44 protein-coding genes (2 of these 44 only partly in view) are annotated in these 57,671 nt (G+C 68.1%); 27 read left to right on the top strand and 17 right to left on the bottom strand.

All coding sequences use genetic code 11. The features are described from left to right. Positions 1-498 carry the 5' end (the start) of a catalase/peroxidase HPI gene (katG, locus tag PSC72_RS20075; RefSeq protein ID WP_274323203.1) on the bottom strand. It extends 1,653 nt beyond the left edge of the window, so only the first 498 of its 2,151 coding nucleotides appear in the window; it begins with the start codon at positions 496-498; its stop codon lies beyond the left edge, outside the window. Positions 499-714: 216 nt separating this feature from the next. On the opposite strand from katG, the gene PSC72_RS20070 reads away from it, so the two are divergent. The 3 genes from PSC72_RS20070 to otsB all read left to right on the top strand — a co-directional run bounded on the left by PSC72_RS20070 (position 715) and on the right by otsB (position 4,526). After that, a complete protein-coding gene (locus PSC72_RS20070) occupies positions 715-2,079 on the top strand; it encodes a M48 family metallopeptidase (protein WP_274323202.1) in 1,365 nt (454 codons plus the stop codon). Positions 2,080-2,185: 106 nt separating this feature from the next. Beyond that, entirely contained in the window at positions 2,186-3,742 is a 1,557-nt protein-coding gene (locus PSC72_RS20065; protein ID WP_274323201.1) for an alpha,alpha-trehalose-phosphate synthase (UDP-forming), read from the top strand. Then, the gene (gene otsB, locus PSC72_RS20060; protein WP_274323200.1) at positions 3,729-4,526 is read left to right on the top strand and encodes a trehalose-phosphatase; all 798 of its coding nucleotides are present in this window, start codon (positions 3,729-3,731) and stop codon (positions 4,524-4,526) included. The genes PSC72_RS20065 and otsB overlap by 14 nt, the downstream gene beginning before the upstream one ends. 76 nt (positions 4,527-4,602) lie before the next feature. Here the strand turns inward: otsB and PSC72_RS20055 are convergent, their stop codons facing one another. Next, positions 4,603-4,923: a hypothetical protein gene (locus PSC72_RS20055; RefSeq protein ID WP_274323199.1), complete on the bottom strand. Its 321-nt coding sequence runs from the start codon at positions 4,921-4,923 to the stop codon at positions 4,603-4,605. A 242-nt stretch (positions 4,924-5,165) separates the two neighbouring features. Between PSC72_RS20055 and PSC72_RS20050 the strand changes: the two genes are divergently transcribed. After that, the gene (locus PSC72_RS20050) at positions 5,166-5,369 is read left to right on the top strand and encodes a hypothetical protein (RefSeq protein ID WP_274323198.1); all 204 of its coding nucleotides are present in this window, start codon (positions 5,166-5,168) and stop codon (positions 5,367-5,369) included. Positions 5,370-5,409: 40 nt separating this feature from the next. On the opposite strand, the gene PSC72_RS20045 is transcribed toward PSC72_RS20050, so the two are convergent. The 3 genes from PSC72_RS20045 to PSC72_RS20035 all read right to left on the bottom strand — a co-directional run bounded on the left by PSC72_RS20045 (position 5,410) and on the right by PSC72_RS20035 (position 9,392). Next, positions 5,410-6,498 (bottom strand): NAD(P)/FAD-dependent oxidoreductase, encoded by a 1,089-nt coding sequence (locus PSC72_RS20045; protein ID WP_274323197.1) that lies wholly within the window; start codon positions 6,496-6,498, stop codon positions 5,410-5,412. A gap of 96 nt (positions 6,499-6,594) precedes the next feature. Continuing rightward, positions 6,595-7,482 (bottom strand): DUF7537 family lipoprotein, encoded by an 888-nt coding sequence (locus PSC72_RS20040; RefSeq protein WP_274323196.1) that lies wholly within the window; start codon positions 7,480-7,482, stop codon positions 6,595-6,597. Positions 7,483-7,616: 134 nt separating this feature from the next. Continuing rightward, positions 7,617-9,392, bottom strand: a complete 1,776-nt coding sequence (locus PSC72_RS20035) for a glycosyltransferase family 39 protein (RefSeq protein ID WP_274323195.1) — start codon at positions 9,390-9,392, stop codon at positions 7,617-7,619. A 175-nt stretch (positions 9,393-9,567) separates the two neighbouring features. Here PSC72_RS20035 and PSC72_RS20030 point away from each other — a divergent pair, with 175 nt between their 5' ends. The 5 genes from PSC72_RS20030 (at position 9,568) to PSC72_RS20010 (ending at position 16,694) form a co-directional block, all read left to right on the top strand. After that, positions 9,568-10,659 carry a Gfo/Idh/MocA family protein gene (locus PSC72_RS20030; protein ID WP_274323194.1) on the top strand — a complete coding sequence of 364 codons (1,092 nt, stop codon included), beginning with the start codon at positions 9,568-9,570 and terminating at the stop codon, positions 10,657-10,659. A 66-nt stretch (positions 10,660-10,725) separates the two neighbouring features. After that, positions 10,726-11,565 (top strand): sugar phosphate isomerase/epimerase family protein, encoded by an 840-nt coding sequence (locus tag PSC72_RS20025; protein ID WP_274323193.1) that lies wholly within the window; start codon positions 10,726-10,728, stop codon positions 11,563-11,565. A gap of 55 nt (positions 11,566-11,620) precedes the next feature. Then, entirely contained in the window at positions 11,621-12,340 is a 720-nt protein-coding gene (locus PSC72_RS20020; protein ID WP_274323192.1) for a class I SAM-dependent methyltransferase, read from the top strand. A gap of 120 nt (positions 12,341-12,460) precedes the next feature. Next, complete coding sequence (mutS, locus tag PSC72_RS20015) at positions 12,461-15,199, top strand: DNA mismatch repair protein MutS (RefSeq protein ID WP_274323191.1); 2,739 nt, start codon at positions 12,461-12,463, stop codon at positions 15,197-15,199. 250 nt (positions 15,200-15,449) lie between these two features. Next, on the top strand, positions 15,450-16,694 hold the full coding sequence (locus tag PSC72_RS20010) for an inorganic phosphate transporter (protein WP_274323190.1): 1,245 nt from the start codon (positions 15,450-15,452) through the stop codon (positions 16,692-16,694). 200 nt (positions 16,695-16,894) lie between these two features. On the opposite strand, the gene PSC72_RS20005 is transcribed toward PSC72_RS20010, so the two are convergent. Continuing rightward, positions 16,895-18,145, bottom strand: a complete 1,251-nt coding sequence (locus PSC72_RS20005) for an orc1/cdc6 family replication initiation protein (RefSeq protein WP_274323189.1) — start codon at positions 18,143-18,145, stop codon at positions 16,895-16,897. A gap of 1,003 nt (positions 18,146-19,148) precedes the next feature. After that, a complete protein-coding gene (locus PSC72_RS20000; protein WP_274323188.1) occupies positions 19,149-20,333 on the bottom strand; it encodes a tubulin/FtsZ family protein in 1,185 nt (394 codons plus the stop codon). Between the two features lie 223 nt (positions 20,334-20,556). Here PSC72_RS20000 and PSC72_RS19995 point away from each other — a divergent pair, with 223 nt between their 5' ends. Continuing rightward, positions 20,557-21,546 carry a hypothetical protein gene (locus PSC72_RS19995; RefSeq protein WP_274323187.1) on the top strand — a complete coding sequence of 330 codons (990 nt, stop codon included), beginning with the start codon at positions 20,557-20,559 and terminating at the stop codon, positions 21,544-21,546. Positions 21,547-21,587: 41 nt separating this feature from the next. Here PSC72_RS19995 and PSC72_RS19990 read toward each other — a convergent pair whose 3' ends face one another. Next, positions 21,588-22,010: a hypothetical protein gene (locus PSC72_RS19990; RefSeq protein WP_274323186.1), complete on the bottom strand. Its 423-nt coding sequence runs from the start codon at positions 22,008-22,010 to the stop codon at positions 21,588-21,590. 168 nt (positions 22,011-22,178) lie between these two features. Here PSC72_RS19990 and PSC72_RS19985 point away from each other — a divergent pair, with 168 nt between their 5' ends. Next, a complete protein-coding gene (locus tag PSC72_RS19985; protein WP_274323185.1) occupies positions 22,179-24,692 on the top strand; it encodes a hypothetical protein in 2,514 nt (837 codons plus the stop codon). A gap of 47 nt (positions 24,693-24,739) precedes the next feature. On the opposite strand, the gene PSC72_RS19980 is transcribed toward PSC72_RS19985, so the two are convergent. Both PSC72_RS19980 and PSC72_RS19975 read right to left on the bottom strand, forming a co-directional pair. Continuing rightward, positions 24,740-25,975 (bottom strand): iron-containing alcohol dehydrogenase family protein, encoded by a 1,236-nt coding sequence (locus PSC72_RS19980; protein ID WP_274323184.1) that lies wholly within the window; start codon positions 25,973-25,975, stop codon positions 24,740-24,742. Positions 25,976-26,781: 806 nt separating this feature from the next. Then, positions 26,782-28,935, bottom strand: a complete 2,154-nt coding sequence (locus PSC72_RS19975) for an ABC transporter substrate-binding protein (RefSeq protein WP_274323183.1) — start codon at positions 28,933-28,935, stop codon at positions 26,782-26,784. Between the two features lie 974 nt (positions 28,936-29,909). On the opposite strand from PSC72_RS19975, the gene gfo6 reads away from it, so the two are divergent. Beyond that, a complete protein-coding gene (gene gfo6 / locus PSC72_RS19970; RefSeq protein ID WP_274323182.1) occupies positions 29,910-30,977 on the top strand; it encodes a D-xylose 1-dehydrogenase Gfo6 in 1,068 nt (355 codons plus the stop codon). A 75-nt stretch (positions 30,978-31,052) separates the two neighbouring features. On the opposite strand, the gene PSC72_RS19965 is transcribed toward gfo6, so the two are convergent. Next, a complete protein-coding gene (locus PSC72_RS19965) occupies positions 31,053-32,228 on the bottom strand; it encodes a mandelate racemase/muconate lactonizing enzyme family protein (protein ID WP_274323181.1) in 1,176 nt (391 codons plus the stop codon). Between the two features lie 117 nt (positions 32,229-32,345). On the opposite strand from PSC72_RS19965, the gene PSC72_RS19960 reads away from it, so the two are divergent. From PSC72_RS19960 to PSC72_RS19920, 9 genes are all read left to right on the top strand, one after another. Next, the gene (locus PSC72_RS19960) at positions 32,346-33,107 is read left to right on the top strand and encodes an IclR family transcriptional regulator (protein ID WP_274323180.1); all 762 of its coding nucleotides are present in this window, start codon (positions 32,346-32,348) and stop codon (positions 33,105-33,107) included. Positions 33,108-33,210: 103 nt separating this feature from the next. After that, a complete protein-coding gene (locus PSC72_RS19955) occupies positions 33,211-34,080 on the top strand; it encodes a fumarylacetoacetate hydrolase family protein (protein ID WP_274323179.1) in 870 nt (289 codons plus the stop codon). Between the two features lie 158 nt (positions 34,081-34,238). Next, entirely contained in the window at positions 34,239-35,735 is a 1,497-nt protein-coding gene (locus PSC72_RS19950; protein WP_274323178.1) for an alpha-N-arabinofuranosidase, read from the top strand. Positions 35,736-36,401: 666 nt separating this feature from the next. Further along, positions 36,402-38,240 carry an ABC transporter substrate-binding protein gene (locus PSC72_RS19945; RefSeq protein WP_274323177.1) on the top strand — a complete coding sequence of 613 codons (1,839 nt, stop codon included), beginning with the start codon at positions 36,402-36,404 and terminating at the stop codon, positions 38,238-38,240. Positions 38,241-38,315: 75 nt separating this feature from the next. Continuing rightward, positions 38,316-39,326 (top strand): ABC transporter permease, encoded by a 1,011-nt coding sequence (locus PSC72_RS19940; protein WP_274323176.1) that lies wholly within the window; start codon positions 38,316-38,318, stop codon positions 39,324-39,326. 1 nt (position 39,327) lies between these two features. Further along, the gene (locus PSC72_RS19935; protein ID WP_274323175.1) at positions 39,328-40,317 is read left to right on the top strand and encodes an ABC transporter permease; all 990 of its coding nucleotides are present in this window, start codon (positions 39,328-39,330) and stop codon (positions 40,315-40,317) included. A 2-nt stretch (positions 40,318-40,319) separates the two neighbouring features. Further along, entirely contained in the window at positions 40,320-41,369 is a 1,050-nt protein-coding gene (locus PSC72_RS19930) for an ABC transporter ATP-binding protein (protein ID WP_382261816.1), read from the top strand. Beyond that, positions 41,362-42,468 (top strand): oligopeptide/dipeptide ABC transporter ATP-binding protein, encoded by a 1,107-nt coding sequence (locus tag PSC72_RS19925; protein ID WP_274323173.1) that lies wholly within the window; start codon positions 41,362-41,364, stop codon positions 42,466-42,468. The genes PSC72_RS19930 and PSC72_RS19925 overlap by 8 nt, the downstream gene beginning before the upstream one ends. Positions 42,469-42,596: 128 nt before the next feature. Continuing rightward, positions 42,597-42,809, top strand: coding sequence for a hypothetical protein (locus tag PSC72_RS19920; RefSeq protein ID WP_274323172.1), 213 nt, complete (start codon positions 42,597-42,599; stop codon positions 42,807-42,809). 178 nt (positions 42,810-42,987) lie between these two features. On the opposite strand, the gene PSC72_RS19915 is transcribed toward PSC72_RS19920, so the two are convergent. The 3 genes from PSC72_RS19915 to PSC72_RS19905 form a co-directional block, all read right to left on the bottom strand. After that, the gene (locus PSC72_RS19915) at positions 42,988-45,504 is read right to left on the bottom strand and encodes an alpha-L-arabinofuranosidase (RefSeq protein WP_274323171.1); all 2,517 of its coding nucleotides are present in this window, start codon (positions 45,502-45,504) and stop codon (positions 42,988-42,990) included. Between the two features lie 581 nt (positions 45,505-46,085). Beyond that, entirely contained in the window at positions 46,086-46,880 is a 795-nt protein-coding gene (locus PSC72_RS19910; RefSeq protein WP_274323170.1) for an IclR family transcriptional regulator, read from the bottom strand. Between the two features lie 49 nt (positions 46,881-46,929). After that, positions 46,930-48,021 (bottom strand): Gfo/Idh/MocA family protein, encoded by a 1,092-nt coding sequence (locus PSC72_RS19905; protein ID WP_274323169.1) that lies wholly within the window; start codon positions 48,019-48,021, stop codon positions 46,930-46,932. A gap of 224 nt (positions 48,022-48,245) precedes the next feature. Here PSC72_RS19905 and PSC72_RS19900 point away from each other — a divergent pair, with 224 nt between their 5' ends. After that, positions 48,246-48,671 (top strand): NUDIX domain-containing protein, encoded by a 426-nt coding sequence (locus tag PSC72_RS19900; protein ID WP_274323168.1) that lies wholly within the window; start codon positions 48,246-48,248, stop codon positions 48,669-48,671. A gap of 84 nt (positions 48,672-48,755) precedes the next feature. On the opposite strand, the gene PSC72_RS19895 is transcribed toward PSC72_RS19900, so the two are convergent. The 3 genes from PSC72_RS19895 to PSC72_RS19885 form a co-directional block, all read right to left on the bottom strand. Beyond that, positions 48,756-49,391: an ArsR/SmtB family transcription factor gene (locus PSC72_RS19895; RefSeq protein WP_274323167.1), complete on the bottom strand. Its 636-nt coding sequence runs from the start codon at positions 49,389-49,391 to the stop codon at positions 48,756-48,758. Further along, positions 49,388-50,878 carry a S8 family serine peptidase gene (locus PSC72_RS19890; RefSeq protein ID WP_274323166.1) on the bottom strand — a complete coding sequence of 497 codons (1,491 nt, stop codon included), beginning with the start codon at positions 50,876-50,878 and terminating at the stop codon, positions 49,388-49,390. The genes PSC72_RS19895 and PSC72_RS19890 overlap by 4 nt, the downstream gene beginning before the upstream one ends. Before the next feature lie 71 nt (positions 50,879-50,949). Continuing rightward, positions 50,950-52,179: an ABC transporter substrate-binding protein gene (locus PSC72_RS19885; RefSeq protein ID WP_274323165.1), complete on the bottom strand. Its 1,230-nt coding sequence runs from the start codon at positions 52,177-52,179 to the stop codon at positions 50,950-50,952. 104 nt (positions 52,180-52,283) lie between these two features. Here PSC72_RS19885 and PSC72_RS19880 point away from each other — a divergent pair, with 104 nt between their 5' ends. The 5 genes from PSC72_RS19880 to mutL all read left to right on the top strand — a co-directional run. Next, entirely contained in the window at positions 52,284-53,516 is a 1,233-nt protein-coding gene (locus PSC72_RS19880) for an ABC transporter permease subunit (RefSeq protein ID WP_274323164.1), read from the top strand. 125 nt (positions 53,517-53,641) lie between these two features. Continuing rightward, complete coding sequence (locus PSC72_RS19875; protein WP_274323163.1) at positions 53,642-54,589, top strand: ABC transporter ATP-binding protein; 948 nt, start codon at positions 53,642-53,644, stop codon at positions 54,587-54,589. Then, on the top strand, positions 54,586-55,449 hold the full coding sequence (locus tag PSC72_RS19870; RefSeq protein WP_274323162.1) for an ABC transporter permease subunit: 864 nt from the start codon (positions 54,586-54,588) through the stop codon (positions 55,447-55,449). The genes PSC72_RS19875 and PSC72_RS19870 overlap by 4 nt, the downstream gene beginning before the upstream one ends. 5 nt (positions 55,450-55,454) lie before the next feature. After that, on the top strand, positions 55,455-55,997 hold the full coding sequence (locus tag PSC72_RS19865; RefSeq protein ID WP_274323161.1) for a hypothetical protein: 543 nt from the start codon (positions 55,455-55,457) through the stop codon (positions 55,995-55,997). A 129-nt stretch (positions 55,998-56,126) separates the two neighbouring features. Beyond that, on the top strand, positions 56,127-57,671 hold the 5' portion of the coding sequence (gene mutL / locus PSC72_RS19860; RefSeq protein WP_274323160.1) for a DNA mismatch repair endonuclease MutL. It continues 828 nt past the right edge of the window; only the first 1,545 of its 2,373 coding nucleotides appear in the window; the start codon lies at positions 56,127-56,129; the stop codon falls past the right edge of the window.

Genomic DNA, 57,671 nt, shown 5'->3' with positions numbered 1-57,671 from the left:
GCGCCCGCCGGCGAAGCCGACCGTCTCGAAGCCCATCGACTCGAGGGCGACGTTCCCGGTGAGCACGATCAGGTCCGCCCACGAGAGCTTGCGGCCGTACTTCTGCTTGATCGGCTCCAGCAGCCGGCGCGCCTTGTCCAGGTTCACGTTGTCGGGCCAGCTGTTCAGCGGCGCGAACCGCTGGGTGCCGCCCGTCGCGCCGCCGCGGCCGTCGGTCGTTCGGTAGGTCCCGGCGCTGTGCCAGGCCATCCGGATGAACAGCGGGCCGTAGTGGCCGTAGTCCGCCGGCCACCAGTCCTGGGACGTCGTCATTACCTCCTCGATGTCCGCCTTGACCGCTTCGAGGTCGAGGTCCTGGAACTCCTCGGCGTAGTCGAAGTCCTCGCCGTACGGGTTCAGGTCGGCGGCGTTGTCGTCGAGGATGTCCAGGTTCAGTGTGTCTGGCCACCACTCGTCGTTTCTGTTCCCTAACTTTCGAGACGGGCTGTCCTCACTCATCTGTCGTTCGACTAGCGCGGCTTTTCGAGGATAAGTTTTCCTTTGGCTACCAACAATCGGGGCGGCGTCGCCGTATCGTAGCCGCCCCCTACCTCACGGTAGAAATCCTCTCTCCGGGATACTTCAAGTTCTGCGCTCCAGGAACACAGCAGGACCGACCCGGGGAACCGACGGCGACGACGGGGGCTTTAACCCGTCCGCGACGTACCCTGTGATATGCTCGCCTTTCACGTCGCGTTCCTCGCCCTGCTCGTCGGGACCGAGGCCTTCTTCACCTGGCTCGCGTCGCTGAACATTCGCCACGGAGCCCGCGAGATCGGGCGCAGAGCGACCACGGATGGAACGAGCGAGGGCGAAACGAGCGAAGACGAAGAACCCGCGAACGGCGAAGGGAACTGGTTCGACGACCGCCTCGACGTCGGCGACACCGACGAACTGCTCGGCTACCAGCGGGCGAAGGCCGGCGCCGGGCAACTCGAAGCCTGGGTCGGCGTGGGCCTCCTACTGCTCGTCCTCTACGCCGGCCTGCTGGCCGAGGCCATCGCGGCCGTCGAGTCGCTCGGACTGGGTACCGTGCCCTCCGGCGTCGTCTTCTTCCTCGGCGTCGTCCTCGCCGTCCAGCTCTCATCGGTCCCCTTCGAACTCTTCGACACGTTCGTCGTCGAGGAGATATTCGGCTTCAACGAGCAGTCGCCGCGCCTGTGGCTCCGCGATCAGATCGTCGGCCTCGCCGTCACGGTGGTCATCACGGGCCTGCTCGCCGCGGCGGTCATGTGGGTCGTCGACTCGTTCCCGGGGCTGTGGTGGGTCGGCGCCTGGGCGCTGTTCGTCGCCTTCTCGCTGGTCATGATGGTCGTCTACCCGCGGGTCATCGCGCCGCTGTTCAACGACTTCGAGCCCGTCGAGTCCGGCGACCTCCACGACGCCGTCACCGACGTGTTCGACCGCGCCGGCTTCTCCTGCTCGCAGATCTACATAATGGACGCCAGCCGCCGGAGCGGCCACTCCAACGCCTACTTCGTCGGGTTCGGGGCGACCAAGCGCGTCGTCCTCTTCGACACGCTGGTCGAGCAGATGGAGACCGACGAACTCCAGAGCGTGCTCGCGCACGAACTCGCCCACTGGAAGAAGGCCCACATCTGGAAGCGCGTGGGGAGTTCCGCCCTCCGCATGGGCGTCGTGTTCTTCGTCGCCTACCAGCTGGTCACCGGCCCGTGGCTCTACGAACTGTTCGGCCTCGCCTCCGGCGCGGGCCGGCCGGTCTACGCCGGACTGTTCCTCGCGGCCGTCGTCCTGGAGCCGCTGAACCGGCTCACCAGCCCCCTCGAAAACAAGCTTTCCCTTGCACACGAGCGGGAGGCCGACGCGTTCGCCGTCGAGGTGATGGGCGACGGCGAACCGATGGTCGACGCCCTCTGTCGCCTCGCTAGCGAGAACCTCTCGAATCCGTTCCCGCACCCCCTCTACGAGACGTTCCACTACACGCACCCGCCGATCCCGGAACGCATCCGGAACATCCGTCGCCACGCCGGCGCTTCGGATGCGGACGCGGACCAGCAGCCCGCCGCGAACGCGGGATAGGACCGTTCTGGAGGCCGTATTTCGGTGGCGTGGCGTCGCGGGTGACAGCCCGCAGGTGCAAGCCGCGCCCATACCCCCCTGGCGGGGTAACAACGGGTAATCCGTCATGGAGAGGACACACCTGCGAGTCGACCGCGTCGAGACGGATCTCGACCGCGTGCTCGCGACAGCGGGCGACGACCTCGTCGTCGCATCGAACCGGCAACCGTACAGGCACGACTACGGCGACGACGGCGACGTGACCGTCGATCGCCCCGCGGGCGGCCTGACGGCGGGCCTCGACGCCGTGATGCGGCGCGTCTCCGGCACCTGGATCGCCTGGGGCGACGGCGACGCCGACGCGACCGTCGTCGACGAGGACGACCGCGTGACCGTCCCCCCCGACGGGGACGACACCTACACCCTCCAGCGGCTCTGGCTCGACGACGCGGAGGTCGAGGGGTACTACTACGGGGTCAGCAACCGGGTGCTCTGGCCGCTCTGCCACGCCGCGCTGGGCACCGTCGAGAGCTGCGGTGACGCCTGGGCGGACTACCGCCGCGTCAACGACCAGTTCGCGGCGGAGCTGGCCGCGGCCAGCGAGCCCGGAGACCTCGTCTGGCTCCACGACTACCACCTCGCGCTCGCCCCCCAGCAGGTCCGCGAGCGCACCGACGGCGCGTCGGGCGACTCGACGCCGAACCGGACGCTCGCCCACACCTGGCACATCCCCTGGCCGAGCTGGGACTCGTTCCGCGCCTGCCCCCACCGCGAGGAGATTCTCGACGGCCTGCTCGGCAACGACGTCCTCCTCTTTCACGTCCCGCGGTACTGCGAGAACTTCCTCCGGTGTGCCGAGCGGGGGCTCTCGGGGGCCGAGGTCGACCGCGAGGCGGGCACCGTCACCCACCGTGGCCGAACGACGGCCGTCCGGGCGGCGCCGATGGGCGTCCCGGCCGACCGCATCCGCGAGCAGGCCGGGAGCATGGAGGCGACCGGCTTCTGCGCCGCCTTCCGCAAGAACCGCGGGATCGACCGCGACACCCGTCTCGCAGTCGGCGTCGACCGTCTCGACTACACCAAGGGTATCGTCGAGCGCCTCGAGGCCTTCGAGCGGCTCTTCGCCGAGCGGCCGCGCTGGCTGGGCGAGGTGACGTTCGTCCAGGTCGGGACGGAGAGCCGCTCGTCCATCGACGCCTACCGGCGCTACCAGGAGCGGGTCGAGGCCGCCGTCGAGCGGGTCAACGACCGCTTCGCGACGGACGACTGGCAGCCCGTCGTCTACACGACCGACATGATCTCGAACGAGGGGCTCGCGGGGCTCTACCGCGAGGCCGACCTCGCGGTCGTCAGCCCGATCCGCGACGGGATGAACCTCGTCGCCCAGGAATTCGTCGCCGCACAGGACGACGACCCCGGGGTGCTCGTCCTGAGCGACCAGGCCGGCGCCCACGACGTCCTCGGCGAGTGGACCGTCTCCGTGCGTCCGCACGACACCGTCTGGTTCGCCGACGCGCTCGACGAGGCGCTGTCGATGGACGAGCGCGAGCGCCGCCGCCGCGGCAACGCGCTCGCCGACTACGTGACCGACAACGACATCGAGTCGTGGGTCGGGACCGTCCTCGGGACGGTCGCCGGTCTCGGCCACGCCGACGGGGGTGTGACGACGCGTGCAGGCGACTGACGCCACCCCGCTCTGGCTCGCCCGGGAGTCCGTCGCCGACCGCCTCGCCGCCGCTCCGGGCGTCGTCTGCGCGCTCGACTTCGACGGCACGCTCGCGCCTATCGTCGACGACCCCGACGCCGCGCAGATGCCCCCGCCCGTCCGCGAGCGGGTCGAGCGACTCGCCGCGTGTCCCTCCGTCGACGTGGCCGTCGTCAGCGGCCGGGAACTCGCCGACCTCCGCGACCGCGTCGACGTCGACGGCATCGCCTACGCCGGCAACCACGGCCTCGAACTCCGCTACGACGGCGGCGAGGTCGTCAACCCCGAGGCACGCCGGTGTCGCGACGCGGTCGACCGCGTCTGCGACCACCTCGGCGACCGCCTCGCCCACGTCCCCGGCGTCGAGATAGAGGACAAGGGCCTGACCGCGACGGTCCACGTCCGGCAGGTGCCGTCCGAGCGCGTCGCCGAAGTCGAGCGGAGCGTCCGCGCCACCGTCGAGGAGGTGGTCGCCACCGGCGCCCCCCTGGAGATCCGCGACGGCAAGGCGATCCGCGAGATCCGCCCCGCCGTCGACTGGGACAAGGGCCGCGCCGTCGACCTGCTGACAGACGAGGCGCCCGACGGCTGGCTCCCGATGTACGTCGGCGACGACCGCACCGACGAGGACGCCTTCCGGGTGCTCGACGACGGCGTCGGCGTCCTCGTCGGCGAGCGCGAGACCGCCGCGGACTACCGTCTCGAAGCGCCCCGCGACGTCCGGGAGTTCCTCGACCTCGTCGCCGAAGCGCAGTGCGAGTGAGCGAGCGACCGCCACTGCGGAGGGAAGGCCCGCATCGTTCGGCGTGCTGCGTCCGTCGTCGCTGTCGATACCAGTCTCAGTCGTCGTCGCCGTCGGAGAGCCCACCGACCGACTTCTCCCAGCCGTCACGGGCCGCCTGTCCGGGATCCGCGAACGGGTCGTACGTGATGTCCTCGGCCGTGCCGAGGTGCGATACCCCGTCGCTGCCGGTCCTCGCCCGCCACATGGCGAACGCCGTGGCTCCCACGAGCGACGCGAACAGGACGCCGAGCAGGACGGTAGCGGACGTATCGAGACGAGGCACGACGAAGAGCAGGGCAGCGAAGAGCACGGCCAGCTGGAGCGCGTAGAAACTGCGCTTGAGCCAGTCGCCGGAGAACTCGATACTCCGTCCCATCGTCCGCCCGTTCAAACCGCTGACGAATAACGATTTCCGAACGTCGGAACAGACCGCCCGAAACCTATCGACCGCGGCGCAGTCACGACGGTCGTCCTGACAGCGTAGTTGCGACGGTCGGACCGACAGCGTAGTTGCGACGGTCGTCGAGATGCGCCACCGGGATTCGCGACCGTCGAGCGTCGGGGTCCGCGGAGGCGCTTCCACCAAGAATAATAGCGGATCGGCACGTAGTGAGCCCGATGCGCGACCTGCTCGGGGACGTGTTCGCGCCGACGCGGTACAACGTCGCCGCAGCGGTCGCCGTCGCGGGCCTGCTCCTCGTCGCGTACGTCCTCGTTCCCCACCCCTACGTCCAGTACGGCGCGTGGCTGGTCATCTTCACCGTCTGGATGGTGTGGTTCGTCTACCTCGGCGTCGACCGCATCTACGGGATCGACTCCTGATTCGAGAACCCGGGTGGCGGTCGGCGAGAGCGGGTGGCCGTCAGTCGTCGTCGGCGGGCTGTTCGTCGCCGGTCTCGACGTCGTCGGCGGCGTCGGTGCGCGGCCCGCCGGCGTGGCCCTCGTGGGCGACTGCGGTCGCGAGCAACTCCCGCGAGAGGGCGGGCACGTCGCCCGAGGAGACGGGCCCCATCTCGTCGATGCCCTCGACGGACCGCGGGAACGGACGCAAGTCCATGTGGATGGCGATGCCGGCTTTGGCGCCCTGGCCCATCGCGACGGGGATCTGGTTGTGACCGGGGGTCACGTCCCCGACGGCGTAGACGCCGTCGACGCTGGTGCGGCCGTGGTCGTCCACGTCGATGGTCCCGTCGTCGGTCAGCTCGCAGCCGACGGCCTCGGCCAGGTCGGTGTTGTACTCCGAACCGTACATCGGGAAGCCTCCGCGGTACTCGCGGACTGCACCGTCCTCGAACTCGAAGGACTCGAGCCAGCCGTCGTCGTCCCGGTTGGCGGCCGCGATGTCCTCGCGGATCACCTCGACGGGGTGGTTGCGGAGCATCTCGTCGGTGTCCTCGCTCCACTCGGGGTCCTCGCCGCGGGTCAAGAGATCCACGTCGTCGGTGAAGTTCAGCATGATCATCGCGACGTAGGCCGCCGAGTCGCCCGTCCCCATCACGTAGACCGGCTCGTCGGCGAACATGTAGGCGTCGCAGTGGAGACAGTAGTGGAGGCCTCGGCCCGTCGGCGGCAGCGGCGGGTCCGGGGTCACGTCCGAGAAGCCGGTCGCGAGGACGACCCGGCGAGCGCCGTAGGTCGCGCCGTCTGTCTCCAGGCGGAACCGGAGACCGTCGCCGTCCTCGCCGTCGACGCGCTCGATCCCGCCGACGAACTCGCGGTGGACGTCGGCGCCGTACGACTGTACCTGCTCGGCGGCCGTCCCGAGGAACTCGCCGCCGCTGACGTCCTCGGTGACGCCGATGACGTTGTGAGTGTCCTGCATCATCGCGGCGCGGCCGCCGCCGCGGTCGACGACCGCCGTGTCCAGCCCGAGTCGCGTGGTGTAGAGCGCGGCCGTCAGTCCAGCCGGGCCGCCGCCGACCACGACGACGTCGTACTCGCTGTCGGTCATGTACGAGCGGATAACGAACGAGGCGGCTTAAACCCCGTCAAACCGGCACGCGCGGTTACTGGCTGGTAAGCCGGTGGGCGTCGCCCGGTCGGTCGCTCACTCGGTGTTCGCCTTCGCCTCGTCGAGCCACCTCGGCGGGTCGTACGTCGACGAGCCGACGTCGCGGATCAGGTACGCCGTCGCGAGCGTGACGGTACCGTTCTCCCGCTCCAGCTCGACGCTGTAGACGAGCTGGGTCACGATCCCCCTGTCCGGGTCGACGTACACGGTGTAGTTGACGTCGGTGAGTTCGCCCTCGTAGGAATCGGCCACCGACTGGTCGACCGCCTCGACCGACGTGACGGTGAACTTGCGGCGCTCGCCGCGGTTGGTCTGGACGAGGCCCTCGTCGGTGTAGTCGAACGACGCGAGCCAGGACGCCTGGACCGGTCGGACCGCCGAGTCGATCCGGATCGGACCGGACGCCGTCTCGTAAGTGACGTTCCCCGAGCGGTTGTGACGGACGTAGACTCCGCTCTCGCCGTCAGGCTGGTAGCGCGCGACCCGGCGGTCCGGGAACCGGCGCTCGATGTAGCGCTCGCTACCGTTGGCGATGAGCGCCACCGTCACGTTTCGCTCGCCCGACCGCAGCGCCCCGTCCGGACCGGAGACCCGCATCGACTGCGCCGCCGTGAAACTCGAGGCGTTGCGGAGCGTCCCCTCGTGCGACGCCAGCAACTCCTCCCAGAACGCCGCCGTGGAGTGCGGCGACGGCGTCGCGGTCGGCGTTGCGGTCGGTGTCGCCGTCGGAGTGGCGGTCGGCGTCGGAGACGGCGTCGCCGTGTCCCAGGGAGTCGGCGTCCCGGTCGGCGTCGCCGTCGGCGTCTGCGTGGGGGACGGCGTCGGCGTCGACGCGGGCGTTGCTGTCCCCCCGCCGCCCGAACAGCCGGCCAGTGCGATCAGCGCGACGATAGCGACCAGTCCGATCGTCTGCGAACAGCGCATGCCGGCATTCGCGGAACGTCCGTCATAAAACCAGCCAGCCACGTTTCAGAATCGATAACGCGGCACCGATAGCGGCAGATTCGGCCCGTAATCCGGTTCTCGGTATTTCAGGTTCGGATGTTATTTCCGTTCTGTCAAGACGTGCAGGGACCGGTCCGGCGGAGGACGACGGTGTACTGGTCGACGCCCATGTCCTGGGGGTCGCCGTACTGCATGACTCGCGGTCGCGTCCCGACCCGGAGGAGACGCTTCCACATCGGCGCTCGTCCCTGGCCGCGCAGGAACCGGGGTTCGCGTCCGTACTCGCCGGCGATCTCGTATGGGTAGGTGTCCTCGGCGAGCAGATCGCGGAGGTGGCTCTCGACGCGCGGGTTCGAGAGGATCGCGGCCCGCTTGCCCCAAGAGTCGGGCGCGAGATACAGCAGCGAGCGGTGGTAGTTGAGGACGACGTAGGCCGGACAGCGCTCGGCGAACGTCGCCACGCCGAAGCCGGGGCGGTGTTCGACCCGGTTGCTGTGGGGGACGGCCGCGTCCTGTGGGTCACCCGTGTAGGTCTCGATCGTGTCGTTCGCGCCACCGTGGCTCGTCAGGTACTGGACGGCCTGGTCGCGCGGCTGTGAGGCGTACGCGAGCGTCCCCGCACCGGCGTAGACGGCGCTGACGACCAGCAGGACGGCGACGAACGCCCGGCCGACCGCGGGCCGGCGCTCGCGCAGGCGGACGAGCCCGACCGCGAGAACGAGCGCGAGCAGCGCGAACGTCGGCAGGAGGTGGTGGGTCCGGACGTACCGCCACGTCGAGAACACGAGGAGGTACGTGCCGACGCCGACCAGCGCGATCCTGAGCCCGTCGGCCGTCAGCGACTGTTCGCGGAACCGCCCGAGTGCGGCCACGGCGCCGCCGACGAACGCGGCGAACAGCGGGATCCCGGCGCCGTTGAGGTATCCGCGCAGGATCCACCACCAGCTGGGCTGGACGAGCCAGCCGTGGGGTTCGGACTTCGCGCCGAACGCGCGGCCGATCCGCGCGCCGAACTCCTCCGGCGCCCCGAAGACGATGCTCGGGAAGCCGACCGCGACCGTCGCGATCCCGATCAGGACGCCGACGCCCAGGAACTTCGGCCGGACGAGCGAACCGACCAGCCCGTCCTCGGAGCGGCGGGCGCGGTGGACGTGTGCGACCCCCAGCATCACCGCGCTCACGCCGCCCGAGAGCTTGAACGCGATCGAGACGCCGCCGAAGAGACAGCCCCAGTAGAACAGTCGGTCGACGCCCGACTCGACGTATCGGACGGCGAAGTACAGCGACAGCAGGAGGAAAAACAGCGACGGGATGTCCTCGCCGCCCTCGTGTGCGAGGACGAGAAAGCCCCAGGTCACGGTCAGAAGCGCCGCCGCGAGCCGACCGGTCGCGCGGTCGCGCACCGTCGTTCCGATGCGGTAGATGACGTAGACGCTCCCGACGGCCATCGCGACGTTCGCCAGGCGGACCGGCAGGACGCTCCACGTCCAGATCCAGCCGGGCGTCCGCAGCCAGTGCGGCCAGAAGCCGACGCCGAGGTGTCGGCCCATGTCCGCGAACGCGGGGAGCGCGTCGCTCGCGAGGACGACCACGAACACGGGGACGAGCGCGATCGCCGAGAGGTACATCGCCGAGCCGTACGTCCGCCAGTAGGCGACGCCCTCGGTGATCGACCCGATTCCCGGGTCGTCGAGGTACGCGGCGAGGACTTCGATCGGGTCGACGACCCGCCAGCGCTCGTCGCGCGTCGCGAAGTTCGGCAGGCGGTGCCAGATCCAGAACGACGACAGCAGGAGGGCGGCGGCGAGGATATACGGGAGGTACGGGTCGGCACGGAGGTCGTCGACGACTTGCCGCTTCGCCCGCTGGAGGGGATCCGAGAGGGGCATCTGTACGTATCTGTTCGACCGAGGGCAGCGTTAAAAACGGCCCGCCTTCGACCCGGTAGCCGGCGGATACTCTCCCACGCGGTCCGCAGTCCGATCGCGTCGGTCCGTCCCCGCTCCCGGTTGCGTTGCCCCCTCGGTCACCTTTTTGCCACGGGGTTGCGAACCGAGCGACGACATGACAGCCCGTATCGCGATCGCCGGGATCGGAGCAGTCGCGACGATGCACGCCGAGTCCATCGAGGACGTCGACGGCGCGGAACTCGTCGCCGGCTCCTGTCGCACGGAGGAGCGCGGCCGCGAGTTCGCCGACGAGTACGACTGCGCGTGGTACGCCGACACCGAGTCCATGCTCGACGGAGAAGACGTCGACGTTCTCAACATCTGCACGCCCAGCGGCGCCCACCTCGGACCCGCGCTGGCGGCCGCCGAGCGCGGCGTCGACGTGCTCTGTGAGAAGCCCCTCGAGATCACCACCGACCGCATCGACGAGATGGTCGCTGCGGCCGACGAGGCCGGGATCCGACTCGGCGGGATCTTCAATCAGCGCTACAACCCCGTGGTTCGGCAACTCCACGGGGCTGCCGCGGAGGGCCGCTTCGGTGACCTCTCGGTCGCCAGCGCGTACGTGCCGTGGTGGCGCGACGACGACTACTACGACGGCGCCTGGCAGGGCACGCAGGAACTCGACGGCGGCGGCGCGCTGATGAACCAGTCGATCCACGGCATCGACGCGATCCAGTGGCTCGCGAGCGCGGCCGGCGCGGACGGCGACGGCGGCGAGGAGCGCACCGACGTGAACCCCGTCGAGGAAGTCTTCGCCTACACCGACCGCCGGGCCCACAGCGACGAGATCATGGAGGTCGAGGACACCGCCGTCGCCGTCCTCCGCTACCGCGACGGCACGCTCGGGCAGATCCTGGGCGCCACCTCCATGTACCCGGGATCGCTCAAGCGGCTCCAGATCGCGGGTCGCGGCGGCACCGCCGAGATCCTGGAGGACGAACTCGTCACCTGGCAGTTCCGCGAAGCGCGCGACGACGACCCGGAGGTCCGCGAGGAGTTCGGGGAGACCGACTCCGGGGGCGGCGCCGCCGACCCGATGAGCATCGACTACGCGAACCACCGGCGCAACATCGAGGACTTCCTCGACGCCCGCGCGAACGACGAGCCGTACATGCTCGACGCGAGCGAGGCGCGCAAGGCCGTCGAGATCATCGAAGCCATCTACGAGTCCGCAGACAGCGGCGAGCCGGTGCGGATCGACTGAGCGACACTACGGGCGCCCCTCTCCGCGGTGGCAAGACATACGGTCCCACGCTTCGACCGCGGAGACATGACCGCTCCCTTCGTGATCAGCGGGTTCGCGGACGAGATCGCCTCCGACCTCGACGACCAGCTCTCGACGCTGGAGTCTCTCGACATCGACCACCTCGACCTGCGCGGCGTCTGGGACGAGAACGCGCTCGACCTCTCGGACGAGCGGCTGGACGAACTGGAAGCGACCCTGGACGAGCGCGGGTTCTCGGTCACCTCCATCGGGTCGCCGATCGGCAAGATCGGTGTCGAGGACGACTTCGAGCCGCACGTGGAGCGCCTCGACCGCGCACTAGAGCTCGCGAACCGCTTCGACACCGAGTACGTCCGCGTGTTCTCCTACTACATCCCCGAGGGCGACGGCCCCGCCGACCACCGCGAGGAAGTCCTCCGTCGGACCCGCGTGGCTGTCGAGAAGGCCGAGGAGGCCGGCGTGACGCTCGTCCACGAGAACGAGAAGGACATCTACGGCGACACGCCCGGGCGAGTCCGGGACCTGCTGACGACCGTCGACTCGCCGCACTTCCGGGCCGTCTTCGACCCCGCGAACTACCTCGAAATCGGCGTCCGTCCCTATCCCGACGCGCTCCTGCAGGTCGTCGAGTACGTCGAACAGGTCCACGTCAAGGACGCCGAGTACGGCGAGCGCGGGGAGATCCGCCCCGCCGGCGAGGGGGACGGCCGCATCGGTGAGACAGTCGCCGCGTTGCGGGACCGGGGATTCGAGGGCGCGCTCTCGCTGGAACCGCACCTGTCGTTCGCCGGGTCGGCCTACGGGTACAGCGGCCCCGAGGGATTCGAAGCCGCCGCCGAGGCACTGAAGGGCGTCCTCGACGAGGAAGGCGTGCGCTACGAGTGACGACACAGCACCGAAACCGCAGTGATTAATTCCACGACTGACATAAGTCGGGTTCATGCCGTCCGACGAGCGCCCCACCGTGGAGGACGCGTACGATAGATTGGCACAGACGTACGAGACCCAGGAAGAGGATCCGTACTGCGCGGACCTGGAGTTCCCGGCGACGACGGACCTCGTTCCGGACGTTGCGGGGAACCGAGTTCTCGACGCGGGTTGCGGCCACGGTCGGTACGCGGAGTGGTTAGTAGAGCGGGGAGCGGACGTCGTCGCCGTCGACGAGAACGCCGAGATGCTCGAACGGGCGAGGCGGCGGATCGGCGATCGAGCGGAGATCCGTCGGGCAGATATTACGGACCCGCTCGAGTTCGCCGACGACGGCGAGTTCGACGGCGTCGTCTGCGGCCTCTCGCTCCACTACGTCGAAGACTGGCGAGAGCCGTTCGCGGAGTTCGCCCGCGTCCTCCGGCCGGGCGGATTCCTCGTGTTCTCGGCGCAGCATCCGGTCGACGAGTACGTCGCCTTCGACGCCGAGGACTACTTCGCGGTCGAGAGGGAACTGATGACGTGGTCGGCCGACGACGAGGACGTCGACGTCCCGTTCTATCGCCGGCCGTTCTCCGAGGTCGTCAACCCGCTCGTCGAAACCGGGTTCCGGTTGGACGAACTGGTCGAACCGACGCCGAGAGAGGGGTTCAGAGAGAAGAAGCCGGAGTCCTACGAGAAGCGGCTGAAATATCCGACGTTCCTGTGCGTCCGGGCGTCGAAACCGGAATAGCGACCGAGTGGCGACGCGGAGCAGCCGGAGCGGTTCTGATCGTCCTCGCCCGCCGGACCGTCGGACCACTTTCGCTCCGGACCCGTAGCCTTTTACCCGGCTTCGGACACAGGTCAGCGTATGACCGAGGCGACGGGTATCGTCGGGGAGTTCCTCGCGCTCAAGGAGGAGACCGACGCCGACATTCTCGCGATGCAGTGCGGCGATTTCTACGAGTTCTTCGCCGAAGACGCCGAGATCGTCGCCGACGAACTCGACCTGAAGATCTCCCAGAAGTCCTCGCACGGTTCCTCGTATCCGATGGCGGGCGTGCCGCTCGACGACCTGACGCCCTACCTCTCGGCGCTGGTCGAGCGCGGCTACCGCGTCGCCGTCGCCGACCAGTACGAGACCGACGACGGGCACGCCCGCGAGATCGAACGTGTCGTCACGCCGGGCACCCACCTCGCGACGACCGACGACGACGCGCAGTACCTCGCAGCCGTGGTCCGCGACGGCGGCGCCGACAGTACTCGGACGGGGGAGGACGCGACATACGGCATCGCGGTCGCGGACGTGACGACCGGGCAGTTCCTCGTCACCGAGCAGTCCGGCGCCGACGCGACGGCGGCGGCGCTGACGGAGCTGTACAAGTTCGACCCCGCGGAGGTGCTGCCCGGGCCGGAGGTCCGCTCGGACGACGACTTCCTCGACGAGGTGCGCGAGCGGACCGACGCCTCGCTCTCGCTGCACACGACCGAGGCGTTCGCGCCCGGCCGGGCTCGCCACCGCGTGCGCGAGCAGTTCGGCGCGGAGACGCTGGAGAGCGTCGGCATCGCCGACGCCGAAGCAGCCGTGCGGGCGGCGGGAGCGGTCATCTCCTACGTCGACGAGACGGGCGCGGGCGTGCTGGCGTCGATGACCCGGCTCCAGTCGTTCGACGAGTCGGCCTACGTCGACCTCGACGCGACGACCCAGCGCAACCTCGAACTCACCGAGACGATGCAGGGCGATCGCGACGGCTCGCTGTTCTCGACTGTCGACCACACCGTCACGAGCGCCGGCGGGCGCCTCCTCCGCGAGTGGCTCCAGCGCCCGCGCCGCTCCCGCGGCGAGTTGACCCGGCGGCAGTCCGCGGTCGCCGCGCTCGCCGAGGCGGCGATGGCCCGCGACCAGTTACGCGAGACGCTCGGCGACGCCTACGACCTCGAACGGCTGGCCTCGAAGGCCGCCTCCGGGAGCGCCGACGCCCGGGACCTCCGGGCGGTTCAGGAGACGCTCGCGCTGCTGCCAGCGGTCGGCGAGCTGATCGCCGAGACCGAACGCCTCGCGGAGTCGCCGCTCGCGGGGGTCCTTGACCGGCCGGACCGCGAGGCCGCCGCGGAACTCGCCGCCGACCTCGACGAGGCGCTCGTCGAGGACCCGCCGGGGACGGTCACGCAGGGCGGGCTTATCCGCGGGGGATTCGACCCCGAGCTAGACGAGATCATCGAATCCCACGAGTCCGCACTGGCGTGGATCGAGGAGTTGCCCGAGCGGGAGAAGCGCAAGACGGGGATAACCCATCTCTCGGTCGACCGCAACAAGACGGACGGCTACTACATCCAGGTCGGCAAGAGCGAGACCGACCAGGTGCCCGATACGTACGAGCAGATCAAGACGCTCAAGAACTCCGAGCGGTACGTCGTCGACGAACTGGAGGACAAAGAGCGGGAGATCCTCCGGCTGGAAGAGCGCCGCCACGAGATGGAGCGGGAGATCTTCGAGCGCCTCCGCGACCGCGTCGCGGCGCGGGCGGAAGTCTTGCAGGAGACGGGCCGAGCGCTCGCCGAGTGCGACGCGCTGGCGAGTCTGGCGGCCCACGCGGTCCGCAACGACTGGACGCGGCCGGAGCTGACCGACGGGCGCGAGTTGACCGTCCAACAGGGCCGCCACCCGGTCGTCGAGCAGACGACCCAGTTCGTCCCCAACGACCTGCGGATGGACGAGGACCGACAGTTCCTCATCGTGACCGGCCCGAACATGAGCGGGAAGTCGACGTACATGCGCCAGGCGGCGCTCATCACCCTGCTCGCGCAGGTCGGGAGCTTCGTCCCCGCGCGGTCGGCGCGAGTAGGGCTGGTCGACGGCATCTACACGCGCGTCGGCGCGCTGGACGAACTCGCGCAGGGCCGCTCGACGTTCATGGTCGAGATGCAGGAGCTCTCGAACATCCTCCACTCCGCCGGCGAGGACTCACTCGTCATCCTGGACGAGGTCGGCCGGGGGACGGCGACCTACGACGGCATCTCCATCGCCTGGGCGGCGACGGAGTACCTCGCCAACCGGATCCAGGCGAAGACCCTCTTCGCGACCCACTATCACGAACTCACGGCACTGGGCGAGGAACTCCCGACTGTCGAGAACGTCCACGTCGCCGCGGACGAATCCGACGGCGACGTCACCTTCCTGCGGACGGTCCGCGACGGACCGACGAACCGGTCGTACGGGATCCACGTCGCGGATCTGGCCGGCGTCCCCGAACCGGTCGTCGACCGCTCGCGGGACGTGCTCAACAGACTCCGCGAGGAGAAAGCGATCGAAGTCCAGGGCAGTGAGCGATCCGACGGTTCCGACACCGAGCAGGTCGTCTTCGACCTCGGGTCGGGCGAGTTAGTCACCGAGGGAGCGGGCAGTACCCAGCAGCAGGTCGCGACCGACGGGAGCCAGATAGAAGCGCCCGCGAGCGACTCGGACGGCCGGCCGCTCGATCCGGAGACGGAAGCTGTCCTCGACGAACTCGGCGATATCGACGTCAACGAGACGCCGCCGGTCGAGCTGATGGCGAAGGTCCAGAACTGGCAGGAGCAGCTCGGAGAGAGCGACGCCGACGGGAGCTGAATCCCGGACCCCCTCCGCTGAGTGCGTAGCCGGCGGCAAGTTCACGGCCGATATTCCTCCTCGAACGGTAATCACGCCCCGACGAGGCTGTATCGGTGGCCGGGGGTCCACCGCCGAACGCGGGTAGCGGACCAAGAAGCGTTCGAGATAGAGGCGCGGGTGCGCCAGCGGTGTGCCATCCGGTCGGAGTCGAGGCGGGCTCGGCCTCAGGAACTATATGTCGGTGACAAGAAACAGTGACCCAGATACGATGGTATCGCTGCTAACTGTCGTCGGTATCGTCGTCGCCGTGTTCGTCGGGTTCAACATCGGAGGATCGTCGACGGGCGTGGCGTTCGGTCCGGCAGTCGGTTCGCGCCTCCTTCGGAAGACAACCGCGGGGGCCTTGTTCGTCGGCTTCGGCTTCGTCGGCGCGTGGACCGTCGGTCGGAACGTCATCGCGACGATGAGCAGCAGTATCGTGCCGGCGACCCAGTTCACGCCCGCTGCGAGCGTCGCCGTCCTGTTTTTCACGGGCGCGTCGCTATTCATTTCGAATCTCTACGGCGTTCCGGCCTCGACCTCGATGACGGCCGTCGGGGCCATCGTCGGACTGGGCCTCGCCTCCGGCACCCTCAATCAGGCGCTGATGTTCGTTATCGTCTCGGCCTGGATCGTCGCGCCCCTGTTGAGCTTCGCCATCGGGGTCGTCGTCGGCCGCTACGTCTACCCGTATCTCGACCGCTACATCGCGTTCACGAAGTTCGACCTCCACTTCATCCAGATCGACCGGTCGGGGACGATCCCGCGTCCGTACGTGAATCCGAACGCGTCACCGCAGGACGTCGTCGGATCGCTCTCGGTCGTCCTCATCGGCTGCTATATGGCGTTCTCCGCGGGGGCGTCGAACGCAGCGAACGCCGTGGCCCCCCTCGTCGGAGAGGGAGGATCGCTCAGCGTCAATCAGGGCGTCCTGCTCGCGGTGGCGGCCTTCGGCCTGGGCAGTTTCACGATCGCCCGTCGCACGCTGGAGACGGTCGGGGACGATATCACGGAGCTACCGATTCTCGCCTCCCTGATCGTCTCCGTGGTCGGTGGCACAGTTATCACGATCCTCTCGTATTTCGGGATCCCCGCGAGTCTCGCCGTCAGTACGACGTCGACGATCATCGGTCTCGGGTGGGGGCGGGCGAGTCGGGCGGCGACGCTGGCGGAGTTAGCGACCCCGGCGCCAGAGGGGCCAGAGTTAGAAGTCGCGACGGGGGCGCTGGTCACCTCACGCGCCGAAGAGGCCCCTGCTAGCCCGACCATCGGGGACATCGCTCGCCAGGAGGAGCCCCCGGCGGACCCGGAGGAGGTCCCCGACGTCCCGGATGTCGGTGCGGAGGGGCCGGCGGATCTCGACGAGCGGAGTCTCTTCGATCCGAAAGCGGCCAAACGTATCGTCACGATGTGGGTGTTGACGCCGTCGCTGGCCGTTACCGCCTCGTACCCGGTGTTCGCGTTCCTGCTGTGAGGTGCATTCAGAGGACCGCATCGATCGGGTCTACAGCGGCCATGTCGCCTGATCTGGCGGCTGCTTCTGAACCTGTAGTCGACCGCTCACGCCACGCGCTTGAGACGCTCTGCGATTGGAGTCTTCGGGGCGAGCGCTAATCACGGCACTTTGGAACCGGATCAGATCTACCCGTCGAGAACGGTCCCGCCGTTCGGCCCTTACTGATCCACGTCGACCTGCGCGGGGTTCGGGTCCATCTTGAACACGACGCTGGGCTCCCAGAGCAGGCGATGTTCCTTGTAGGTCCCCTTGCCCATGCCGCCGTGTTCCTGGTTAGATTCGGTGACCTCGAGGAAGGCGAGTTCGCTGAGCAGGCCGCGGATCGAGTCCGTGGTGAGGTCGTCGGCCCCCTCCGCCGCGCAGACCTTCTGGTAGACGTCGTAGATGACGGTCGTCCGGAACCAGTCCTGTTCCTCCGACGTGTTCGCGGTGAGATTCGCGAGGGCGTAGAGGACGTACTTGCTGTGTGGCGGGAGCCCCGCGATGAGTTCCTTCAACCGTTCGACCTCGGCCTGCTCCTGAGCGCGTTCGAGGTGGCTCTCGGTCACTTCGGCGATGCCGTTGTTCTTCGCGTAGTCGCCGGCGTGGCGCAGCAGCCGGATCGCCTTGCGCGCGTCCCCGTGGCGCTGGGCGGCGAGCGCGGCCGTCTTCGGGATGACCCCGGCGTTCAGGACGCCGTCGCGGAACGCGTCGCGCCGGTTTTCGAGTATCTGTCGGAGCTGTTCGCCGTCGTAGGGGTCGAAGATGAACTCGTTGTGGCCGAGGCTGCTCTTGACGCGCTCGGTCATCTGCTCGCGGAAGTTCACTTTGTTCGAGATGGAGATGATACCGATGGGGACGTCGACCTTCCCCGCTTCGCGGGCCCGGGAGAGCAGCATCAGGACGTTGTCGTCGCCCAGGCGGTCGACCTCGTCGAGGGTGATGAGCGCGGCGTCGTACTCGCGGTCGAGTATCTCCCAGAGGCGATTGTAGTACTCGTTCGTGGAGATGCCGCGCGTCGGGATCTGGACGCCGGTCTCGGGCGTGTTGATGCCCTCGGCGATGGTCTGGATCGTGTCCGCTTCGCCTTTCGCCTGGGCGCAATCGACCGTCACCGTCGCCAGGTCGTTGGCGCGCCGCTCGGCCTCGCTCCGGGCGCGCTCCATGACGTGGTTCGCGACGAGCGACTTCCCCGACCCGGTCTTCCCGTAGAGGATCACCGAGTTCGGCGGCGAACCGGTGACGGCCGGGCCGACTTCGTTGGCGAGGTCGCGGATGTGTTCGTCGCGGCCGACGATCCGGGTCTCGTCCGGGACGTGGTCGATGTTGAGTAGCTCCCGGTTCGCGAATATCGTGTCGTCACCGCCCTCGTCGACGGACTGAAACAGCTCGTCCCCCTCCGCCGTCTCCGCGGTCCGACGCTCCTGCATGACTCCCCTGTTCGGTGGCCGGCTGAAAAATGTTTCCACTACACTCCGAGTTAGTTACCCGCCAGTGGAAGCTATATTTCAGGATAGGGGCAGTTTCGACGTAACTCCGAACCCGGTATTCCCCCACTGGATTCCGAGTTAGCGTCAGACGCAGCGCGTTCCGGGCTTACGTCGGCGGTCCGACGGCTGGCCCCTCCTCCGGCGCGGACGGTGATCGGGAAGCCCACTCGGAGACGGAACCGACGTGGATCGGAGACGTCCGTGTCGTCGGCGGGAACCACCCTATCACCGATCACAGTCACCGATCACAGACACACCTGATTCCGAGTCAGCGGTCGGCCGGAACGGGTAGACGGCGGGCGCTGGGGGACGCACACCCGATTCCGAGTTAGTCGCCGTCGAATCTCCGGCAGGGTCCAGGAGGCGTCTACGAGATCTCGGGAGATCAGAAGGAACTCAACGTGAGAACGCTGTCCGGTCGGGACGGACACCGGATTCCGAGTTAGTTTCCGGAGACGGGACGGCCCCGTTGGGCTGGATCCCGGCGGACACACACCGGATTCCGAGTTAGTCTGACAGTCGTCGTCCGAACCGGAGAGAGACACACACCTGATTCCGAGTTAGTTCGGCGACAGTATTTCCTTCGGCCGTTTCGAAGAGATCACTTCGCAGTGAGACGTTTCTAGTACCGCATGGCACCGATTCACACGTTAGCACTCGCTCTAGCTACTACCACTGTACTCACTATCCGAACAACTAGAAATCTATTTCTAGAACGGACACACCTGATTCCGAGTTAGTTCAGCCTCCACAGCGTCACTCGCCCCCACCGAACCCCCCACTAACTCGGAATCAGGTGTGTGTCTCCCCTGTCGTTACTCCGATGCCATTCCGACCGGGACAATTCGAGCCCGCTCGCGGATCGTGGACTGGCTCGACTGCCTCCCGGGGGACGGCCGTGACATCGTCGCCGCCGGTGACGACCGGGTCACGTCGTCATCGCTCAGTACAGCGGTGCGATCTCCTCCGCGCCCTCGTTCAACAGTTTGTCGAGGTTGTCCTCGCTCTCGGACTGCAACTGGTCGAGGTTCTCCCGGGCCTCGATGGCCACCTGCTGGAGTTCCTTGATCCGCGGCACCTTGTGGACGCCCGAGAACAGGACGGCGCTCGCGACGGTTTCGGAATCGGGGATCGGGTAGTCGCCGCCGCGGACCTCCATGCTCCCGGTCTCTTCTTCCACCCACGACCGCCCGCGCTCGATGCCCTTCCGGTTGAGGAACTCGGGCGGCCCGCCGACGACCAGCAGCGAGCGCTCGGCCCCGGAGAGGTCACAGGGGAGCGTGAGCCGGCCGAGCGCGGCCTTCCGGACCAGCGACGTGATGCGGTTGGTCGTGTTCGCCTCCTCCATGTCGTCGACGACGGCGTCCTCGCTTCCGCGGCCGACGCGCGAGAGGAGCCCCCCGTCGCTCCGGTCGACAGTCTCGGAGGCGTAGCCGACGGTGGAGACGCCGCCGCCCGCGAGCGTGTTGATGATCTCCGAGGAGTCGACGACGCTCTCGGCGACCTGATCGTTGCCGACGGTCTCGCCGGCGGCGAAGAGCATGCCGAATCGGCGGACGATCTCGCCGTTGATCTGGTCGTAGCCGCCCGCCATCGACTCGCCGGTCTGGCGCCAGGCGTCGTTGTCGAACACGAGCACGTTGTCCGTCTCGCGCACGAACGTCTGGAACGACCGGGCGGCGTTGAGCGTGTATATCCCGCCCTCGTCGGCCGCGGGGAGGACGCCCAGGCCGAAGACGGGCTCGGTGTAGATGCGCTTGAGATGTTTGGCCAGCACCGGCGCGCCGCCGCTGCCCGTTCCACCGCCCAGTCCCGCCACGATCAGGAACGCGTCCACCTCGTGGACCGGAATCTCGTCGAGGGCGCTCTGCACTTCGTCGATGTCCTGTTCGGCGATCGCCGCGCCGAGTTCGTTGTCCGCGCCGACGCCGTGGCCCTTCACGCGTGCCTGGCCGATGAGGACGCGGTTGTCCACGGGCACGTTCTCCAGCCCGCGGAGGTCGGTCTTGGCCGTGTTGACCGCGATGGGCGAACTGAAGATGTCCAGTCCCGTCCGCCGCTCGTAGTCGACGAACTCGTCGACGATCTTGCCGCCCGCCTGTCCGAAGCCGATGAGTGCAACTTTCATGATTTCCTCGTGGCGGGGTTCAGTGGTCGGCTCTTACCCGCGGTAAGCCCTCGATATCCCGACGCCGACGTCGCCCCGCGTCGCTTCGAACTCGCGGCCGACTCGTGCATTGTTATACGGCGTATTACCGGCGGTCCGCGACCGTGGCGGCAACCGACCGTTCCGGCGGAGACGACAACGCTCCCGCACGGATTTACGCGTCGAGGCCCAAGACGAGAACAGTATGAGCCACGGAGACGCGAGTCACGACTCAGTCGACGAGCGCGGCGAACGCGGCCGGCAGAGCGATTCCGGAAACGGCGGCGGGGCGGCCGGGAAGCTCACTGGGTTCGTCCGGGGGGGCGCTCGCTCGGGCGCCCTCGCCGGGGTCGGCGGCGGTGCGACCGTGATCCGCGGTCTCCAGGCTATCCGGGCCGGGAAGCGCGCACGCGGGCTGGGCCGTCTCGTCGCCGGCGGCGCGCTCCTCGCCGTCGCGGCCGCCCAGCGGCGATCGAAGCGAGCCGCCGGCAAACGCATCGACATCGACCAGTCGGACGTCGTCGACACGGCCCCGGACATCGAGAGCGCAGCCGGCGACTTCGAGAGCCACCCCGACCACGCGGGCGGGGACGAGGCCTCGTCGGTCGTCGACACTGGCGTTGACGTCGAGGACGCGGTCGAAACGGGCGACGAATCGAGCGACGAGTCCGACGCGTCCGCGGGGACCGAAACGACTGACGCGTCCGGGGAGACCGGAAGGACTGGTGAGTCCGCGGAATCGACCGGCGAGTCCGCAGAATCGACAAGCGAGTCAGCGGAATCGGCCGGCGAAGCGGCCCCGATCGCCGACGATCGACTGGGAGCGGCGGCCTTCGACAAGGAGAGCAGCGGCGTCCCCGCGCCCCAGCGGGCGTTCAACCAGGAGTTCCTCTCGATGAGCGCCGAGGCCGTGTGGGGGATCCGCGACGACGACGCTGTGGTCGTCTCACAGCTCTACGACCCGATCGAGGACGGCGACGGCGTCCGGTACGTCGCCAGCACGCAGGTCGACGAGAACCGCATCGTCACCGTCCCCGACGAGGTGCTCGACCACTGGGAGACGGTCTACGACGGCGTCCGCGTCACCGGCGGCGACGACATCGTGTTCGCGACGAGCGACGAGCTGGAAGCGGACGAACAGTTGCTCGTCGTCCCCGCGGCGTGGGCGGACGAGGTGCTGAGCGAAGACGCCTGACGATTCTCGGCGGACCCCCTCGCCTCCCCGCCGGCGCTCGGTCAGTTCTCTCTGAACTGCGCGCCCGTCGACCCCTCCGGCGGGGTGGCCTCCACCCAGTTCGACTCGTCAAGGACGAACCGCGAGACGACCGCGGCGACGCGTCGGGCGGTCTCCTCGCGCTCGAACAGGGAGATGCTCCCCAGCGACGCGCCGACGCTCTTGCCCGCCTCGCGGGTCGGGACCGCCGGGTCGCCGACTAGATCCTCCAGTTCGCGCGTGAGCCGCTCGTCGAGCTCCTTCCGCGCGGGCCGCGAGAGCTCGCTCCCCGCCGGCAGGAGGTCGTACGTGACCGCGTATCCCTCCTCGTAGCGTTCGACCGCGAAAAACGGCGTCCCCTCCCGCTCCGCGCGCTCGTACTCGGCGTCCCGGGTCGCCTGGTCCTCGTAACACGGCACCTCCGCCGGCTCGTATCCCTCTGTCACGCGTACCAGTTGTCGCCTCGACACCTTAAACGTCTGGCGCGTCGGGAGACCGACGGGTCGGGTCACCCGTCACTCGCAGCTTCGACGACTCCGTGCGGGATCGATAACTAAAGCCCCCATTTGAGTAAGCGAAACCTACTACCTGATTGCCGTATACAGATCGGGTACATGTCCAGATTGGAACCCGCAGCGGCCTGCTGGCTGGCCGCGCTGGTGGTCGTCGGCACCCTCGCCGCGGTGGTGCCGGCCGGTGCGACAGCCACAGCGCCCTCCACCCCGTCCGCCGCGCAGGCGGACGCCCAGTCGAACAGCCCCTACGGAACCACCGTCCCGTTAGCCTTGACCGAGACCGACGACGGCGCGACCGTCGTCGGCGGGGTCGAACTCCCCGAGAACTACAGCGTCCGGACGGGCCCGCAGACGCTGAACGGGTCGCTCGTGCGCGTCGACGGCGATAAAGTCGACTGGACGCGGACGTTCTCGACGACCAATATGACCACGCAAGTGAGCGACGTGGCCGTCGACGGCGACGGAGACGTGTACGCGCTCGTCACCGCGCGGGCGGTCCGGACGGACAGGTATCCGCCGGAGACGACCGTCGAAGTCGTCCACCTCACGAGCGACGGGGACGTGACCTGGCGCCACGAACTCAACGCGAGTGCGCAGTCGGCGTACGGCGCGACCGGCGACACACTCCGCGCGACCGATCAGGGCGTCGCGGTCGCGTTCGGTCTCCCCGGCGGTGACGGCGTCCGCCTGGCCGAACTCTCGGCCGGCGGCGCGATCTGGAGCAAGACCTACGGCGTCCAGGCCTCCCCGACGTCGCTCCGGAAGACTCACGATGGGTTCCTCGTCGCCGGCAACGCCGGCTATTCGAACCCGTGGGTGCTCCGGACCGGCGAGTCCGGTCAGGTGCAGTTCAACCGGACCGTCCGCGGCGCCGTCGACCAGCGCGTCGTCGGCGCGGTCCCCACCGACGACGGCGGTGCGCTCCTCGCCGGGACCCAGTCCGGCTACGGCGGGAGTTACAGCACCAACGCGTGGGTCAGTCGCGTCGACGACGAGGGCGTCACCCGCTGGAGCCGCCTCTACGGCGTCGGCAACGAGAGCCGGGTCCAGCAGGTGTTCACTCACCGTAACGGCGTCATGCTCCTCGAACAGGGGCAAACTCAGTTCCGCGGCGAGACTACCGTTCGGCTCCGCGGCGTCGACGGCGACGGCAGTCAGTTGTTCGACGAGACCGCGCAGTTCAACGGCTCGATCACCGCAGCCGATCGCACCGACGGCGACCTCCGCCTCGTCGGCGTGACCGGACTGCTGTCCGACCGCATCGCGACCACGACGTCGACCGTCGCCGTCCCCGAGACCCGCAGCGTCGACCGCAGCGGTCTCCAGGCCGACGTCGGCGTCACTTCCAACGAGACGGCCTACCGCGGGCAGAACCTCCGGATCGCCGACGGCGGCGCGAACGGGGCGACGCACGAACTCGTCAAACTACCGGACGAGACCGACTTCTCCGACCCCCACGTCGTCCGGCGGCTCTCCTTCGACGACGGCGAGACCGTCCTCGAATCGGCGACGCTGCCCGCCGGCGAGTACGTGCTCCGGAACGCCGACGGCGAGTCGCTCGTCCTCGACGACGGCCAGGTCGCCGGCACCGGTACCGACTCCGAGGCCGCGTTCACCCTCGCGAGTCAGGACTTCTTCCACCTGGAGACCAACCGCACGTTCGTCGACGCCGCCGCTGGCGAGAGCGGCGTCTCGCTCTCCCTGCGCTCCGAGCGCCCGGACTACGACCTGCACGTCTCCGTCGAGGACAACGCGGGCGAGTCCGTCTCGGCCGAGGAACTGCGAGAGGCGTTCGGCGAGGTCGACGGCTTCGACGGCGTCGAACGAGTCGGCGGCCAGCCCGTCGCCGCCATCGAGGCCAGCGGGGACGTCCGGATGAACGTCTCCGCGGCCGCCTTCGACGCCGGGCTCTACGAGGTCGACGTCAGCGCAGTCGACACGCGCGAGGCCGGCGCGTCGGCGAGCAGTCGCCTCGTCGTCGCCCAGGAAGCGAACCGCACAGTCGGCCTCTCGCTGAACCGGTCGTCGCTCACCGTCCCGGTCAACGGGACGGCGACGGCGAACCTCACGCTCTCGGACGTCGACAACGGCATCACCGCGATGTCCGTCTCGGCGAACCGGACCGGCGACCCCGCCGTCTGGCCCGACCTCAGACTCCACATCAACGCCTCGCGGATCTCCGCGGGCGCGGGTGGCGGCTCCGACAGCGCGGAAGCCTCGGCCACGGCCTTCGACGGGAATACCGCTAACGGAACCGTCACCGTCGGGACCCTCGGCGTCGAGACGGACACCTTCAGCAACGTCCCCGTCGAGCCCGGTAACAACACGATCACGCTCCGCGTCGACTGGGTCGTCGACGAGGACGGCATCCCCTACGCCGTCCCCGACCCGATCACCGTCCCCGTCGAAGTCGTCGAGTCGACCAACGAGACCGACGGCGAACCCGGCGAAGGCGGCGTCGGCATCCGAGGCGGCGACGGCGACAGCGACGAGGGGTCCGGTAGTGGCAGTTCCGGCGGCAGCAGTTCCGGCGGAAGCAGTTCCGGCGGTAGCGATAGTTCCGGCGGTAGCGCCACTGCGACCAACTCGACGACCGCCACGGCCGCCGAGTAACGAGACGAACTCTCGTCCGTTTTTCGGCCCCTGCGTGTCAGCGACAGTCACCACGCTTCGTCGAGTACCGCCTCGATGTCCGCGGTCGACGGGTCGAGTCCGTCCGGCGTGCCGTTCATCAGCCCGTCGTCGCGGATGGCCTCGGCGATGGCCGGGAAGTCGTCCCGGGAGAGCCCGTCGACCGCGCGCAGTCGCGAGGGGAGTTCGAGGTCGTCGCTGACAGCCGCGACCGCGTCGACGACCCGCTCGGCGGTCTCGTCGTCGCCGACGGCCGCGTCGTCCACGCCGAACGCCTCGGCGAGCAGGTCGCGGCGGCCGTGGACCTCGTCGAAGACGTAGCGGAGGACGTGCGGTGCCAGGATCCCGTGGATCGTCCCCTGGTGGGCGTCGTAGTCGTGGGAGAAGCCGTGGCCGAACGCGTGGATTATCGAGGCCCGGTAGGTCCCGGGCGTGGAGATACCGTACTGCGCGAGGACGACGCCCGCGACGGCGTCGTACAGCTTCCCCTCGTCCATCGAGTCTGCGGGCAGCGTCTCGAACCCCGACTGCATGAGCGAGAGCGCCCGCATCGCCGTCCCGTCGGTCACGGGCGTCCGGTACCGCGAGTAGAGGCACTCGACGGCCTTGTCGAAGCCGTTCATCGCCGACGCGCAGAGCACGCCCTTCGGCGTCGTCTCGAACAGCGCCGGGTCGTAACAGAGCGCCGTCGGCATCAGCCGGCGGTCGGCGACCGACCCGTTCGGGATGTCCCGGTCCGAGAGCCCCGCCGGGTCCAGCGTGAGTCCGACCCCGGCGATGACCGAGAGGTCCGCGCCCGCGAGCGTGGTCGGAACGGCGACGACCGGGGTCGGGTCGCCGTCGGGTGCGACGGTGACCTCGCCGGTCTCTAGCGCGCGTTCCGCGGCGGCCCGGACGTCGTCGTGGCTCGTGAGCGCGCTGATCACCTTGGCCACGTCGAGACTGCTCCCGCTCCCGACCGCGACGAGCGCGTCGATCCCGTCCTCCCGGACGCGGAGGGCGCCGTCGAGTCCCGTCCGCAGGTGTTTCGCGGGCGTCGTCTCGTCGAACACCCCGGCGAGCCGCTCGCCGAGTCCCGCTTCGACAGGGTCCATCACGTCGCGGTTGGCCCCGACGTTCGACCCCGTGACGACCAGCGCGTCGTCCACCCCGCGCTCGGCCAATATGGTATCGAGGTCGGCCACGCACCCCCGAGCGCACCTGAGCTCGCCCGGGTCGTAGTCGAACGAGAACCCGCGTTCGAAACGTCGCGTATCGGACGCCATGACCCGAAATTCGGCCGATCGATTCATAAGTCCGTCGGGGGAACGACTGGACTCACCCGCCGGGAGTGCCACCGGGGGTCCTGGGAACTCGCGTGACCCGATCTGTAGTGGAAACGGTTATCACTCTCCGCGAGTCTGCCTCCCCCTACAGGCGGCCCCGAATCCGCATCCTGCGGATCTGATCGCCGCGAGCGATTGCGTCTCTGTCCGGAACACCTCACACATTCGTCTATCTAGTATCGATTATAAAAGACTGCTGTCCGATATCTGGGAGATTGTTAGGTGATACCCTTTACGGCGACTATGGGCCGTCTCTGAACCCATTTCTCGATCGCCCGACTCATATCGAGACACGGACATGAATTTCAATATCTCCGTTGATACCCATTCTGTGCCCGGATTTCGCCCGCTCGATCGATATTGCGGATCGACCGATGGAATAGACGAGTCTCGATCACTTCTATCGAATTATAACAGATGTGTCTAGTCAATCGCGGAGTCATCACTGCGGTTGGGTCGGTGACGAGACGACGCAGAGAGCGAACGGGAGCGTCGCGCTGCTCGCGAATCGTTCGGCAAGAAGTAGTTCGGGGTTCCGCGACGGCCGCGTCGAAACGCGGCCTGAGAGTCGGCGGAACCCGAGTGACGGCGGGACGATAGCGTTGCGTTCGACACGGCGGTCGGAGCGACGCGACCACGCCGGAGCGCCATGGACGCGTCAAACCGCTGTGAATGGGGTAGGCGGTCGGGTCACCCCGAGCGGCGCGGTCAGCGGCGGCACCGCCGACGGCGGGGTGCGGTCCGGATTACTCCGGCGGCTGGAAGTCGGTGTTGTAGCTGGCCTCGGTGAGACCGCCGAGGATGAGCGCGGCGCTGATACCGAAGCCGCGCTCGTAGTCGAGCCCGCGGTTGGCCGGGTCCGGCCACTCGAAGTCGCGGACGTTGCCCCAGGCGCCCCAGTTGTACTGGTGGAACACGAAGTGGGGCAGGTAGTAGTTGTAGTACCGTGCGCACTTCCGGTAGAGCTCCTGGAGTTGCTCTTCGGACGTTTCGGGGTCGCGGATGTCGTAGATGATCTGCGCCAGGTTGATCTCCTCGCCGTTGGAGAGGCTGGGTTTGATACCGGCCTCGTCGGGCGCTTCGATGGAGCCGACCTCCGAGGGGATCTGGACCTGGAGCGGCTTGCCCTGCGAGTCCTTCTTGGTGCTCGGTTCGACCCGCTCGGTGGGCGATCCGGCCTTGCCCATCAGCAGCGTCCCGGACCACCAGCCGGGCGTGGAGTTGTAGTAGCCGAACGGGTTGCCGTAGCCGTGCCAGAAGATGGTCGACTGGTAGTTGAGGCCGTCCTTGGCGGTGAGGTTACTCTGCCAGGTCGAGCCGTTCTGGCTGCTCAGGTTGACGCCGAACCCGAACTTCGACAGGTTCGCCTTGATCGTCTGGGCGGCACCGGCGTAGTCGGAGATCCCGGCGGAGAAGGTGACGTCGATGCTCGCCGGGTTGCCGTCGGGGCCGACCCACTGTCCGCCCTGTTTGCTGTAGCCGCCGCGCTTGAGGTACTTCGCGGCGGTCTCGAAGTCCGACTTCATCGGCCAGCTGTGGAGGCTGTCGAGGAAGTCGCTCGAGAACGTCGCCTGGGACTGAGTGTCGAGCAGGTACGTGTGGTTCTCGATGGGGACCGACCGCTCGCTGCCCCACCCGTTCGCACCGGCGGCCGTCCAGTCGACGGCCGCCACGAGCGCCCGGCGCACCCACAGGTTCTGGAGGTGCTTGTTGTTCCAGTTGAGCCGCCACTTGTCCCCTCCGGACGACCGCAGCCAGCGGGTGAGCTCCTGCATGTGGTCCGGCAGGCTCTCCCGGGGGTACAGGCTGTTCGGCGCGACGATGTTCCCGTTGAGGTCGAGCGAGCCGTTGCTGGCGAGGGTCTGTCGGCGGTCGCCCTCACCCCACATGAGGGCGAGTTTGGAGACGTTAGTGTTGGAGGCGTTGGGATGGGCGACTTCGGTGTCCCCGCTGCTCGCCGCGGCCTCGTCGCGGAGGTGGAGGGTGAGCCGCGCGGACCCGATGTCGTCCTCGGAGCGGATCTCGTAGGGGCCGCTCCCCCAGCCCTCTTCCATGAGCCGCTGGAGCGAGATACGGTCGCTGGTGAGGTCGTCCGTGACCGCCTGGGCCTCGTCGGACGACGAGGCGTCCTGATAGCGCTCGTAGTACGGGCGGGTGAAGTCGGGGTGCAGCGGCATGTCGCCGTCGTTCGGCGCCGCCTGGGATTCGAGGATGTGCTTGGCCTGTGGGTTGTCAGTGAGCCCGTTGCTCCCGTCCGAGTTCCACCAGTGGTACTCCCACTGACTGGTCGCCTCGTTCTGGAACGCCGTGTCCTGGTTGAACTTGTTCCCGTTCTGGAAGTAGTGGACGTGGTCGTGGAGCTCGCGCGCCTCGGCGTCGAAGGGGTCACCGTTCCAGTAGGTCGCGCGGTCGTCGTGGGTCTCGTAGACGTCGTACGGCGCCTCGACCCGGTAGTCCTTGTACCACGTCATGATCGAGACGCTGTCTTTCCCCTGCTTCCAGGGGGTCTCGATCTCCAGACCGCTGTAGGCCATCTCGCCCGTGTGGACGTTACTGAGCGCGTGGAGTTCCGTCATGAACCCCATCCCGGTCGTGTTGTCTTGTGGCGCCCAGAGGTTGGCGTCGAACACGCTGGGGGAGTTCGCCTGGAAGACCCGGATCTCGTCCGTGACCGGCTCCCCTTCCGGCGTCGACTGGTCCGTCGCCGTCCCGTTCGACCCACCGTCCCCGGACGATGTCTCAGCGGACCCCGAATCGGTCGGCGTCGACTCCGGTCCAGCCGTCGTCCCGTCTCCACCCTGCGACGGACAGCCAGCCAGGCCAGTGATCCCGACACCGGCTACCAACTGTGCGTACTGCCGTCGCGACAATCGATCGCGCAGGTTGTCATACTCCCGCATAGTAACCCACTTCAGCGCTTACTATAAAAAAATTACCTAGTAATTCGTGACTTAACGGGATCGGCGGCCGGCCGAACTCCCGTACGCGAGGACGATCAGAATAACGACCTCTCGTGGGGCATCGGACGTCGGCATCTGTCGCGACACCGGTCGGCTATCTGTAACGCCGCGGTGACGATAGCTCGGCCGTCAGTATAGTACAGAAGTGTCGCGTCCGTCGACGACCTGCCCGATCTTCTCGAACCCAGGCCGCCGATGGGGGCAGGCCCGAGCTATGACGCGTGACGCGCCGGGCTTCGTTGACCGGCCAAGAGCACTTATAAATGGACAATTTCAGCCGAGTTGTTTCACTATATGAAAATAATTCTGCCTACTCGGCGCGATATCGCCGTCTGATTCGGGAGAGCGAGCGCTGAAAACGCGGATGCGGCCGGAAAATTACGACCATATACGCGTAATATAAACACCACTTCGGATACACGTCCAGGTAGTCGAGACGGTCGTTCGTTTCGATATATGAAACTTCTCGCGGGATTCGCCCGACCGCGTGTGGAAACCAGCTGTCGCTCTGTCGGGATCCAGTGTCTAGAGACGACCGATGGCCGACGTATCGATGGTATCGGTAATATCGGATAACTGCTCTCAATCCTTCTATGTCCTATACTCCCCACGAGCGACCGAAACAGTGGTTTGACCAGGTGGCGGCAAATGCGAACGTCCGAACTGCGCCCGAGCGAACAATCCAGGGGCGAACGTCTGACGCCTGTCGGCGGCGACCCGAACGCTGGCGTCGCCGGCCGAGCGCCGCTCGTTCGCGGAGCCCTTCCCAGGATTACAGTATTACAACTGTAATAGGAGGGGTGATGGGTTCGCCAGTGGATCCGCTCCGAGCCACTATCCGAGTATATCGGACGAAGTGTGCGTCGGGCGCAGAAGCTACCTTTATGACTACGGTAGCGGATCGGTCACACGGAATGTCGACATCGCTGTTCGAGTACGAACCGAGAGACTGGCGAACCGACGCGACCGGCGCGGTCAGATTCGCGCTCGTCGGGATCGGGTGGTGGACGAGTGAGTACGTCCTCCCGGCTATCGAGGAGATCGACTACTGTACGACGACGACCGTCGTCAGCAGTTCGACGGAGAAGACCGACCGCGTCCGCGAGGAGTACGACACGGTCGAGCACGGCCTGACCTACGACGAGTTCGCGGACGGCGAGGCCGCCGACGCGTACGACGCGGTCTACGTCTGCACGCCCAACGCGACCCACCTCGAACACGTCGAGGCCGCGGCGCGCAACGGCAAGGCCGTCCTCTGTGAGAAACCGATGGAGGCGACCGTCGAACGCGCCGAGGCGCTCGTCGAGGTGTGCGAGGACAACGACGTCCCGCTGATGGTCGCCTACCGGATGCACACCGAACCCGCGGTCCGGCGGGCGCGGGAGCTCGTCCGCGAGGGCGTCATCGGCGACCCCGTCCTCGTCCACGGCGAGAACTCCCAGCCGCTCCTCCGGATGATCGAGAACCCCGACCAGTGGCGGCTCAACCCCGACCTCACCGGCTACGGCACGTCCGTGATGGACCTGGGCATCTACCCGCTGAACACCGCGCGGTTCATCCTCGACGCCGACCCCGTACAGGTCCAGTCGACGATGGCCTCCGAGCACGAGGCGTTCGACGAGGTCCCCGACGAAGTGGCCACCTTCTCCGTCGTCTTCGACGACGGCACGCACGCCGCGTGCTCGTCCTCGCAGAACGCACACGACCACACGCGCCTGGAGATCGTCGGGACGGAGGGCCGCATCGAACTCGAACCGGCCTTCCACATGGAGACCTCGCTGACGGTCGCGCAGGGCGACACCACCGTCGACGTCGAGACCGAGCAGGTCGACCAGATGGCCGAGGAGTTCGAGTACTTCGCTCAGCAGGTGCTCGCGGACGAACCGCTGTACGCGGACGGCGAGCACGGGCTGCTCGACATGAAGGCGATCCGGGCGATCCACGAGGCGGCGGAGTCCGGCGAGACGGTCGACGTCGAATAAAAAGCGGTTCCGCGGTTTTCTGCGGGTCCGCGATGGGACAGACGATGTATCCTGTTCAGAAAGCGGGACGACAGCTCAGCGGAGCTCGTCGGCGCGCTTCTCCCAGTCCTCTTCCCAGAGATCGATGGTGTGGACCGAGTCCTCGGTGTACTCGTGCTCCTTGACGACGTCCATGTCGAGCTCGATACCGAAGCCGGGGCCTTCGGGTACCTGAACGTAGCCGTCCTCGACCTTCAGCGGATCCACGAGCAGTTCGTCGACCCAGTCCTCGTCGTAGGTCTGGAACATCTCCTGGATGCGGAAGTTCGGGATCGAGGTGCAGAAGTGCGAGTAGATGGCGCCGGCGACCGGGCCCTGCGGGTTGTGCGGCGCGATGTCGACGTGGTCGGCCTCGGCGAGACCGGCGATCTTCTTGCCCTCGGTGATGCCGCCCGTGTTCATCAGGTCGGGCTGGAACACGTCGATGTCGGTGCGCGTGACCAGGTCGAAGAACTCGTGTTTGGTCATGTGGCGCTCGCCGGTCACGACCGGGATCGGCGACTTGTCGGCGACCTCGGCGAGGCTGTTGATCGAGTCCGGGGGGCACGGCTCCTCGTACCACGCCGGGTCGAACTGGTCGAGTTTGCGGGCGATGTCGACGGCCTGCGCGGCGGAGAAGCGGCCGTGACACTCGATGAGGAGTTCGACGTCCGGGCCGACGGCCTCGCGGACCGCGCCCACGATGTCGACGGCGTGGTTCTTCTCCTCGGTGGTCATCGACTGCCACGCGGTCCCGAACGGGTCGAACTTCATCGCGTCGTAGCCGTCGTCGACGACCTGTTCGGCGGCGCGGGCGAAGCCCTCCGGCTCACCGTCGGCGTCGGTGTACCAGCCGTTGGCGTAGGCGCGCAGCTCGGTGCCGTGCATGGCGCCGCCCAGCAGCTCGTAGACGGGCTCGTCAAGCACCTTGCCCTTGATGTCCCAACAGGCCATGTCGACCGCCGAGACGACGGTCGTGTTGATGACGTTCTTGGAGAACCACTCGTTGCGGTACATCTCCAGCCACAGGGCCTCGGTGTCGAACGGGTCGCGGCCGATGAAGAAGTCCTTCATCTCCTCGATGGCCGCCACGACCGTCCGGGGCTTGTCGTGCGTGGTCGCCTCTGCGATGCCGGTGACGCCCGCGTCCGTGTGGAGGCGGACGAAGACCCACGGCTTCCACGGGTTCGCTACTAGGTGTGTCTCAACGTCGGTGATTTCTACGTCCGACATAGTTGGGTTGCTTCCGAGAAAAGGCATAAAGGTACCGGTGCAGACCGAATCTGTGCGGGTCGAGCGCCGTCCGACGTTGTCGGACGATTAATGTAGGTCGGGGACCGTGGTATCTGTATGCACGTCGAACAGGACCCGCCGATCAAGTCCACTGCGACTAGCCTCGACGTCATCGAAACGGTGCACGAGATGGGTGGGGCGACGCTCCCCGAGGTCGTGGAGCGGTTCGAGAAACCCCGGAGCACGGTCCACGACCACCTGAAGACCCTCACGGAGGCCGGCTACCTCGTCAAGGACGACCGCACGTTCCGCGTCAGCGTCCGGTTTCTGAACCTGGGGGGTCGCGCACGCGCGGACTCTCAATTCTTTCAGGTGGCCGAGGGCGAAGTCCGACAGCTGGCCAGCGACACCGGCGAGCACGCGAACCTCATGATCGAGGAGAACGGTCGCGGTATCTTCCTCTACAAGGTCAAGGGGTCGCGATCTGTGAATCTCGACACCTACGAGGGGATGGAGGTCGACCTCCATACGACGGCGATGGGCAAGGCCATCCTCGCCTGGGTGAGCGAGGCGAAACGCGACGCGATCATCGAGGAACACGGCCTCGAACCGGTGACGAGCAAGACGGTGACCGACCGCGACGAACTCGAAGAGGAACTAGAGGCGATCCGCGAGCGCGGCTACGCGATCGACAACGAGGAGCGCGTCGAGGGCGTCCGCTGCGTCGCGGCCCCGATCGTCACCGACGATCGGGTCGTCGGCGCCGTGAGCGTCTCGGCCCCCAAGAGCCGGATGAACGGCGAGCGGTTCGAAGAGACCATCCCCTCGGAGGTCCTCAGCACGGCGAACATCATCGAAGTCAACCTCCAGCACGCCTGATCCGACGATTCCGGACGGGATTTGACATTCGCTCACACGGGGCGAGTTCGCGGGCAACGCCGTCAACACAATCTTTATATCGAAGAACTCACCATGAGGGACTATGCGTTACTATCGCATCGAGCGAGGGGAGTCTCCGTCGCTGATCGTCGAGGACGAGTCGGCAGCGTACGATCTCACGGCGACCGAAGCAGAACCGACGTCGTTTCTCGAACTCGCATCCGCCGCGTCGCTGACGGACGAGACCGTCGACGACGTTGCGCGCGGTCTGATCGACGAAGCGCCGACCGTCGAACTGTCGACCGTCCGAGAGCACCTCGTTCGGCCGCTCGACCCCGACGAGATCTGGGGCGCCGGCGTCACATACGCCATCAGTCAGGAGTCCCGTGAGGACGAGGGCGGCCTCGCCGAGGCGTACCTCGACGCCTACGAGGCCGACCGTCCCGAGGTGTACTTCAAGGCGACCCCGAGCCGGACCGTCGGTCCGAACGAGACAGTGGGGATCCGCGGCGACTCCGACTGGGACGCGCCGGAGCCCGAGATGACGATCATCCTCTACGAGGACGAGATCGTCGGCTACACCGTCGGCAACGACATGTGCAGTCGATCCATCGAGCGCGACAACCTGCTGTACCTGCCCCAGAGCAAGATCTACGCGAAGAGCTGCGCCATCGGTCCCTGCATCGCCACCGACGAGGCCATCGGCGACCCGCTCGACGTCGAGATGCGCATGGAGATCATCCGCGACGGCGACACCGTCTTCGAGGACTCGACCTCGACAAGCGAGATGGTCCGGACCTGCGAGGAACTGGTCGACTACTACACTCGCTACAACGAGGTGCCCGAGTCGACCGCCCTGCTCACCGGCACGTCGATCATCCCGCCGGACGACGTGACCCTCGAAGCGGACGACGAGATCCACATCGAGATCGAGAACGTCGGCACGCTCGAGAACACCGTCGAACAGCTGTAGGCCGCCCCGCGGCCGCCGCCGTTCGGCTCGTCTCTGCCGCGAACGACGGACCTCGGTCCATCCAGTCCGCGAGAGTCGTCTCGGCGGTCACATCGGGCCGCTCGCCGCCGTTCGGACCGATCATTTTATACGACGGCCTCGGGATACCATACGTCTGTATGGCAAACGCCCGCGTCACCGTTCACACAGAAGCAGGTATCGACCGCATCGAGCCCGAACTCCACGGCCACTTCGCCGAGCACCTCGGGCGCTGTATCTACGACGGCATCTTCACCGACGACTCCGTCGAGGAGGACGGCTTCCGCGAGGACGTCGTCGAACTGCTCGACGACCTGGAGATGCCCGTGCTTCGCTGGCCCGGCGGCTGTTTCGCCGACGACTACCAGTGGGAAGACGGCATCGGCCCCCGCGAGGAGCGACCCCGCCGTCGGAACCTCTTCTGGGGCCAGGGCCGCGAGATGGTGCCCGAGGAGTCCAACCGCTTCGGGACCCACGAGTTCCTCGAGTTCTGCGAGCGCGTCGGCACCGAGCCGTACCTCGCCGCCAACGTCGGCTCCGGCGACCCGCAGGAAGCGGCCGACTGGGTCGAGTACGTCAACTACGACGGCGACACGACGCTCGCCGACCGACGCCGCGAGAACGGCCGCGAGGAGCCCTTCGAGGTCAAGTACTGGGGCCTGGGTAACGAGAACTGGGGCTGTGGCGGCCAGATGGACCCCGAGCAGTACGCCCGGGAGTACCGCCGCTTCGCGACGTACGTCGGCACCCAGACCGCGCACATGCTCGACCACGACCTCGAACTCATCGCCTGCGGGTTCGAGGGTCACGACTGGAACCACCAGTTCATGGAGGAGGTCGGCGGCACGCCGTGGGGCGTCGACTACCCGCTCGACCACCTGACGCTGCACCACTACTACGGCCGCACGATGTCCGTCGCCGAGGCCGACGAGGACGACTACGACGAGTTCTTCCTCGAGGCGCTGGAGATGGACCACCACATCGAGCGCCTCGCCTCCGCGATCAACGCCTTCGCGTCCACGCGCGACATCGGTGTCATCATCGACGAGTGGGGCTCGTGGCACCCCGAGGCGCAGGGCGGAACCGGCCTCGAACAGCCCGGCACCGTCCTCGACGCCCTGTCGGCCGCCGCGGTCCTCGACATCTTCAACGACCACGCCGACGTGATGACGATGTCCAACATCGCCCAGACGGTCAACGTCCTGCAGTGCCTCGTCGAGACCCAGGGCGACGACGCGTTCGCGCGTCCGACCTACCGGGTCTACGACCTCTACAAGCCCCACAAGGGCAACGAGGCCGTCACCACCTCGATCGAGACGCCCACGCGCGAGGTCGACGACGAGGAACTGCCGCTGGTCGGCGCCTCGGCCTCGGTCGACGAGGACGGCGAGGTGTTCGTCACCGCGACGAACCTCGACACCCGCGCCGCACACACCGTCGAGTTCACCGTCGAGGACGCGACCGGCGACGACGTCGACGCGCAGGTCCTCTTCGAGGGTCAGGAGCCCGACCTGGAGGTCGACGCCGACAACGCCGACGCGTTCACCGCCGACGAGCTCGACGTGAGCGTCGACAACGACGGCACCATCACCGCTGAACTCGAACCGGCCACGGTCGCCGGCATCTCCGTCGAGTGACGCCGCCGTAGACCGGGCACAGACCCGGTCGCTCTGCGTTCGAGAGCATGGATACATCCCGATCGGCCGCCGACCTCGTGCGGTCGTTCCCGTTTCTTCTCCCGGGCCGACGGTGATCATCGAACGGAACGTCCGGTCACGTCTCACCAATTCGACGCGACCGATCCCCGCCTCCCGGACCCGCCGACCGGAGACTCGTCCCGGCGTCGGACGACTACGGGAAGCGGGAACGCTGAAAAACGGCCAACGCGGCCTGCGGGCGCCCCCCGGCCGCCAGTCGCGATGCGGCGCTCGCCTGCCGACCGCCGATCGCCCGGAGTCCAGCGACGAGGCCGCTGTTCTCACCGACGGGATCTGCCAACACGCCTCCCGGCGTGGTCTCCGCTTCGCGTTCGGTGGGCGCATCCCCGACGTTGACGCCGGTTGTCACGGTCGCGGTCGCCGCGCCGTCGGCGGATCGAGTCGCAGGACCGGCTTCCTATCAGGACCCGCAGTAATCCAGCCGACGAACCAATCAGATCACTGCTGTCTTGCGATCGTCTCTTTCACATCGAGGGAATCGCGACGGCCTTCCGCCCGTTCTGCGCGACTGTTCCAACCGGTACGCAGACTCGTCTGTTGACAACACCAACAACTTTTTATATCCTTAATTTAGTACAATAGGGCATGCCATCAGATGGCAAGCCGACTGACAGGGCAGCAGAGCGACGGCGCCAGGTGTCTCGCCGGCACATCCTCCGTGCCAGCGCGATGGGCGGCGCCGCCGCGCTCGCAGGGTGTTCCAACAACGGTGACGGCGGTGACGGTACCGCCGGCGACGGCGGCGACGGCACGTCCGACGGCACCTCCAGCGGTGATTTCGTCCCGGCGGACAACGCCATGACCGAGGGGATCACGGTCAACCCGACGAACTACCAGTTCAACCACCTCAACCTGACCCAGCCGTTCAGCCACGACATGCAGGTCGACTGGTTCCAGCGCTACAACATCGCCAAGGAGAAGATCACGCCGTACGCGCTGGAAGTCACGAGTTTCGGGGACAAAAAGGCGGAACTGAAGGTCCGCGACGGCCTCACCTGGCACAACGGCGACCCCGGCGATCCGGTGAACGCCGACGACCTCTACGCGAAACTGGTCACGGACACGCTCACGTACGGGACGCTGGGCAAACTCTGGACGGATATCAACCGCTCCGGCGACAAGTCCGTCGAGCTCACCCTCGACGGGACCGTCAGCAGGGAACTGTTCAACGACGGGCTGAACTACTACCAGCTCGAGACGCCGTGGCGCAAGTACAAGAGCTACGTCGAGCGCTGGGAAGACGCGACGACCGGGACCGCGGAATCGAGCATCCGGGGAGACCTCCGGAGCGACCGGTTCGAGGAGCCCCACGGTAACGGTCCGTTCAAGGTCACCGACATCTCCAGCAGCCGCCTCCGGATGAAGAAGTACGAGCACCACCCGGACGCCGACAACATCAACTGGGACTACTGGGACCTGGAGAAGGTGTCGAGCGACACCGCGAGCGTCCTGGTCGGGATGGAAGTCGACGCCTTCCGGAACTACAACCCGCCCCAGTCCGTCTTCAAGAACGTCCCCGACGCCATGGAGTCGGCGGCGCTTCCGGCGCTGTGGGGGCAGTCGCTTCCGTTCAACCACAACGACGAGGACTTCGGCAAGGTCCGCGTCCGGCAGGCCATCTCCGAGTTCGTCGACCGCAAAGCCTGTGCGAACAACTACGGTCGCTGGGGGCAGCCCGTCGAAGCGCCCAGCGGTCTCGTGGGGAACATCAACGGACAGAACGAGAAGTCCGACCGGTGGAGGAACAAAGTCTCCAAGGACATGGCCGACACGCTGCACCGCTACCGGAACCCCGATCGCGGTCGGCGCCTGCTCCGCGAGGAGGGCTACCAGAAGGACAACGGCACCTGGTACAAGCCCAACGGCGACAAGTTCGCGTTCACGATCAAGGTGCCGACCTACAACGACTGGCACCCGCTCTACCAGACGATCGTCGACAACCTCAAAAGCGAGGGCATCCAGGCGGAGATGCAGACCATCGAGGCGTCGGCCTACTGGTCCGACCACTACCTCGCCAACAACTACAAGGTCGCAGCGACGGGCTGGACGCTCCAGCGGTCGAGCCCCTACTACGTCTGGGACCAGTACTACAACGTCGACATCGAGTTCCTCGGTATCGACCCGACGAGCGTGAAGGCGCCGCCGGTCGGCAAACCCGACGGCGACCTCCAGGAGTTCGACGTCACCAAGCTCCACTCGGAGCTGCTCACGGCTCGCGGCGACCGCTACGCGGAACTCACCGACAAGCTCGCCTGGATCACGAACCAGGCGATGCCGATGCTCCAGATCCACGAGATCAACGACGCTACCTGGTACCGGACGGACAACTGGGAGATCCCGCCGACGGACGACCCGGCTTATCAGGCCAAGTTCCCGCTCTGGTGGCTCCCGCGCCGGGGGATGCTGCAGGCGAAGCCTAAATAACGGCCCGATCGCCGGGCCCGCGGGGTATCGAGCGAAACAGTTATGCCATTTCATACCACCATTCTTCAATAATCGATGTACGTAGCCAAACGAGTGGGACAGGCGTTCCTAACGTTCGTGTCCGTCATCACGATCACGTTCGCTCTGGTGCGGGCGATCCCGGGTGGGCCGGCCGATTTCATCAGGGCGCAGGTGATGCGGAGCGGCGGTTCCGACGAAGTCAGCATGCGCGAGATCAACGCGCTGGTCGAGACGTACACGAACATCGACCCGTCGACGCCACTTCACGTCCAGTATTACAACTACGTCACGAGTGTCCTCCAGGGGGATCTGGGGCAGTCGATCCAGTACGGGAGGCCGGTCTCTGACGTCATCGTCGAAGTCGCGCCGTGGACGGTCTTCCTCCTCTCGATATCGATACTGCTGACGTTCGGGATCGGGATCATCCTTGGGGCGGTGATGGCCTACCTCGAAGGGACGCGGTTCGACATCTCTTCGACGATCGCGTCGATGTTCCTGAACTCCGTGCCGTACTACATCGCTGCGATCTTCCTGGTCTACATCGTCTCCATCCAGTGGGGATGGCTGCCGCAGTCGGGCCGACACGCATCAGGGCTCGAACCGGCGCTGACGCTCGAGTTCATCGTCAGCGTGTTGCGCCACGCGATCCTCCCCATCCTCTCGCTCGTCGTCACCGGGTTCGGGGGCGTCGCGATCACGATGCGAGGCAACGCGATCCAGGAGATCGGCGAGGACTACATCCGCGTCGCGCACCTGCGCGGCGTTCCCGGTCGGCGGATCGCGACCCGCTACGTCGGCCGCAACGCCGTCCTCCCGATGTACACGAACTTCATGATCTCCGTCGGGTTCATGTTCGGCGGCTCGGTGATCCTCGAACAGATCTTCGCCTACCAGGGCCTCGGAGAGGTCCTCCTGGGGGCGATCCAGTACCGGGACTACCCGCTGATGATGGGCGGGTTCCTGATGATAACACTCGCCGTGCTCATCTGTATCCTCATCGCCGACCTGACGTACAGCAAGATCGACCCGCGTATCAGCAACACCGGTTCACGGGAGGCGTACTGACATGGCTGAGAAGACGTCTTCGTTCAGTCAGTCTGACGAGTCATCGACGGCCGCCGGACAGCCCGCGTCGAAGGGAGAGATCTACCGCGAGTGGATCGACATCGCGATCCTGACCCCCATCAGGGTCGCCTGGGACGACTGGCGGACCCAGGTCGGTTCGATCCTCATCATGTTCTACATCCTGATGGGCACCGTCGGGGTCATGCTCGTCGATCCGCCGACTCAGGGACAGGGTACGCGGCTCACCCCTCCGTTCCAGGACTGGTCGGTGCCGCTCGGTACGAACAGCCTTGGCGGGAGCCTGCTGTCGGGGGTCGTCCACGCGACGCCGCCGATGCTACAGATGATCGCCGCCGGGGCGGTCTTCTCGACGATCGTCGCGACGCTGGTCGGTACCGTCGCAGGGTACAAGGGCGGCGCCGTCGACCGCGCCCTGACGACGCTGACCGACATCGCGATGACGATTCCGGGGCTTCCGCTCATCATCCTGCTCGTCGCGCTGTTCGATCCGAAGAGCCCCGCGGTAATCGGGATCCTCCTGACGGTCAACGCCTGGGCCGGACTCGCCCGGTCGATCCGCTCACAGGTGCTCTCGCTCCGCGACCACTCCTACGTGGAGGCCTCGCGGATCATGGGGGCGCCGACCGGGCGGATCCTCAGAGACGACATCCTGCCGAACATCATGCCGTACGTCCTGATCAACTTCGTCAACTCCGCTCGCGGGGTCATCTTCGGCTCCGTCGGGCTGTACTACCTCGGCCTGCTCGGCGGGAGCCACGCGAACTGGGGTATCATGCTCAACCGCGCCTTCAACGACGGCGCCATCTACTCGCTGCAGTACATCTACTGGCTGCTCATCCCGATGGGCGCCATCGTCGGCATCTCCTTCGGGTTCGTCCTCTTCGCGCAGGGGACCGAGAAGCTCTTCAACCCGCGCATCCGCGCCCGCCACGCAGAGACAGTCGAAGACGACGCGCCCTACCAAGAATGACGATGCAACAGACACACACCGCAGCAGTCTCGGACCCGATCTTCGAAGTGCGCGACGTCTCCGTGTCCTTCGACATGGACCGCGGGGAGTCGCGCGTCCTCGACGAAGTGGACATCGACATCCAGCGGGGCGAGATCCTCGGCGTCGTCGGCGAGTCCGGGTCGGGCAAGTCGATGTTCGCCTCGGCCCTGCTCGACGCCGTCGTCGACCCGGGCGTCCTCACGGGCGACATATCGTTCCATCCCGAGGACGGCCCGTCGGTCGACCTGCTGGACCGCTCCGACGACGAGGACATCAAGGACATCCGCTGGCGACAGATCGCGATGGTCTTCCAGGGGGCGATGAGCTCGTTCAACCCGACGATGACCATCGAGGACCACTTCCGCGAGACGCTCTCCATCCACGACTACGACGTCGAGGAGGGCATGGAGCGGGCCCGCGACCTGCTCTCGGACCTCTACCTGGAGGCCGACCAGGTGCTCGGCTCGCACCCGCACGAGCTCTCGGGCGGGATGAGCCAGCGGGCGCTCATCGCGCTCGCGCTCGTCCTCGAACCCGAAGTGCTGGTGATGGACGAGCCGACCGCCGCGCTCGACCTGCTCATGCAGCGCTCCATCATCGAACTGATCAAGGACATCGCCAGGGAGCGCGACCTCACGATCGTCTTCATCACGCACGACCTGCCGCTGGTGGCGAACCTCGCCGACCGGCTGGCGGTGCTGTACGCGTTCGAGTTCATCGAGGTCGGTCCCGCCGACGACGTCCTGACGGGGGCGAAACACCCCTACACGCGGGCGCTGCTGAACGCGACGCCGAACCTCGACACGCCGCGCGAGGAGATGCGCCCAATCGAGGGAGCCGCGCCGGATCCGGTCAACGTCCCCGAGGGCTGCTCGTACCACCCGCGGTGTCCGATGGCCGACGAGACCTGCGTCCGCGAGGACCCGCCGCTGGACGGCGACGACGACGCCCACGCGGCGGCCTGCCACTACGTCGAACGGGTGCCAGACGAGGTGCCGCTGACCATCCGGGAGGTGACGATCAATGACTGACGAGCCCGTCGTCTCGATGGAGAACGTCGAGGTGCACTTCGAGACCGAGGGGTCGATCCTCCCCTTCGGTGACGACCCCGAGGTCGTCCAGGCGGTCGACGGCGTCTCGCTGGACATCCCCGAGAACGACGTGGTCGCGCTGGTCGGCGAGTCCGGCTGCGGGAAGACGACCCTCGGCAAGACCGCCATCGGCACCCAGCGCCCGACCAGCGGGTCGGTGAAGTACAAGGGCCAGGACATCTGGAAGGCCAACGACGGCGAGGGCGACGTGGAGATCTCCTTCAAGGAGATCCGCCAGTCGCTGCAGATCATCCACCAGGACCCCGGCGCCGCGCTCAACCCGAACAAGACGGTCCAGCACTCGCTGGAAGCGCCGCTCAAGCTTCGCCATCCGGACATGGACACCTTCGAGCGCCGCGAGCGCATCCACGAGATGCTCGCTCGCGTCGGGATGGAGCCGCCGGAGGACTACGCGAAGCGCTTCCCGCACCAGCTGTCGGGCGGCGAGCAACAGCGCGTCGCGCTCATCCGCGCGCTGCTGATGAACCCGGACCTGATCCTCGCGGACGAGGCCGTCAGCGCGCTCGACGTGAGCCTGCGAATCGACATGATGGACCTCATGCTCGACCTGCAGGACACCTTCAACACGTCGTTCCTGTTCATCAGCCACAACCTCTCGAACGCCAGCTACATCGCCGGCAAGTCCGACGGCCGTATCGGCATCATGTACCTCGGCGAGCTCGTGGAGATCGGCCCGATCGACGAGGTGCTCGGCGACCCCCAGCACCCCTACACGAAGGCGCTGATGTGGGCGACGCCGAACCTCCACCCCGACGCGGCCGACCGCGGCGACTCGCCGCTGCGGAAGATCGACGTCCCGGACCCGCGCAACCCGCCGACCGGCTGTCGGTTCCACACGCGCTGTCCGGAGGCCCGCGAGGCCTGCACCGGTGAGATGCCCGACGCCGTCACCGTCGGGGACGACCACGACGTCGCCTGTTACCGCGCCTACGACGACCACGAGTACTGGTCGAGCCCGGAACTCACCGACGATGGGCTCGACAACCTCGGGACCTCCGACGAGTCCACCGCGGACTGACCGCAGTTCAACCGCGGCCCGACTGCGGGTCCACCGAAGACCGACCGCGACTCACCGCGACCCGTTCCCCGGCCGGGTCGACCGTTCCTTCCAGTAGTTCTTTACCCGCGACGGAGAAAGAAGGTGGCATGCACGCGAGCAAGGCTGTCTTCCGGGCGCTGCTCGCCGTCGGACTGGCGCTGCTCGTGATGACCGCCGGACTGTTCGTCCTCCAGGAGCGGGGCACCGCTGGCTACGTCGTCTCGATTCTCTCGCTCGCCGTCCAGGTCGTCATGGTGATCGTGGGCGCCGCCGGGCTCTACTTCGAGTGGGACCCGTTCGCGCCGCTCATCGAGGAGTGACTGGGCGTTCGCTCCCGAACGGAGGGCCACCGCGCGCGCGCCTGCGCGGACGCAGAGTCGGCCGCGGACCGCGTTCCTCGGTCGGTGTCGCTGTCGGGGCCGTCGTATCGCCGCAATCCTCGATCGTCGAAAGAATGAGTCGGAGTCGAACCGTCGCGGCCGCGTCTCGATCACCTGGTCAGTGGCCGTGCCCCTTGCCGTTCCCCCTCCCGCGGTTGTCCTCGTCGTCCCGGCCGTCGTCTCTGTTTCCTCCGTCCTCGTCTCGGTCTTCGTCGTCTTCGCCGTCGCCGATCCGGCAGTCGTCTCGGTCGTCGTCACCGCGGCCCTTCCCGCGGCCGCTTTCGCCGTCTCCTGCACAGTAGTTCTCGTGATAGGGTTCGCCGTCCGGGGCGACGTCGATCCCGTGCCAGACGCCGTCGTCGCCGACGGTGTCGGCGCGCCCGCGGTCGTTGTCGACGTAGAGCCTGACGACCGCGGCGGGGTCGAGGGTCAGCGAGAGCGTCCCGTCGTCGGCGACCGTCTCCATCGACGTCTCGGCGACGTGGTTCGTCGGCTCCGCCCACGACTCGGGGAACGCGTGGGGGAGCGGCCGTTCCGTCGCGGTCGGTCGGACCGCGACCGTCTCGACCGACTTGCCGGCGTACCACTCGCCGAGGTCCAGCGTCACGTCGGCGGCCTCGCGGAGGTTCCGGTTCGTCAGGAAGACGGCCAGTTCCTTCCCGCGGCGGTTCTCCGTGGCGGCCGCGTCGACGTACGGCACGTCCTCCATGCGCCGGATGCGCGGGCCGGTCTCCGGGATGGTTCGGCCGTCGCCCTCGACGCCGACGTCGACGGCGTGCCACTCGGCCTCGCCCTCGAAGACCGCCGAGTACAGCGCCGTGACGGTGCCCGACGGGGCGAGCGGGTTCGGGTCCGGCGGGAAGTCCTCGTTGATCGGGGGGAACATCCGCACGGGGAGCCAGGTCTGTGAGGCCTCCTTGACCGTGTCGCTCTGGCGGATGAAGGCGTTGAGCATCCCCGCGATGTACGACCCGCCCGGCATCGTCTCCGGGCCGGGGTACGGCGCCCCGCTGTCGACGCCGGGGAACAGACCGTACTCACCGACGTTGATCCGGAAGTCCTCGACGCCGGCGTCGGCGGCCTTCTCGCTCAGGTCCGCCATCAGCCGGCCGAACTCGGTCGGGAACATCACGAGGACCTCGTTGTAGTCGATGGGGCCGGCGTCGTTGGCCTCGTACCAGGCGTCGCGCTCCTCCTGGCTCTCGATGCCCCAGTTGTAGCGGTGGAGGTCGAAGCCGTCGAGACGGTCGCCCGCCTCCGCGAACAGCGTCTCGTTCCAGGTCGCCGGGTCGGGCGTGTTCGACTCGTTGTATCCCGGGTCCATCGCGTCGGCGTAGACGAGGATGTCGTCGTCGACCGCTTTCATCGCGTCGTAGTAGGTCGTGAACCCGATCCGTTCGGCCGAACCGCTGGCGTACTCCGAGGCGTCCTGCGTGGAGCCGCGCTGCCAGGGGCCCCACACCTCGTTGCCGACCTCCCAGTGGGTCACGTCGTAGGGGTCCTCGTGGCCGTTCTCGGCGCGCAATCGGCCCATCTCCGTGTCCTCGTCGCCGTTGCAGTACTCGACCCAGTCGGCGGCGTCCTCGGGGAGCGTCTGTCGCTCCGACGCCCACTCGGGCGGGTTGTCCCACCAGCCGATCGTGATTCGGGGGGTCAGGTCGGCTATCTCGCAGAGTTCGAGGTACTCGTCGGTCCCGAAGTAGTTGGGGTTGATGCCGCCCCAGGCGTGGTTGAACCGGACCGGTCGCTCGGATTTGGGCCCGATCCCGTCGCGCCAGTTGTACTGGCTCACGAAGTTGCCGCCCGGCCACTTCAGCCAGGTCGTGTTCTGCTCGCGCATCAACTCGACCGTGTTCGGGTTGTACTTGCCGCGGATCGCGTCGTCGGCCGCCAGGTTGATCCAGTCGAGGTCGACGTGGCCGCTCCCCTCGGCGGTGAACTCGACGGCGTACTTGCCGTAGGGCGTGTCGACGTTCCCGATCGCGCCCGCGATGTACTGGTCGCCGCTGGCCTCCGCGAGTTCGAGCGTCACTTCGTGGCGGGTCCACTCGCCGGTCACGTCGAGGTCCGTCGACGCGAGGACGTCGCCGTCGAGCGACGTCAGCGCGGCCCGGACCGTCTCGACGCCGTCGCCGCGGACCGACACGGAGAGGTCGTACCCGTGGGTCCGGAAGTCCGGCAGGACGATCTTCTGGGAGATGCCACCGCGCGCCCCGTCGAGCGCGACGCGCTGGTAGTTCGTCGTGTCGACCGCAGAGACGCCGCCGTCGCGCTGTTCGAACGAGACGCCGTCGCCGCCGACCGGCTCCCAGGGGAAGGGGATCCCGTCGACCTGCTCGATGTCCGAGGCGGGATAGAACGTCCGCGGGCCGAAGAAGTCGTCCTCGCTGTACGTTCGGGGGTAAAAGGAGGGGTTTTTGACGTGCTCGGAGTAGACGCCGGGGTAGATCGTCCCCGACTCGTAGCTCTCGCAGAGCCGGCCGAACAGGCCGTCCGACACGGCCTCGTCAGTCCGCTCGCTCGTGTCGACCGAGACGGTGTTGGCGACGCTCGCCTCCCCCTGTCCGTCGGTCCCCGAAGCGCCGGCGACGGTCCCGGTGGCCGCCCCCGCGACCACCGCCGTCTGTAGCGTCATGAATTTCCGTCGTGACAGTCCACCCGCGCCAGTGCCACCGCTATCGGCGTTCCCGTGAGGGTCGCGATCACTCACCATACGGCATCCACATCAAAATCACCACACAAAAACATTACTGAACAATTCTTACGAAATGGAGCGACCGGGTTCGCCGACCCGGCCACCGGCGGGCCGGACGACCGGGCCGACGACCTCTCAGTTCGAGGGGGAAAATATTAAGTACGAGAGTCGATAACGCCGAATCGGCAGGCAGACTCCGACTCACTGTCAGGTCGACTGACCCTACGTCCCCTCGTAGGAGCACATCCCCACGCCGTGACTCGATCCCTCGAATTGCCTGCCGTACCGTATCTCTTTCCCCTCTCCGACTTTCCGAACCGCGGTCGCGGAACCCGTCGAGGATGTGCGCCGTCGCCGAGCGACTGTGATGACAGAACCTCATCATACACTAAGATGTTACAATTTCCGGGGGCCGGACGTTCGAACGGAGCGTGCGTTCGAGCGGAGCGCGGCTGTCCGGTGAACGAGCGGTCCACGGGACGTGCATCGACTGACCCGAGCGGGAAAATCGGTCGGCGGAGTCAGAGCGCGTCCGACCACTCGGAATAGGTGGTGTTGAACTCGACGACGCCGACGACGTTGCGGAGCCGCGAGGGGATCTCCGAGCGGAATCGCTCGTCGGTTAGCCGGTCTGCCGGGCCGGAGACGCTGATCGCGCCCAGCAGTTCCCCCGAGCGGTCGGAGATGGCCGACGCGACGCAGCGGACGCCCTCGTCGCGCTCCTCGTCGTCGAAGGCGACGCCGCGTTCGCGGATCTCCGCCAGCGACTCGCGCAGTTCTCCCGGGTCAGTGATCGTGTTGGCCGTCCGGCGGGGAAGCGGGTTGTCGGCGAGGAGGGCGTCGAGCTGGTCCTCGGGGAGTTCGGCCAGGAACGCCTTGCCGGCCGCCGTGCAGTGCAGGTCCTCGACGGTCCCCGCGTAGGTCGGCGGGTCGTCGACGTTGTCACCGGCCGCCTGGTAGAGGGTGATCCCGCGACCGTCGCGTTCGACGACCAGTCGCGCCTGTTCGCCCGTCGCGTCGGCCAGGCGGTCGACGTTCGGCTTCGCGACGTGGTAGATCCGCTCCTGGGTCCGCGCCTGCGCGCCGAGCGTGAACAGCCCGAGGCCGAGGCGGTAGGTGCCGTCCTCGCGGATCAGGTAGTTGTCGGCCGCGAGCGTGCTGAGGTAGTGATGGACGGTGCTTTTGGGCAGGTCGAGCGCGTCGGCGAGTTCGGTGACGCCGACGCGGTCGCGCTTGCGCACCGCTTCCAGGATCCGAAACGCCGTGGCGACCGACTTGATCTGCTCGCCGCGCGGCTGTGAGTCCCCCTCGGTCATGGACGACCCTCACGGGGCCGAGCCTTAAACCTGTATCAGAGCCGGTCGCTCAGACCCACCCGTGGTCGGTCGCCTCGTAGATGCTGTCGATCACCCGCTGGACCGCGAGCGCCTGCTGGGCAGTACAGCGGTCTGGGGACTCGCCGGTCTCGACGGCCGCGAGGAAGGTAGCCAGTTCGTCCCGGAACGGGTCGTTGACGGGCGGGATCAGCTCGCTGTCGACGTAGTGGTCGACCACGTCGCTTCGCACCTCGTACAGCCGGAAGTCGCGGACCTGCGCGTTCGACGGCTCGACCGATTCGAGCGGGTTCGTGATGTCGAGGGAGACGCCGGCCTCGGTCCCGCGGATGTTGTACTCGTGGCGCCGGCGCGCGTTGGCCGCCCACGCGACTTCGAGGTGTGCCGTCCGGCCGCCTTCGAACTCGCAGAAGGCCGTGGCGGCGTCCTCGACGTCGTACATCTTCGCCTCGTCGTCGTCGCCCCACATCTCGAGGTAGGCGTAGTCCGGTCGGTTCCCGAAGTCCGACTGGGCGGTCGCGATCACCTGCTCCAGTTCGGGCCAGTCGTAGAAGTCGAGGACGAGGTCGATCAGGAAACAGCCGACGTCGATGAGCGCCCCGCCACCGGCGATCTCCCGGGAGGTGTACCACGTGCCGCGACCGGGGACGCCCCGTCGGCGCATGTACCGGGCATCGATGTGCCGCACCTCGCCCAGGCGCCCGCTCTCGACGTACGCCTTCGCGAGCTTGCAGCGGTTCCGGAAGCGGTGGAAGTACCCGCACATGCAGATGTTACCCGTCTGCTCGGCCGCCTCGACGATCCGCTCGGCGCTCTCCAGATCGTGGGCCAGCGGCTTCTCGATCAGCACGTCCAGGTCCATGTCGAACGCCTTGAGCGCCGCCGTCTCGTGGAACTTGTTGGGCGTCGAGATGATCACGGCGTCGAGGCCCGCCTCGAAGAGCGCGTCCAGGCTCTCGTACATTGTCGCGTCGTACCGGTCGAGAAACCGCTCTTTCACTCGGGGGTCGAGATCCACGGCGTGGACCGTGTGCCCGAGCTCCTGGAGGAACTGCGCGTGCGTCTCCCCGTGCTCCCCGAGGCCCACCAGCCCGATGTCCATCCGGGGGGAGTCGTCGTCCATGGCCAACCGTCCGCACCGACAGTTGTAGTAATTTTGGTCACTCCGTCGGGTCCGGATCCGGCGTCCGTTCCGCCGTTACACGTAAGAATGCGTACTGATCGACAATTATGACGAGATACGTATCATTCTCGCCGCCCACGGTCGGATCTGATCGCGGGACCGTCCGACGGCGCGGTCGGGACCGGAGGAAACGTTCAAGGCCGTCCGACCAGCAAGCCACCACAATGGCCGAGACGTATTTCAGGGGACACGTGACCCAGCGCGGGATCGTCTTCGGTCCGCGCGGGGACGTGTTGCTCGTCACGAGCGGACTGCGGCCCTGGACCTTCCCGGGCGGCCGGATCGAGGCCGACGCGGAGCCGGAGGCCGCGCTGCGCCGGACGCTCCACGAGCGGGTGGGCCTGCACGCGACGGTCGAGGAACCCGTCAAGACCGTCACGGACATCTGGGGAAAAGGCGACGAACCGGTCTACGCCGTCCTCTACCGGGTGCGCGCCCGCAGTCGCAACGTCGAACTCGACGACACGCACGACGACTACTGCTGGTACACGCCGGAGGGCGCTGTCGAGGAGATGCACTTCAAATCGCTGGAGACCGCCGTCGAGCGCGCCGTCGCCAACCACCGCAACGACACGGAGACCGACGACTGAACGACGCGGAAACCGACGACTGGACGGTCCGAAGTGACGACGAGCGCGGGGTAGCGGCGAGTTCGGGGTAGCGACGAGGCGGGGTTACGGATCGCTCAGTCGGCCTCGGACGGCGTCAGTGCGGACGTAATCGGCCGCGAGAACGGCGAGACCGAACACCAGGAGGACGAGCCCCGGATCGACCGTCGCGACCGCGGCCGCGACCAGCTGTGCGACCCCGTCCAGCGCTGTCCGCGCACCTCCGGTCCCGGCGGGTTCGAGCAGTGGACTCCCCGTGGGCGTCGCCGCGACGAACCAGTCGCTGGCGTAGTGCACGACCGCACTCGCGGCCACCAGCCCGGCCGTCGCTCCGAGGTACTGTTCGAGCGAGCGGCGGGCGCGGTCGGTTTCCTCGGCGATGACGACGGCACCCTGGGCGGGCGCCCAGACCGTCATCTCCTTGCCCTTCTCGGAGTAGCTGGTGCCGACGGGCTCGATGAGCGTCGCCGACTCCAGTTTCGTCAGGTGGTAGGAGACGGTCTGGACGGACTTCTCCGTCGCCGCCGCCAGCGCCGACGGCGTCCGCGGTTCCTCGTGGAGTTCGCGGTAGATGCGCCGCGCCGTCTCCGAGCTGAGGGCGTCGAACACCCTGTCTTCTTCCTCGCTCCCGAGTTCGACGAACCGGGGCGTCGCGTCTCGGTCCTCTGTCGGTCCGTGCGTGATGCGTGAAATCTTGCTCATCTGTCTCGCCTCCAGTCCGCCTGCGATCCGCGTCCCAGGACCGCCGACGCGGCCCCGAGCAGCGGCGCCGCGAGCAGCGCCAGCGGTCCGAGGATCGACGGTCGGTGCTCGGTCTCGGCCGTCGAATCCGGCGCGATCCGACCGACCGCGGCGCTCGCGTCGAGGCGCCCGTGGCCCGCGACCGGATCGACGCCCGGAGGTCCGACACCGCCGGCCGACGATTCGAGCGCCCGTTGGACCCCGTCGGGGCCGAGCGACGGGTTCGCGTCGAGCGCGAGCGCCGCCGCGCCGCCGGCGTAGGCCGCCGCGACCGACGTCCCGGTGTCGCCCCGACCGGGCCACTCGTCCCAGAGGCCGACCGGGGCGACGACGTCGACGCCGCGGCGGCCGTCTGCGGTCGGCCCGCGGCCGCTGTAGGCCGCGACCGCGTCCGAGTCGCCGTCGTACGCGCCGACCCCGAGGACGCCCCGGGCGGTCGCCGGTGCGGCCACGCTCCCGGCCCGCCGGGCTTGTTCGAGCCCGTGCGTCGTCGACTCGACCTCCAGACGCACGTCGGACGCGGCGCTCTCCGACCCCGAGTCGACCCGGACGGCGACGAAGTACGACCCCGGGCCGACCGACGTCTCGACGCGTTCGCTCTCGACGCGGGCGGAACGCGGCGCGTCCCGCTCGACGCGTTCGGAGGTGGCGACCCGCTCGGGTCCGTCGGGGGCGGCCCGGTAGAGTTCGAGCGTCAGGTCGACGTCGCGGTCGGCTCCGTCGGTCCAGGTCAGCCACAGCTCGACCGGTCCGGCGGTGGACGAGCGCGACGACAGCGGGAGGAGTTCGTTGCGAACGCCGTCGGGGAACTCGTGGGTGCCCTCGCCGTCGGGACGGAGCGACCCCGCCCAGTGACCGCGGGCGTGGTTCCCGGTCGGCGCGACGACGAGCGTGCCCGTCTCGCGCGCTCGCGTCGCGGCCCGCGACAGCGGCGCCGTCCCGTCGTCCGGCGCGCCCAGCCGGTTGAACTCGACGACGACGACGTCGGCGCCGCGGTCGACGAGCCACTGGACGCCCCGCACGGCGGACCCGGGCGAGTTCGCGTTCGCGAGCAGCAGATCTGCGTCGGGGGCGGTCGCCGCGACGGTGATCGCCGCGGCCGTCCCGTGGGAGTTGACGCCGCCGTTGGTCACGTGATTGGCCCGTCCGAACGTGCGAGCGGCGACGACCCGGTCCCGGAGCGCCGGGTGGTCCGTGTCGAACCCGGTCGCGTCGAGGACGCCGACGGTGACGTTCGATCCCGTGACGCCCCGGTCGTGTAGCCGGGTCGCCTCGTCGGGGAGCGTGAGGTTGCCGCGGTCGACGACCGTCGCGTCGTCCCCGCCGATGGACCCGAGCGCGAGGCCCAGCGACGCCGAGACGGCCGCCGCGAGGAGCGCGCCGACGACCAGCCCGACGGCGACCCAGCCCAGGTCGGCGACCAGTCCGCCGCCGTCACCCGCGTCCATGGTCCCTCCGGCAGCGACGGCCGAGTACCCGACGACAGTTTCTCAGGCCCAGACCGCTCGCGCCCGTTCGGTCACCCCGCATCCTCGCCCTCCTCGACCCGCTGCATCAGTCGCCGGTACTTCGTCGTGGTCTCGTCGGGACCGAACAGGTGCGGCTTCAGGTGGAATTGCCCCTCGTCGGCCCAGGCGAGGAACGACCGGAGCGCCGGCGAGACGTGCTCGACGAGCGGGACCGTCGGGACCGCCCGGTCCAGTTCCCAGCGCCGGGCGGCTACCTCGGGACGGCACAGCCAGTTCGCGTACTGAAGACCGGCGAGCGGTCGCCGGCTCGCCGTCGGCACGACAGAGAAGTAGCAGTTCAGGACCGAACCCTCCGAGGGGACGACGTACTCCAGCGGGACGTCCCGTTCGAAGCGGGCCTCGTACAGCGCGGGGAGCGACAGCGACCCGACGACGGCGTCCTCGGCGGCGAAGCGGTCCACCGCGGACGGCCCGTCGCGGTCGTCGTGACCGTCGACGAGCAGCGGCCGCTGGCGCCGCAGGACCGACTCCAGCCGCTCGAAGTCCGGATCGCTGGGGTCCTCGCCGGCGTACAGCGCGGCGATCTCCGGGTGTCCGTAGACGACATCGGTGTCGACTAGCACCTCGCCCTCGTCGGCGCCGTCCCAGAGGGCGTCCCAGGAGTCCGGCGGGCGTTCGAAGTAGTCGGCGTTGTACACGAGCGGCGTCAACTGCGCCTCGACGGGGAGGCCGAACACGTCGCCGTCCGCCCGGTGAGCCCGGACCGAACTGAACACGTCGAAGACGCGGTCGAACGACGGCACGTCCTCGGCGGGGAGCGGGTGGAGCAGCCCGTCGTCCATCGCGCGGCCGAGGGAGTCGGTCGTCGTGACGACGTTGTCGAACGACCCCTCGGGTTCCTCGCTCGCGCTCGGTTCCGTGAACAGTCCCTTGACGCGCTCGAACGCCGTGCAGAGTACCCCCGGCGGCTTCTCGCGCCCGCCGAGGGAACGCGACGGGTTCCAGGCGAACGTCGGGTAGTGCTGCACCTCGACGTTCGTCCGCTCGGCGAACGCCTCCGCGGCCCACACCGACCACTGGTCGTAGTAGTCGGCCGTCACCACGGTCGCGGCGCCGCTGTCGGGCGGCCACGAGTCGAGGCGCCGGGGCATCTCCGGGCTGTCCCGGCTGAGCAGGTGGCCGCCGCCGACGGTCGCCGCGCCGGCCGCGACGCCGACGCTCTTCAGGACCCGTCGACGCGAGAGCGGTCGCGGGGACCGACCGCCGTCCACCTCGTCCATGGCTGCGAGGAGTCACCGGTATCACATATAAGGTACAGAAAGTTTCGAACGGCGTCGAAGTCACCGCCGGGTTTTACTCCCGACCCCGCTCAGGTGCGGACACGATGGCGACGCCCCGCGATCGGACCGACGCGAGCGAGCGGGAGCGGCAGCGAGGTCGCCGCTCCGACCCCGCGAGTCGCGCGGCCAGTTCGCCGGACTCCGCGCTCGCGGTCGCGCGGCGCGACCTCGCGGCGCTCCGTCGGTCGACGCTGCTGTGGGCGATCGCCGTAGTGGTCGTCGCCCTGACCGTCGCGCCGGTCCACGACCTGCTCGGCAGCGACATCCTGGTGCAGACGCACTACGACGTGCTGAGCCGGATCCCCGACCTCTACTACGTGACCGTCGGCGCCGCGGCGGCAGGGGTCGGCTACGCGGCGAACGGCGCCCCGCCCGCGTCCGGCCGGCTGGAAGCCTTCCGTCACCGCGTCGAGCGGACATGGGACGCGGCACGCCGGACCCGGACGCGCCGGGCGCTGGCCGCGTTCGGTGCCGCGTTTCTCGCCGCCCTCGCCTACCTCGCGATCATGCAGTTCGGCCCGAACCCCGTCGCGCTGGCTCTCGTCGCGGCCGGTCTTACCGCGTACGTCGCGGCCGGCATCGACCGGAGTCGGGGGCGTGAGTCGGACCACGCGATGGCGTCGGCAAGCGGCCCGGGCAACCGACGGGCCCGCGGTGGGCTCCCGGAACGGGGACGAACCGCGTTCGTCGGGGTCGCGCTGAGTCGGTCGGCGGTCCTTGTCTGTCTGGTCCTGGGGACGTACCTGCTCCAGGGAGCGCTCGTCTTCGCCGAACTCCGGTCGTTCGAACCGGCCGCCTACGCCGCCAACGCCGCGCTGCTATCGGTGTTCACGGTCATGTGGGCGGCGATCGCGGTCGGGTTCGGCGGGCTCGCGGCGACGCCGAAGCGGGCGTTCGCGGCCACGTTCGGCCTGTACCTCCTCGCGAACCTGACCCACTTCTGGCACAACACCGTCTCGAACGTCGTCGGCCCGCTCCTCCTCGGCGACGCCTACGCTCCCCACGAACTCACCCGGCTCGAGAATCCCTACTCCGGGGACCCCTGGTGGGCGCTGTACCTCGGCTGGTTCAACCCGTTCGACGGCTTCCGGGGCGTCGCCAACTGGCTCGCCGTGAAGCTCAGTTCGACGCACATCGTCATCGGCGGCGAAACCCGCGAGGTCACCATCGGCGGCGATCCGATCCACGCGGCCTACGCCGTGGGCGTCATGCTCCTCTGGACGGCGGCGTTCCTCGCGGCCGGCTACTACGCCGCCGGCCGTCAGGACTCGACCTGAACCGCGGCCAGTCGTCGCCGCAGAAACATACGATAGACGATAGTACCTGAACGCGGAACGTAGCTTCGAACGTCGTCGAACCTATCGGATATTTTACCGTCAGTCGGAGACACGGTCCGGACGAAATGGCAGCGATCGAAACCACCGCGCTGACGAAGGAGTACGGCGACGTCCGCGCCGTCGACGGGCTCTCGCTCACCGTCGAGGAGGGCGAGATTTTCGGCTTCCTCGGCCCGAACGGCGCGGGCAAGTCGACGACGATCAACGTCCTGCTGGACTACGTCCGACCGACGAGCGGCGACGTGTCGGTGCTGGGAATCGACCCGCGGGAGCGACCGGAGGAAGTCCGGGCGCGCCTGGGCGTCCTCCCCGAGGGGTACGCGCTGTACGACCGGCTCTCCGCCCGACAGCACGTCCGCTTCGCCGCCCAGATGGAGGGCGTCGACGTCGACCCGGAGACGGTCCTCGACCGCGTGGGCCTCGACGCCGCGGACGCCGACCGCGCCGTCGGCGGCTTCTCGAAGGGGATGACCCAGCGCCTGGCCTTCGCGATGGCGCTCGTCGGCGAGCCAGACCTCCTCATCCTCGACGAGCCCTCCTCCGGACTGGACCCGAACGGCGCCCGCGAGATGCGCGAACTCGTCCGCGCCGAGCGCGACCGCGGCGCGACGGTCTTCTTCTCCAGCCACGTCATGGAGCAGGTCGAGGCGGTCTGCGACCGCGTCGGCATCATGAACGACGGCGACCTCGTGGCCGTCGACACGGTCGAGGGGCTCCGCGACCGCCTCGGCTCCGGATCGACGCTCGTCGTCACCGTCGACGCGGTGCCCGACACGAGCGGCGTCCAAGCGATCGACGGTGTGACGGACGTCACCGTCCGCGGCGACGTGCTCCGCGTCTCGTGTACGGACCCGGGCGTGAAGGCGGACGTCATCGAGCGAGTGAGTGCCGCGGGCGCGACGGTCCGCGACATCGATGTCGAGGAGGCGTCGCTCGAAGACCTCTTCACCGAGTACACGAACGCCGGGGCGGGCCCCGAATCCGACGCGTCGACGGGGGTGAGCGAGGCGTGACCGCGCGGGCGCTGACTATCGCGCGGAAGGACCTGACGGACCTCTCGCGGTCGAAGCTGCTGTGGGGCGCGGCGCTGGTGATGCTCGCGGTGTCGGTCCCCCAGACCCACGACCGGGCAACGGACTCGTGGAACGTGCTGGTCGACTCGACGCAGGATCAGCTGCTGGTCCCGTTCGTCCTGTTCGGCGGGCCGGTCGCCATCGTGGCCGCGTACGCCGCGGTCGCCGGCGAGCGCGAGTCCGGGAGCCTCCGCGTCCTGCTGAGCTTCCCGACGGACCGCGGCGCCGTCCTCCTCGGCAAGGCGCTGAGCCGAACCGTCGTCCTGCTCGCCGTGTCGCTCGGGACCTACCTCGTCCTCGGCGGCGTGTTGATCCAGGCGTACGGGACGCTCGACGGCGTGGAGTGCCTGCTCGACGCGGGCCTGCTGGCGGCGTACACGTTCGCGTGGGCGGGCCTCTCCGTCGGCGTCTCCGCGGCCGTCGCGACCAAGGTCCGGGCGGTGACGCTCCTGTTCGGGCTCTACCTCTTCACCGGCCCGCTGAACCTCTGGCGGGCGACAGTGGTCAGAGCCGTCGGGACGGTCGTCGAGGGACCCGGGTTCGACCCGTCGCGACTCAACGGCCTCACGAACGCCAGCCCCGACGCGCCGGAGTGGTACCTGTACGTCGGGCGGCTGAACCCGGTCCAGGCGACGCTCGCCGCCACTGACTGGACCAGTCACGTCCTGACGGCGTCGCGGTGGTCGGCTCGGCACGAGACGCTGGCTCACAACGCCTTCGGCCTCGTCGCGGTCGTCGCCTGGGGCCTCGTCCCGCTTGCGATCGGCTACTGGCGCTTCAGCGGCGCCGACCTGGGGTGATCACGATGCGTGAGACACACCGAAACCTGGCCTTCGTCGCGCTCGGCCTCGTCCTGCTGGCCGCGGCCGCCGTCGTCCCCGTCGGCACCGTCCACTGGCACGACACGTCGGTCGAACAGCCGGACTACATCGAGGGCAACGAGACCGGGCTCCGGAGCGAAGGGTACCGGGTCGTCGCCTACGAGAACCTCTCCGAGCGCGCACAGGATCTGTACGTCGCCACGCTGGAGAACGGCGGGGAGTACCGCGTCCCCCCGAGCGACGGCGCGGACGACTACGACTACCCCACGAGGGCGGAGGTGATCGAGCGCGCGAACATGTCCGACCCGGGCGCCCGGTACCCGATGCACGTGATCGTCGAGCGGCCCAACGGCACGGTCGACCTGCCCCCCGCTGACGAGGAACGGCCCGACGCGACGTACGACGCGATGATGACGAAGACCTCCGGGCCGCCGCTCCTGGCCGTCGGGCGGATCCACCAGCTCCTGCTCGCGCTGGCCGGGATCGCGACGCTCGGGTACGGCGGCTCGAAGCTCGCAACCCTGTAGCCGACGGTCTGGGCGGTCGGAGGTCCGTGCGGTCGGCGGTCCGGGCGGCCGGCGGTCCGGGCGGCCGGCGGATCGCCTGCCGCCCGCGGCCGGAGTACTCAAGGGCGTCGGCCGACCACGGAGAGGTAGATGAGCGACGACGCCCCGACCGGACAGATCCGGCGCCTCGACGAGGCGACCGTCGAGCGCATCGCGGCGGGCGAGGTGGCAGAGCGCCCCGCGTCGGTCGTGAAGGAACTCGTCGAGAACAGCCTCGACGCCGACGCCTCCCGCGTCGAGGTGGCCGTCGAGCGCGGCGGCAAAGACGGGATCCGCGTCGCCGACGACGGCATCGGGATGACCGAGGACGAGGTCCGACGCGCGGTCGAGGAACACACCACCTCGAAGATCAGCGGCATCGACGACCTGGAGTCCGGCGTCGCCACGCTGGGCTTCCGCGGCGAGGCGCTCCACGCCATCGGCGCCGTCTCCCGCCTGACGATCACGACCCACCCCCGCGCCGACCGGGCCGACGTGGACGCCGCTCGCGGCACGGAACTGCGGATCGAGGGCGGCGAGGTGACCAGCGTCGAGCCCGCGGGCTGCCCGGAGGGGACCGCCATCGAGGTGGAGGATCTCTTCTTCAACGTCCCCGCTCGCCGGAAGTACCTCAAGCAGGACGGCACGGAGTTCGCCCACGTCAACACGGTCGTCACGAGCTACGCGCTGGCGAACCCGGACGTGGCCGTCTCGCTGACCCACGACGGCCGCGAGACGTTCGCGACCACCGGCCAGGGCGACCGCCGGGCGGCCGTCATGTCCGTCTACGGCCGCGAGGTCGCCCAGTCGATGGTCGACGTGGAGGCCGACGGGGAGTCGCTGCCGGACGGCCCGCTCGCAGGCGTCTCCGGGCTGGTCAGCCACCCCGAGACGACGCGGAGCACCCGCGAGTACTGCTCGACGTACGTCAACGGTCGATACGTCACCGCGACGGCCGTGCGCGACGCGGTCATCGAGGCTTACGGCCACCAGCTCGCGCCGGACCGGTACCCCTTCGCCGTCCTCTTCCTCGACGTCCCCGCCGGCGACGTGGACGTGAACGTCCATCCCCGCAAGCTGGAAGTCCGCTTCGCCGACGAGGAGGGCGTCCGGGAGCAGATCCGAACCGCCGTCGAGTCCGCGCTGCTGGAGGAGGGACTCCTCCGCAGCGGCGCCCCGCGGGGGAAGTCCGCGCCCGAACAGACCGAGATACGCCCGGAACAGGGTGGAACGGTCGACGGTGACGCCGACCCGGACGGTGGCGGCCCCGACCGGGAGGGTGGGGACACCGACCGAGACGCTGGCGGCCCCGACCGGGACGCTGGCGGCGAATCGGGCACCGAACCCGGCTCCCGTGGGCCATCGACCGCCGACTCTGGCGGTCCGTCGACCGGGGCCGTGGCCGGCGCCGGATCCGAAGACGCGGGCGCCGGTGACCCGTCCGTCGACGATGCGCCCGGCGCCGACGGGGTCGGTTCCGGCGGGGCCGATTCCATCAGGGCCGACTCCGGTGGGACCGATCCCGACGAGACCGATTCCGCCAGTGCGACGGACTCCACCGTCGCGTCGGTATCGGGACCGACCTTCTCGTCGGACCCCGCGGCACCGTCGCCTCGGTCGTCTCCGCCGGGCGGCCCGTCCACGGAGTCGCCGCCG

Origin of the sequence: Halosimplex aquaticum, from assembly GCF_028747785.1 — an archaeon.
Lineage (GTDB): Archaea > Halobacteriota > Halobacteria > Halobacteriales > Haloarculaceae > Halosimplex > Halosimplex aquaticum.
This window is presented reverse-complemented; position numbering and strand designations above follow the sequence as displayed.

Excerpts from the sequence above, each read along its gene's own strand:
- PSC72_RS19905 (WP_274323169.1), bottom strand. The coding sequence starts at position 48,021 with ATGGACGACGACTCCCCCCGGATGGACATCGGGCTGGTGGGCCTCGGG.
- PSC72_RS19890 (WP_274323166.1), bottom strand. The coding sequence starts at position 50,878 with ATGGACGCGGGTGACGGCGGCGGACTGGTCGCCGACCTGGGCTGGGTC.
- PSC72_RS19965 (WP_274323181.1), bottom strand. The coding sequence starts at position 32,228 with ATGTCGGACGTAGAAATCACCGACGTTGAGACACACCTAGTAGCGAAC.
- PSC72_RS19875 (WP_274323163.1), top strand. The coding sequence starts at position 53,642 with ATGGCAGCGATCGAAACCACCGCGCTGACGAAGGAGTACGGCGACGTC.
- PSC72_RS19955 (WP_274323179.1), top strand. The coding sequence starts at position 33,211 with ATGCGTTACTATCGCATCGAGCGAGGGGAGTCTCCGTCGCTGATCGTC.
- PSC72_RS19915 (WP_274323171.1), bottom strand. The coding sequence starts at position 45,504 with ATGACGCTACAGACGGCGGTGGTCGCGGGGGCGGCCACCGGGACCGTC.
- PSC72_RS19865 (WP_274323161.1), top strand. The coding sequence starts at position 55,455 with ATGCGTGAGACACACCGAAACCTGGCCTTCGTCGCGCTCGGCCTCGTC.
- PSC72_RS19930 (WP_382261816.1), top strand. The coding sequence starts at position 40,320 with ATGCAACAGACACACACCGCAGCAGTCTCGGACCCGATCTTCGAAGTG.
- PSC72_RS19985 (WP_274323185.1), top strand. The coding sequence starts at position 22,179 with ATGTCCAGATTGGAACCCGCAGCGGCCTGCTGGCTGGCCGCGCTGGTG.
- PSC72_RS19900 (WP_274323168.1), top strand. The coding sequence starts at position 48,246 with ATGGCCGAGACGTATTTCAGGGGACACGTGACCCAGCGCGGGATCGTC.
- PSC72_RS19885 (WP_274323165.1), bottom strand. The coding sequence starts at position 52,179 with ATGGACGAGGTGGACGGCGGTCGGTCCCCGCGACCGCTCTCGCGTCGA.
- PSC72_RS19895 (WP_274323167.1), bottom strand. The coding sequence starts at position 49,391 with ATGAGCAAGATTTCACGCATCACGCACGGACCGACAGAGGACCGAGAC.
- PSC72_RS20005 (WP_274323189.1), bottom strand. The coding sequence starts at position 18,145 with ATGCAGGAGCGTCGGACCGCGGAGACGGCGGAGGGGGACGAGCTGTTT.
- PSC72_RS20045 (WP_274323197.1), bottom strand. The coding sequence starts at position 6,498 with ATGACCGACAGCGAGTACGACGTCGTCGTGGTCGGCGGCGGCCCGGCT.
- PSC72_RS20065 (WP_274323201.1), top strand. The coding sequence starts at position 2,186 with ATGGAGAGGACACACCTGCGAGTCGACCGCGTCGAGACGGATCTCGAC.
- PSC72_RS20000 (WP_274323188.1), bottom strand. The coding sequence starts at position 20,333 with ATGAAAGTTGCACTCATCGGCTTCGGACAGGCGGGCGGCAAGATCGTC.
- PSC72_RS20050 (WP_274323198.1), top strand. The coding sequence starts at position 5,166 with ATGCGCGACCTGCTCGGGGACGTGTTCGCGCCGACGCGGTACAACGTC.
- PSC72_RS19995 (WP_274323187.1), top strand. The coding sequence starts at position 20,557 with ATGAGCCACGGAGACGCGAGTCACGACTCAGTCGACGAGCGCGGCGAA.
- PSC72_RS19980 (WP_274323184.1), bottom strand. The coding sequence starts at position 25,975 with ATGGCGTCCGATACGCGACGTTTCGAACGCGGGTTCTCGTTCGACTAC.
- PSC72_RS20040 (WP_274323196.1), bottom strand. The coding sequence starts at position 7,482 with ATGCGCTGTTCGCAGACGATCGGACTGGTCGCTATCGTCGCGCTGATC.
- PSC72_RS20035 (WP_274323195.1), bottom strand. The coding sequence starts at position 9,392 with ATGCCCCTCTCGGATCCCCTCCAGCGGGCGAAGCGGCAAGTCGTCGAC.
- PSC72_RS20030 (WP_274323194.1), top strand. The coding sequence starts at position 9,568 with ATGACAGCCCGTATCGCGATCGCCGGGATCGGAGCAGTCGCGACGATG.
- PSC72_RS19940 (WP_274323176.1), top strand. The coding sequence starts at position 38,316 with ATGTACGTAGCCAAACGAGTGGGACAGGCGTTCCTAACGTTCGTGTCC.
- PSC72_RS19960 (WP_274323180.1), top strand. The coding sequence starts at position 32,346 with ATGCACGTCGAACAGGACCCGCCGATCAAGTCCACTGCGACTAGCCTC.
- PSC72_RS19910 (WP_274323170.1), bottom strand. The coding sequence starts at position 46,880 with ATGACCGAGGGGGACTCACAGCCGCGCGGCGAGCAGATCAAGTCGGTC.
- PSC72_RS19920 (WP_274323172.1), top strand. The coding sequence starts at position 42,597 with ATGCACGCGAGCAAGGCTGTCTTCCGGGCGCTGCTCGCCGTCGGACTG.
- PSC72_RS20055 (WP_274323199.1), bottom strand. The coding sequence starts at position 4,923 with ATGGGACGGAGTATCGAGTTCTCCGGCGACTGGCTCAAGCGCAGTTTC.
- PSC72_RS19925 (WP_274323173.1), top strand. The coding sequence starts at position 41,362 with ATGACTGACGAGCCCGTCGTCTCGATGGAGAACGTCGAGGTGCACTTC.
- PSC72_RS19880 (WP_274323164.1), top strand. The coding sequence starts at position 52,284 with ATGGCGACGCCCCGCGATCGGACCGACGCGAGCGAGCGGGAGCGGCAG.
- PSC72_RS20010 (WP_274323190.1), top strand. The coding sequence starts at position 15,450 with ATGGTATCGCTGCTAACTGTCGTCGGTATCGTCGTCGCCGTGTTCGTC.
- PSC72_RS19975 (WP_274323183.1), bottom strand. The coding sequence starts at position 28,935 with ATGCGGGAGTATGACAACCTGCGCGATCGATTGTCGCGACGGCAGTAC.
- PSC72_RS19945 (WP_274323177.1), top strand. The coding sequence starts at position 36,402 with ATGCCATCAGATGGCAAGCCGACTGACAGGGCAGCAGAGCGACGGCGC.
- PSC72_RS19950 (WP_274323178.1), top strand. The coding sequence starts at position 34,239 with ATGGCAAACGCCCGCGTCACCGTTCACACAGAAGCAGGTATCGACCGC.
- PSC72_RS20020 (WP_274323192.1), top strand. The coding sequence starts at position 11,621 with ATGCCGTCCGACGAGCGCCCCACCGTGGAGGACGCGTACGATAGATTG.
- PSC72_RS20070 (WP_274323202.1), top strand. The coding sequence starts at position 715 with ATGCTCGCCTTTCACGTCGCGTTCCTCGCCCTGCTCGTCGGGACCGAG.
- PSC72_RS20025 (WP_274323193.1), top strand. The coding sequence starts at position 10,726 with ATGACCGCTCCCTTCGTGATCAGCGGGTTCGCGGACGAGATCGCCTCC.
- PSC72_RS19935 (WP_274323175.1), top strand. The coding sequence starts at position 39,328 with ATGGCTGAGAAGACGTCTTCGTTCAGTCAGTCTGACGAGTCATCGACG.
- mutS (WP_274323191.1), top strand. The coding sequence starts at position 12,461 with ATGACCGAGGCGACGGGTATCGTCGGGGAGTTCCTCGCGCTCAAGGAG.
- gfo6 (WP_274323182.1), top strand. The coding sequence starts at position 29,910 with ATGTCGACATCGCTGTTCGAGTACGAACCGAGAGACTGGCGAACCGAC.